The organism is Marinobacter sp. ELB17, from assembly GCF_000169375.1.
Classification (GTDB): domain Bacteria; phylum Pseudomonadota; class Gammaproteobacteria; order Pseudomonadales; family Oleiphilaceae; genus Marinobacter.
The window spans coordinates 286,873-344,543 of the sequence record NZ_AAXY01000003.1; the positions used below are offsets into that span (position 1 = coordinate 286,873).

Below are 57,671 nucleotides of genomic sequence, written 5' to 3' on the forward strand. Positions count from 1 at the left end.
TCAGATCAGCGCGCTGGTCGACGATTTCAAGGCCTAAAGCATAAAATACTTCTGGCGACTCCAGTCGGTTGACCGGATTGATTAAGCCGTCCGGTATGTAGCCAAGCGCATCGGTCACCGTCGCTGGCCCCAGTAGAGGCAGCATCAGATAGTTGCCCTCGGGAGCTCCCCAGTATACGAGGGTCTGGCCGAAGTCTTCACGCTGCCTTGGAATGCCCCATTTGGTCGCGACATCAAAAATGCCGCCGAGCCCGAAAATGGTGTTGAACATGATGCGCGTAGTCGTTTCGGCTGCCCGTTCATGCTTGAGCTGGAGAATTGTGTTTGCGAGCGACACCACGTCGCCAATGTTGCGGAAGACATTGCTTACCGAGCGGTTGACGAAATCTGGTGTGACCGTGCGGTAGCTAGACGCGACGGGCCGAAGGAACCAGATATCGACGAAGTCGTTGAAAGCATAAATCGACCTGTTGAAGGACTCCCAGGGGTCCTGCTCGATCGGTGCGCTGTTAGCCGCGGCCGGTCGCGCCGTAGTGTCTCTTTCCACGGCGCAGGCAAGGCTGCTGGCACAGATGGCAGCCGTCAGCAGCAGTCTGCCTGCCGATTTTGTCACTCTGCTGGATCTGGACAGGCTTGCGTATGTCATCAATCAAATTCCTGTGTTTGGCGGCCAGTTGGCGCCAGCTATAATTGAAAAACCGGCCGCCATCGCTGGCATACCGGTGTCGTGCGCCAGTGCAGACCTGGATCAGGATGCGGCTATTGACGTATCCCTTCGCAAGATATATCCATTTCAACGTTCTGTGAAGCAGGGCCGAGGTCCTTCGGTATGCCGAAGTCGCTGAGGGCGAAGGAGGTGGTGCCTTCAAACCCTGGCGATACCCGCCCCATGGGTCCTTGCCGCCACCAATTCGTTTGGCGCCTATCACCACCGGCTGACTTCCCTCACCCTCCCTCACTGCCAAATTGCCTCAGATTCACCCTGATGTGATGCAATTCCCCAGCAGTCGTGCCAACAGGTCATCATCCACCGCATCCTCGCTGAGGTAACTGTTCTCGACGTCCCGCTCCAGCAGCCCCTGCCGTTCCAGAAAACGGAGATACAGGAAGCAGGCGTTCATCTTGCCGACACCATCGTCCAGCACCTGTTGCCGGAAAGCGGCGCTGAAATGCCGCGCACAAGCCGTTTCATCCCTCTGGTTTAACGCCGAGGAGCGAGCCGGCGAAGGCGCAGGCGAACCAGACCCAGGCATGCAGGCTGGCAGAGGCAATGCCGGAAAACAGCGCACCGATGTTGCAACCGAAGCCCAGACGGGCACCATAACCCAGCAACAAACCACCCACTACGGCGGCCAGAAATGGCCGACCTTCCGGACGGTTCCTGCTGGCTTCATTAAAACGGTTAGCCAGACCTGCCGCCAGCATGGCACCAAGCAACAAACCAAAATTCATGACAGAGGTGATGTGAGTCAGTACTGAGTTCTTCAGTGCCGCGGCGGGATAACGCCATTGCCAGAATTCAAACTGGGACATGTCCACGCCCACAGCCTCCAGCATTTTTGCACCCCAGACATTGAAAGCAAAGGTAATACCCCAGGGCGAGCCGCCAATTGCCAGAGTCAAGGCATTTCCAATCGCCAGAATGCCGATCGCCCAGGACTCCGAGAGTTCGAACCAGTGGCACGGGGTCGAAGCTCGGCTGACTGAACCACCAGGGTCACAACCATCCGGATATTACCCGCGCCCACGGTGAAAAGGGTACCGGAGCCGCAGCCACCGCCCAGTTGCATGCCCATACCGAACAAGAAAGAACCGACCACCAGGGAAGTACTAATTGGCGCCACCGCACCCACCATGCCTTCCTGGCCACTGTGCAGCATGGGCACCATGATCAGTGAGGTGACGCCGAACAGCAGCAACTGGGCACGCATGCCGGCACCGCGCTTTTTGACCACAAGGTTGCGCCAACCGGCAGTGAAGCCAAAAGCTCCGTGATAGAGCGCCATGCCAAGCACTGTGCCCACCACAAACAGTGCCACCATGAATGGCGCCGTTTCCAGCCAGATCAGCCCACCCAATAGGGCAAGGCCAACCAGGGCGGTTGATACAATAAAGCGGTCCACCTGCCAGCCCGGTTGTTGAAGACCCGACTGCAGAACTGCGGAATCAGTCATTGCTTCCCCACTCAGTTAAACCAGTCCAGGACTTTACCCAATCCTTTTTTGGCAACCTGGAGCGGACGGCTGCTGTCCTGGGACCACTCCGCCATGGAGCCGTCATAAAGCGCAACCTCTTCAAACCCCGCCAGCTCACTCAGCACAAACCAGTCCGTGGCGGCCCAGTGGCCGGTATTGCAGAAGGAAATGGTGCGGGTAGCGGGGTTCAGTTCGGCCTGGTTTACCCGTTCGGTGATACCGGCCTGGTTGAGATATCAGACTTGACCGCGTTCACCCAAAAAATCCGCATGGGGCAGGCTTCGTGCACCGGGAATCGTGCCCGGCGCCCTGGCTGCTGGCAACTGGTTCTCGCCCCGGAAATAATCCGAAGGGCGCGCATCCACCAGCTGAGCCTGAGTACCACGGGCCGCCTCTACTTCTTCCAGTGACGCGATCAAATTCTGCTGGAGTGAACCCCTGAACTCGGTAACGGCGCGCCGGTCACCTTCGCCGCTGGCAATCTCGAGCCCCTCGGCCTGCCAGCCGGCAAAACCGCCATTGAGGATGGTCACGTCATCGTGGCCCAACACCCGGAAGGTCCAGTATACCCGGGCGGCACTGCCGAAATCCGTCGCACCCGTACCGGCAGGCACAATCACAACGGTATTGTCATTACTGATCCCCAGCCCGCCAATCAGGCGTTCCAGGCTGGTGACAGGAGGCAAAAGCCCGACAATGCCGTCCCTGCTCTCGCGCCATCCATCCCCGGTGTAGCTGCTGTATATGGCTCCGGGAATGTGGGCTTTCTGAAAGCTGCTGCGGTCACCTCCGTTATTGATGCCGGAACGAACGTCCAGCACCGCCAGTTTATCCCGATTGAGGTTAGCATCCAGCCAGCTGGCATCCACTAGAGGCGGAGTTCTGTCGCTTTCAGCCATTGCCAGCGAACTGGCGGAAAAGGCCAAAACCATCACCAAAATCCGAACCATGGCGCTGCTCCTTTGCTGATAATTCTTGAACGACCGTTATGGTTTTAATCCTACGGAATGCATAGGCTCATTTGGATAGCGTTTTGTTATAAGGAAATTTCTGGGCTTTTTCATGGGCAGTTTTTGACAATCAATGACTAACGGAATTCGGGAAAGTTAGCTCGCAGGTTCAGGGCCCAGTCGTAGTCGATGAACTTTATACTCGATGTTCCAACAACCCCTTCCACCACTGCAGAATCCGCCCATTCCTCAATAAAGGCCTTTGTAGAACCGGATGCCTCGTTAAAATCGTCTTCATACCACTTGAACAATTCCGTCACGTAGAGGGTATCGCCTTGCATCTTCAGGTGGCGGTCGGTATTCAATGCACGCCGGGTGTTCTCGGCCAGCAAGCGCTCAAGGTTGTCAGCAGTATAGAGCGTGTCCCGCAGGGGCGGGCATCCAACAGAGGCACAGTTCACCGTAAAGTGAACCCGCGCATCCTTCCAGCCCCGGGATTGATAATTCTTTCCCAGCAAAACGCCTTTTTCGATCTGGCTCAGGCTGAAGCGCACCCCACCAATCACAAAGTTCTCCCGCTCAAAGACACTGTCGACAAACGGATTTACCCGACCGCCGTAATCCCAGACGGATGAAACAAGCTGGCCATCCGGCCGTTCGGTAAGAATCTGTTCGAGCATGAAAAAATTGTAGGCATTCACCCAAAAGGCTACGGACTCTTTTTGAGCCTCCAGGGTTCCGGTATCAAATTCCGCCAGAGCTTTGCGCTGCTGTTCCAGCGTCTGCGCCAAATCTGTGTCCGTCAATGCGGCCTGGTAATCAAAAGCAGAGACCAGCCCGTTACCAAGCAGTGTCTGTTCAATAAGGTAGTTGGATAACAGGCTTTGGTAGGGTTTGTAGAGGCCGGGATTGATATCCGCCCATACCAGGCCCGGCAATAAAACCCATGCAAGAAAGCCTGTCACTAATCGATATCCACGCATAATCACTCCCAAGTCAGTTTCGTCAGTAATACTTCAGAATCATGGCTACAGACAAAGACAACGCCGCTCTGTTACACACGCGGTGCTCAAAACCTCAGGCCTGAGTATCCAGATGCAAAAAACGAGACAGTCGGGAGTGGGGGCGCCTGCTGAGATACAGCGGCAGTGTGCTCATGACGACCAGAATGACGACAGCGGCCACTACGGTCAGCAAAGGGCTCAGCTCAAAGCTGTGACCCAGTCCGGCAAAAACGAAGGTCATGGGCAGCATGCCAAGAGTGGTCGCGAGCGCATAACGCCAAAACGAGATTGCCGTCACACCGGCTGCATAACTGATCAGCGCAAACGAAAACAGCGGAATCAGGCGCGTCAGCGTCACCGCCATGAACAGAAAACGCTGGGAACCGGTGGCTGAAAATACCGGGTTATCGCCCAGTTTGCGCCGAACCGCCTCACGCCCCAGTACCCGCGCCAGATAAAAAGCAATTATAGACCCGGCGAGGGCACCCGACACTGAAATCGCAGTTCCGGTGAACACTCCGTAAACGAGCCCTGAAGCAGCACTGATAGGCAGTGTCGGAATCGGTCCGACAACTACCGCGAGGATCATCAACAGCATCAGCAACAATGGCCCGGACATGCCCTGCTGGTTAAGCCACTCAGCCAACGCTTCTGGCGCCAGACTAACAGGCATACCCAGTTGACGAAGAAGCAGCCAAATAGCCCCCATCACGAGTGCGACTATGATCAGAAAAGTGAGCCGGAAAGCCCATTGTGAACGGTTCATCAGAGTATTCTACCGGCCACGTTGAAGGCGGGAAGGGTTTTTTCGAATTTTCAACTGCGTCATCACGGTACTTGTTACTGAGCGATCATTCAATCTGCCCGCTATGCCGAGGCTGGCGGTGCGGAGCTGGCCAAGCATATGGCTGGCTCCGATTCCATTCTGGCCGGGCTTAAAGGCTACCATTGCAGAGCGAAACCTCTCTGCTTGGGATCGGAAGGCGTTAGGCGACAATATGGCGCATATTCTTGATGCTTACTGACCCGCCACGAGATCCGACTGGCGTCAGTCGCGGGTAGACGGGCAAGGCGCGCCACAGGGCGCACAGGCTGAGTCGTCTTTCTGCGACAGCGCGGTTTGCACATTGCCCTGGCCTGAGTTGAACGCAAACGTCGGGCTATTCAAGTGGTCGATGACAATCAGTATCAAAATGGCACCCAATAACGCCAGAACACGACCTTTACGGTAAGCTGGATTCATAACTGTGCTCCCGTTGTCAGTTCGGCAGGCGGAACCAGGGCCGCAGGCGAATACCAATGTAAGACCCACCAAACGCGCAGGCAAACCAGATCCAGGCGTGCAGGCTGGCCGAACCAATACCTGAGAAGAGCGCACCGATATTGCAGCCAAAACCTAAGCGAGCACCGTAGCCCAGCAACAGGCCGCCCACCACCGCCGCCAGAAACGGGCGACCTTGCAGCTTGTTGCGACTGGCTTCGTTGAAACGATTAGCCAACCCTGCGGCCAGCATGGCGCCCAATAGCAGGCCAAAATTCATCACCGATGGAATGTTGGTGAGCAGCGAATCTTTCAAAGCCATGGCCGGGTATTCCCACTGCCAGAACTCAAACTGACCCATGTCAACGCCGACGGCTTGCAGTGCTTTAGCGCCCCATACGTTGAACGCAAAGGTGATGCTCCAGGGCGCCCCACCGATGGCCAGGGTAAGAATATTACCGGCGGCTAGAATCAGAATGGCCCAGGTGAACGGCCAACGGCCGGTTACCAGCGTGCGCCAGAAACCCTGACCTTTCTGTTTCCACAACAGCTCATCGCTGGCCACCTGGCCGTGGGCTTTGCGCTCAATGCGACTGACCCAGCGAGCAATCAATAGCAAGCCGACCAACTGCAGCACTATGGCGCCGGTAACGCCAAAACTCGCGACCAGCGGCACCGGGTCAAACCCGGGCTGATCCAGCCACCAGGGCAAGTGGATAGAACCCAGCACCGTACCGATGATGAAGAACACCAGGGTGATGATCATCCGCAGATTGCCCGCGCCTACAGTGAACAAGGTGCCAGAGCCACAGCCGCCACCCAGCTGCATGCCCAAACCAAACATAAAGGAACCCACCACCAGTGAGGTGCCCACTGGCGCCACCGCTCCAATCAAACCGGGTTGACCGCTGTAAAGCAGCGGCACCATCACAATGGAGGTCACCCCAAACAGCAGCAACTGAGCCCGCATGCCGGCGCCGCGCTTGTGCACAACAAGATTGCGCCATCCGGCGGTAAAACCAAACGCACCGTGGTACAGCGCGATACCCAGCACCGTACCAATCGCAAACAGCGCCACCATGAACGGTGCGGTTTCAAGCCAGATTAGTCCACCCAGAAGAGCAAAACCGACCAGCGCTGTTACTACAACAAAACGATCTACCTGCCAGGGCGATTGAATCGCCGAAGTGGGGGCAGCAACTTCACTCATGCCATTCTCTCTTGCTGTCTAAAACATCACACGGAATCAATTAAATACGTCGAGCAGTTTCGCTAAACCTTTCTTCTCCGCCTGCATCGGCCGATCGCTGTCTTGAGACCACTCTGCCATGGAGCCGTCGTACAGCGCCACTTCGTCAAATCCGGCCAGTTCACTCAGCACAAACCAGTCGGTGGCGGCCCAGTGGGCGGTGTTGCAGAAGGCAATAGCGCGCTTGTCGCGATCCAGACTGGTGCTTTGCAGCTGGCCGGCAATGGTGTCGGAGTTCAGGTACCAGGCTTTGCCCTGCTGGCTGAGAAAGTTTTGATGGGGAAGGTTCATCGCACCAGGAATGGTGCCAGCAGCTTTGGCCGCCGATGATTTTTCCTTACCGGTAAAATAGTCCGCCGGGCGGGCGTCTACCAGCTGGCCTTGATTCTGGCGAGCGTCGTCCACTTCCTCAAGCGTGGCGAGCAGCTTTGGTTGTAGCTCGCCTTTGAAAGCACCGAAAGGACGCTGGGCACCTTCACCACTGGCCACTTCAAATCCGGCCTCATTCCAGCCGGCGAAGCCGCCGTTCAAAATGGTCACCGCATCGTGGCCCAGTACCTTGAAAGTCCAGTACACCCGGGCAGCACTGCCAAAGTCGGTGGGGCCGGTTCCGGCTGGCACGAGTACAACCGTATCGCCATTATTGATGCCCAAGCCGCTAATCAGCCGCTCCAGGCTGGACACCGGGGGCATAACACCGGTTACGCCATCACGGCTTTCACGCCAGCCATCGTCGGTGTAGCTGCTATAAACCGAGCCAGGAATGTGAGCTTTGCGAAAAGTGCTGCGGTCGCCGCCGTTATCAATCCCGGAGCGGATATCGACAATAACCAGTTCAGACTGCTGGCGCTGCTGTTGCAGCCAGTCGGCATCCACCAGCGGAGGTAAGTCGCGGTCAGCGGCTGTTGCCAGCGAGCTGAACATAATCAGGAAGAAAACAAAAAAACGGGCCATAACACCACTCCACACAAGGGTTCTAACAGAATGTCATTATGGCTTAGTCAAAAAGTAATTAATACACGTTTATTTATTCCTTTTTAGAATAAGATAATAGTGCTTACCTTTGGCATTCGGGCAAATCCGGGTTCAGGGTATAGGTACCGGTCACTCGCGCGCTGGCCAATACGTGCCCTTTCATGGCATTACGCACGGTAGCACCGTCGAATTCTCCGCTAAGCCCCAGAGTTTCTATATCTAGGGCGTGTACCTCGTAGTGGTAATGGTGCAGCATCTCATCATTCCAGGGCGGGCACGGCCCATCATAGCCAAAGTAGGTGCCGGCCATATCCGGATTGCCTGCCAGAAACTGGGTGAAGTTGTTCACACCGCGCACGCCTACCGGGCCGCCGCCGAATTCTTTGCCCTTCGGAGTAACGCCGTCGCTGTCTTCGCCTTCCGGCAGGCAGCGCATGCGGGCAGGAATATCTATCAGCAGCCAATGGAAGAAGTCGACCCGCGAAATGTCTTTGGAGATGGTTTTACCTTCCTGATTGGCATCGTCTGCGACGCTGGGCACGTCTGGATCAAACATCACAATGGCGAAACTGCGTGTGCCGTCCGGCACTTGATCCCAAATCATTTCCGGGCTGCGATTAGCACCAAAACTCATGTGATCGTCTTCATTAAATACGCCAAAGGCAAACTTCTCTGGTGCCGGGTTACCGTCTTCAATTCCTGACACTGTCAGTTTCACGTTAAATCCTCCTTAGCCCTGACCACTTTTGGTCAGCAATTGATCGTCAACGTTTTTCACCACCATTGTGGCAGAATTCCAGCGAATCTGTGATACAAAGGCCAACCATATCGCCTATGCCTTTTTTATCAACCACTACTGCATGGAATTGTTGTCAGCCTTATGTTTAATGAAGGAGAAATTATCCACCACGTACGCGACGCCCTGGGCAGCGTGCTGGTTATCGATGAGCGCAAACACCGTATTTTGACGTTCAACTCTATTTTTGAACAAAGCAAAATAGACCGCCGCACACCCCATCTACCCGTGCACGAATACAATCGCGCCATGATGCTGCCCGCCGCCTTTCATATGCCGGCCCGGGTAACCGTTCTGGGCCTGGGTGGAGGCGCGCTGGCGAGTGCTTTTCACCATCTCAACCCCGAATGCACCGTACACGTGGTGGAACTGCGACAGATTGTGGTGGATGTGGCGCGGGAATTTTTCAGCCTGCCGCAAACCGACCGCATGCAGGTTACCGTCGCCGACGCCCGCGTTGCGCTGGAGCAACTCCCTGACGCCAGCAGCGATATGATCCTGGCTGACCTGTACAGCGCCGATCGTATGAGCCCTGCCCAGTCGCAGCGGGTTTTTATGGACAGCTGCGCCCGCGTATTAACAGACGACGGCTGGCTGGCACTGAACTACCACCGCCCACCCGTACCCAACGACGCCTGGTTCCGCCAGCTGAAGAAACACTTTCCGGTATTGCTGGTGTTCCGCAGCAAAACCAACAACACCGTGCTTTACGCCAGTAAACAGCCACTTGAAGCCATAAATGCTAAAGATCCGAAGCTGAACGTTCTGGAGCGCACGCTGCCGATTGGCTGGCGGAAACTGATGGCCAAAGTGAGCCGCCTGGAATAAAAATGAGTCGCTTGGAATAATGCGCACCGCGCCTCTGATGTCTTTACAAGTGCAATAACTCAGCAACATTGCTTACACGGTGTTAATTGTTTGCTGGCGCATGGCGCGTTAATATCGCACGCTTGCTATAGGTCTCAGTCACGACAACAAAGCGCTTTTATACGCCAGCAGCAAGAGCGCTTTGTTCTCTTTTCTGTAAAGGCCTGATGCGATGGTTGCTCCGAGAAATAAAACCAATGATAGTAGCCCCCACCACATAGTCATCGTTGGCGGCGGTGCCGGCGGCCTTGAGTTGATCACCAGCCTTGGCAACACACTGGGGAAAAAAGGCAAGGCCCGCATTACCCTGGTGGATGCCAGTCTGACACACGTCTGGAAACCTCTGCTGCACGAAGTTGCCTCGGGCTCCTTAGACGCCAATGCCAACGAAATCAATTACCGCGCCCACGCTCGCAAACATCATTACGAATTTCAGCTCGGCCGCATGAGCGGCCTGAAATGCGCCACCAAAACCCTGGTGGTTGCGCCATTTATGGGTGAAGACGGCGAAGAAGTCGTGCCCGAAAGGGAAATTGCCTACGACACGCTGGTGATTTCTGTAGGCAGTACCGCGAACGATTTTGGCACCCCCGGGGCTCAGGAAAATTGTCTGTTTCTGGACAGTCTGTTACAAGCCCGACGCTTTCATAATCTGATGTTGAACGCATTTTTGCGCAAAAACCACGAAGCTCAGCAAGGCCGCCAACACCGCCTGCACATCAACATTATTGGCGCCGGCGCTACCGGTGTGGAGTTGGCAGCCGAATTGCGCCTGGCCTCGCGCGAACTGCCGGTGTACGGCATGAACCACCTGCGCGCGTCTGACGTGTCTATTTCAGTGATTGAAGCGGCCGACCGTATTTTGCCTGCGTTGCCCACACGACTGTCTTCTGCGGCAACTCGCGAGCTGGAACATCAGCACGTAAAGGTGCTGACGGGCCAACCGGTCAGCGAAATAAAAGAAGACAGTATTGTGATGAAGGACGGCACCGAGCTTCCATCCGACATGACCATCTGGGCTGCTGGCATCAAGGCGCCGGTGTTTCTGAGTAAACTGGAAGGTCTGGAAGTGAATCGTGATAATCAATTGGTGGTGCTGCAAACCCTGCAAACCACCCATGACACAGATATTTTTGCTCTTGGCGATTGCGCCGCCTGCCCTCAACCAGGCTCGGAGCGCCCGGTACCCGCTCGCGCCCAGGCTGCACACCAGCAGGCCGACGCGCTGTTCAAAACCCTGTGCAACCGCCTGCACGGCAAAGCAGCTGTACCATTTGTGTACAACGACCACGGCTCGCTAATCAACTTTAGCCGCTACACCACCGTAGGTAACCTGATGGGTAATTTGTCGGGCCGTAGCATGTATATTGAAGGCAGGGTAGCGCGACTTTTTTACGTGTCTTTGTACCGCATGCACCAGGTGGCTGTGCACGGTTTCCTGCGTACCGGCGTTATCTGGTTGATGGACAAAATCAGCCGTGCGATGCAGCCGCGTTTGAAGCTGCACTGAAGTTTTCAACGGCGGATTGTGTGGCCGAACTGAAACCGATTAACGTTCTGGTAAGCCTCGGCCCAAGCCAAAGCAGCGATTGCAGGTAGTGGTTTTGTATAGAAAAAACCCTGAGCCTGCTCACAACCCATGTCAATCAGTTTGTCCTGCATGGCCTGATTTTCAATGCCTTCTGCCACTACCCGGCGCTTGAAGTTCTTTGACAGGCTGATGATGGATTTTACGATCATCTCATCGCCCGCATTGGTGAGCATGTCGCTAACAAACGAACGGTCGATCTTGATTTCCTGCGCCGGCAGGCGGCGAAAGTGGTCCAGCGAGGAATAGCCGGTACCAAAATCATCCAGAGATACTTGCACGCCCAGATCCCGGCACTTCAACAGAATGCTCATGATTTTTCCTGGATCGTCCAAGGCAGTGGTTTCCAGCAGTTCAATAATCAGGCGCGAACGTATATCTGGATCGCAACCCTGCAAAGCCGCCTGCAAATCCTCTACCAACATATCGCTAAGAAGGTGCGTGGGGCTCAGGTTGATACTCAGTGAATAAGGCAACCCCAGCTGTTTCCAGTGCTGCAGTTTGGCCACCGCATCCGCGATGACAAACCGGCCCACTGCTGCGGCATATTCTGTGTGCTCCAGTTGTGGCAAAAAGCTGATCGGCCCGAGTAACCCCTTTTCTGGATGATTCCAGCGGATCAAGGCCTCGAAGCCTTCCACCTGATCGCTAGCCAGAACAATTTTGGGTTGCAGATACATTTCAAACTGGCTTTCGCCCAATGCTTTGGCGGTCTGCTCCAGAATCCGCACGCGCTCAGCGCGGTTCACATGTGTCTCAAAATCAAAAATACTGTAGCGATTGCGACCGGCATCTTTTGCCGCGTACATGGCCTGATCGGCATGCCTCAAGAGCAGATCCGGTGCGGACGGGTCCCGTGGGTATAAGGTGACACCCATACTGGCCGCCAGATCAAGCGTAAGGTCTTGGTGGCTTATCGGGCGCCGAATCGCTTCGAGCATACGCTCATAAACCGCGTTATTTTCGACATCGCGGATAATCGCTACAAACTCGTCGCCACCCAGGCGGGCGATAATGTCGCATTCACGAAGAACATGTTGAAGCCGCGCAGCAACGGTTTTTAAAACCGCATCGCCTACTGAATGGCCGTAGTCGTCGTTTATCCCTTTAAAACCGTCCAGATCGATAAAGCAGATGGACAGGGCACTTTGGCGCTGGTCCGCGAATGTCAGCTCCTGTTCAAACAGTTCGGTTAACCGCCTGCGATTGGGCAAACCCGTCAAAGAATCGAAATTTGCCGCCTGTTCAAGACCCTTCTGGTGCTCCTGCCGCTCCTGGTACATGCGTTTGCGCTCAATCAACTGGCCCACCGTCTGCAACAGCGGTTTAAGCTCGATGGCCAATTTGTTGGTATACCCCTCCTGGCGGTTGGCGAGCCCCACCAAACCAACGCGGTTATCGCCGGAAAATATGGGAATGCCCATGTAGCGGGTAATCTGCGGGTGGCCGGGTGGCAATTCCCCAGCTTGGCTATCGCTTTCAAACCCGTCACTTATCAACACGTCATCTGACAGCATTGATGTATCGATCAGGTTATTCAGCCGTTCGAACAACAAACCCCTTGTTTTGCGCTGCTGAGAGCGATCTGCTGATTCCGGGCTCCACGAAATATCGGTTATGGCGCCTACGCGTAGATAAGGGTTATTGTCGCTATTGGTCAACACCTCGCCGATAAATCCAAACTGGCTGTCAGTCAGCACCAGCAGATCGCTTAACAAAATTTCAAACACGGCGTCCTGATCATCATCTGTGTGGAAAGTGTTCTGGGCCCGCTGAATGGCGCGGTTCAACCGCGACACTGGAACCTGCTTCTGATACTGCGACGCGTGGTAAAAACGTTCCACTTCATCTTCAATCAGGCTGGCAAGCGTTCTTAACACATCCAACTCGTGTTCCGGAATGTCACGCGGTTTGTGATCCATAATGCACAGAGTGCCCATTTTGAACCCACCGGGCTCCCGCACGGGCATACCGGCATAAAACCGAATGTGTGATTCACCCGTCACCATAGGGTTATTGCAAAAACGTTCATCTTTGGAGGCGTCCGCGACGACGAACACCGAATCCTGTCTGATGGCGTGGTCGCAAAAAGCGATGGATCGCGGTGTCTCTTTTAAGTCCAGGCCGCGCTTGGATTTGAACCATTGCCGCTTCTCATCCAGCAGTGAAAATAGGGCAATAGGCGTATTGTAGTAGCGCCGCGCCAAGTTAATCAGGCGATCGAAGCGTTCTTCTGACCCCGTGTCCATGATCGCCAGTCGCTCAAGTGCGGTGAGGCGGCGTTTTTCTCGATTTACTGGGTCCATAAGCTTCTTACCATAGCGCCGGGTAGATAATTCTGCGGCCATCTAAATCGACCGCTATGTAATATTGCGACTGAACCCGATACGCGGTTTAAGGCGCTCTCGGCGTCAAGCATTCGCTCTGAGCACTTATCCACAGACTGTTTGCCATGCGCCGTGATACTGACCGAGCTCTCGGCAGGCGCCAACGAGCCATTGACCATACCATGAACTTCACAGTTTGAACTTTGGGTAAGCTGATCCATACGGCACACTTCGCAGCCTCCAATGCAAAGCCACGACCATACTCACCGGCGCGCGCAGCATTAATTGCGATAGATTTGCTTGCTTTTTACATGGGCATAGATCCGCTGTCGGACAAGGGTAACGAGTTCATGACGAAATTATGCGGCAATGTCGCAGGTCGACCGGAGCCCAGATCAGTCGTTGGGCTAATCGTTGCTGCTTATCGATCTGACACAGAAACTACAGAAACTACAGCAGGCCTGCATAGGAATTGGTGTACCCGTCGATGAAACCGGCGGCAATCCGGCTTCGAGACAGCGTCAAGAAGGCTGGTTTTCGGGTCTTATTTTGGGTAGCGGCGGTTTATGCTTGGTCGATCTGCGAGTTTAAACTCTTGAAAAACAGCACTTTCAGCGACTTTCTTTTATCCCCTATGACACATCCAAGCTAGAGCCTGGCGCTGGCAGAAGGGGATAGCAACGTACACAAACTTGTGACGCAGCGAAAATCTAAGATACGGCCTGCAGCTTAGCGATGGTTTTTTGCGCCAACGGTGACAAATCTGCGCCTTCACTGTTGGCATAAGCGATCACCTGCTGCTTCATGCTGCGAGCCCAGAACTTCTGCAGGTGCCCGGCGGCAACGTCGGTCACCTGGTCGTCGTCACCGTGGTGCAGGTTGTTGGCAATAATCTGGTCGATCATTTTGATCAGGTTGGTTAATTGCGGGTCACTCACAAAGTATTCTCCTGAGCAGTGTCATCGCTGCGGGCGTAGACGACGTGGCGGCCCGGGCGGGCAAAGCCAATAAGGTTCATGCCGCTTTCGCGGGCTTCTCGGATAGCAAGAGCCGTTGGCGCGGATACCGCCACCAACGTGCTGATGCCAACGCTGGCGCTTTTCTGCACCATTTCAAAACTGGCGCGGCTGGAGATCAACGCAAAACCCTTGTCAAAAGCCTGATCGCCACCCTCACGCAGGCGGGCCCCGATCAACTTATCCAACGCGTTATGGCGGCCAACATCTTCTCTTGCCTGAACAATCTGCCCGCTGCTATCGCACCAGGCCGCCCCGTGGGTGGCGCCGGTTTTCAGCTGCAATGGCTGGTGATTTTTCAAGCTATGAAGCGCCGCTTGAACCGCTTCGTCTGCGGGCAACGGCTGTGCCGAAACCCGGGCAATAGTCCGCGCCACGTGGGCCAAAGATTCGGTGCCACAAAGCCCGCAACCGGTGCGGCCCACCATGTTACGGCGCTGCTCGCGCAAGCGCGCATAACAGTCGCCCGCTAGGTGCATGTCTATTTCAACACCGTCTTGCGTGGGTTTTATTTCGATGCTGAACAGCTGCTCTGGCTTTTCAAGAATACCCTCACTGATGCTGAAACCCAGAGCAAAGTCTTCCAGGTCACAGGGCGACGCCATCATCACCGCATGGGACACGCCGTTGTACACCATGGCCACCGGCACTTCTTCGGCGACCCAGTCTTGGCCTGGCGCCCTTTCAATGCCACCACGCACGTTCACCACAGCCGCGCTCACCGGTGCAGGGCATTCACCGGTGAGCGCGGCTGTGGCGTCAGGCGATCCGTTATTTGAGGGCGCTTGCATGGGCATCACTCGAATGCTCCTCAGCCGGTTTTGCAAAGTCCTGCTGGCGTTTGTCGAAGTCAACAAAGTTACGCTGCCAGTCAGATGGCTGGGACACTTTTTCTACCTGCACGGCGGTCACCTTGTATTCCGGGCAGTTGGTGGCCCAATCCGAGTTGTCGGTGGTGATTACGTTGGCACCACTGCCCGGGTGGTGGAAGGTGGTGAAGACCACGCCCGGTAACATGCGGGTGCTAAGCTTCGCCCGCAGCACGGTGTGGCCTACGCGGCTGCTGATACCCAGCCAGTCGCCTTCTTTTACACCACGCAATTCGGCATCACTGGGGTGCAGTTCCAGCAGGTCTTCCTCGTGCCAGTCGCTATTAGCGGTACGCCGGGTTTGTGCGCCTACGTTGTACTGCGACAATATGCGCCCGGTGGTCAGCAGCAGCGGGAAGCGGCGGCTGGCGCGTTCTTCGGTGGCCAGGTATTCGGTCACTGCAAAGCGGCCCTTTCCAATGGGGAAGTCCAGAGTGTGCATGGTGGGCGTGCCATCCGGATGTTCATCATTACACGGCCACTGAATGCTGCCCAGCCGTTCCAGCTTGTCGTAATTCACGCCGGTGAATGACGGCGTCAACAAGGCGATTTCGTCCATGATTTCAGACGGATGATTGTAATTCATCGGATAGCCCAGGGCATTCGATAAGGCCATGGTGACTTCCCAGTCTTCCATGCCGGCAATCGGCTCCATCACTTTGCGCACGCGATTGATGCGGCGCTCGGCGTTGGTAAAGGTGCCGTTCTTCTCCAGAAAGGTGGAACCCGGCAGCAACACGTGAGCAAACTTGGCGGTTTCGTTCAGGAAAATATCCTGCACAATCAGGCAGTCCAGTGCTTTTAAAGCGGCTTCCACATGGTGGGTGTTGGGGTCTGATTGGGCGATGTCTTCACCCTGCACATACAACGCCTTGAAGGTACCGGCGATGGCGGCGTCAAACATGTTGGGAATGCGCAGCCCGGGCTCGTGGTCAATTTCCACACCCCACACCGCCTTAAAGCGTTCTCTCACTTCCGGGTCACTTACGTGCTGGTAACCCGGCAATTCGTGGGGGAAAGACCCCATATCGCAGGAGCCCTGCACGTTGTTCTGGCCCCGCAGCGGGTTCACACCGCCGCCTTCGCGGCCGATGTTACCGGTGGCCAGCGCCAGGTTGGCTATGCCCATCACCATAGTAGAGCCCTGGCTGTGCTCGGTAACGCCCAGGCCATAGTAAATCGCGCCATTTTCGGCTTCGGCGTAAATTCGCGCCGCTTCCCGAACCTTGGCAGCCGGTACGCCGGTAACTTCTTCCATGGCTTCCGGTGAGTTACGCGCCTCGGCAATAAAGGTGCGCCAGGCGTTGTAGGCTTCCGTATCGCAACGGCTGTTTATAAACTCTTTGTCTTCCAAGCCCTCGGTTATCACCACATGGGCCATAGCGTTTACCATGGCCACGTTAGTGCCGGGACGCAGCGGTAAGTGCAGACCTTCGTCGGCATGGGGTGTTTTCAAAACGTCGATGCGGCGTGGATCAATCACCACCAGCTTGGCGCCCTGGCGCAAGCGCCGGCGCATCAGCGAACCAAACACCGGGTGGGCGTCAGTGGGGTTGGCACCAATCACCACAATGGCGTTGGCTTTCATTACTGAATCAAACGTCTGGGTACCGGCGGATTCGCCCAACGTGGTTTTTAAGCCGTAACCGGTGGGGGAATGGCACACTCGCGCGCAGGTGTCGGTGTTGTTGTTGCCGAACGCCGCCCGCACCAGCTTTTGCACCAGATAGGTTTCTTCGTTGGTGCAGCGTGAAGAGGTAATGCCACCAATGCTTTCACGGCCGAACTCGGTCTGAATGCCTCTAAGCTTTTTGGCGGAAAACGCCAATGCTTCGTCCCAGGACACCACTTGCCACGGATCGTTTATTGATTCGCGAATCATCGGTTCTTTGATGCGATCTTTATGGGTGGCGTAGCCAAAAGCAAAACGGCCTTTCACACAAGAGTGGCCGTGGTTCGCCTCGCCGCCTTTGTAGGGCACCATGCGCACCACTTCTTCGCCTTTCATTTCGGCTTTGAACGAGCAACCCACGCCACAGTAGGCGCAGGTGGTGATCACGCTGTGTTCCGGCTGACCGGCGTCGATCACGCTCTTTTCCATCAGCGTGGAGGTGGGGCAAGCTTGCACACAAGCGCCACAAGACACGCATTCGGAATCCATAAACGGCTCGTTCTGGCTGGCAGAGACGATTGAATCAAAACCGCGACCTTCGATGGTCAGCGCAAACGTGCCTTGCACTTCTTCACAGGCGCGCACGCAGCGTGAACACACGATGCACTTGCTGGGGTCGAAACTGAAATACGGGTTTGAATCGTCAATTTCTGCATCCAGATGGTTCTTACCATCAAAACCGTAACGCACTTCCCGCAGGCCCACAGCACCGGCCACGTCCTGCAATTCGCAGTCACCGTTGGCCGGACACGTCAGGCAGTCCAGCGGGTGGTCAGAGATGTACAGCTCCATGATATTGCGACGCAATTTTGCCAGCTTTCCGGTCTGGGTGGTCACGTCCATGCCTTCAGACACCGGCGTGGTGCACGAAGCCGGGTAGCCACGGCGACCTTCGATTTCTACCGCGCACAGGCGGCAAGAGCCAAAAGGCTCCAGGTTGTCAGAGGCGCACAGCTTTGGAATGTTGATGCCAGCCAGCGCCGCCGCCCGAAGTACCGAGGTGCCTTCGGGTACGGCTATCTCGCGACCGTCGATAGATACCGTCACCAGGTTTTCGGAAACCCTGGCCGGAGTACCAAAATCAAAATCGGGGTTCAGAATACTTTTACCGGCTTCGTAGCTTTGGGTGCCTGGGTCATAATAATTCAACATGTCATGCCTCCACTGGGCGCGGGCTGGCCATCAAGTCTTCGGGAAAGTGTTTCATCACGCTTTGTACCGGGAAGGGCGTCATGCCGCCCATGGCACACAGAGAGCCGTCCACCATGGTTTCGCACAGTTCCTGCAGCAACACCAGGTTGTCATCGCGGTGTTCGCCGGCACGTATGCGGTCAATCACTTCCACGCCGCGCACTGAGCCAATTCGGCAAGGCGTGCACTTGCCACAGGATTCTACGGCACAGAACTCCATGGCAAAACGGGCCTGCTCGCCCATGTCCACTGTGTCATCAAACGCCACTACACCGCCGTGGCCAATGCCTGCGCCCAATTTGGCGAAAGCTTCGTAATCCATGGGCGTATCCCACTGACTTTCCGGCAAATACGCCATTAACGGGCCGCCTACCTGCACCGCCCTCATGGGCCGGCCAGTAAAGGTACCGCCGCCAAAATCTTCCAGCACTTTGCGTAAACTTGCGCCGAAGGCCAGTTCAATCAGGCCTCCGTGTTTGATGTTGCCCGCCAGTTGAATGGGCAGGGTGCCCAAAGAGCGGCCCATGCCGTAGTCTGCATAGGCTTTGCCGCCGTGGGCCATGATGTAGGGCACGGCGGCCAGAGACAGCACGTTGTTCACGACTGTAGGCTGACCAAAAAGACCCTTTATGGCAGGTAGTGGCGGCTTTGAGCGAACCAGCCCGCGCTTGCCTTCCAGGCTTTCCAGCAGCGAGGTTTCTTCGCCGCAAATATACGCGCCGGCGCCCAAGCGAACTTCCAGACGGAAGCTACGGCCGTTACCGCAGACGTTATCGCCCAAATAACCGAGTACTTCGGCTCTGCGGATGGCTTCGTCCAGCATCTTTTGCGACAGCAGGTATTCCGAGCGCACGTAAATAAAGCCCAGAGTGGCACCGACCGCCAAGCCGGCAATAGTCATGCCTTCTATCAGCATGTAGGGGTCGCACTCCATCACCAGGCGATCGGCGAAGGTACCGGAATCGCCCTCATCGGCGTTGCACACCACGTATTTCTGCTGGTTTTGGGGCTCGTCCAGCACGGTCTGCCATTTTATGCCGGCCGGGAAAGCGGCGCCGCCACGGCCGCGCAGGCCAGACGCTTTTACTTCATCCACAATGCCCTGAGTGGTCAGCGCAGCTGCTTTTTTCAGGCCGGCAAAACCGCCGTGGGCAATATAGTCTTCAATACAAATCGGGTCGGTAATACCAATGCGGGCAAACGTCAGGCGTTGTTGTTGTTGTAAGTACGAGTGCTGGGAAATGTCCCCCAGAAACAGCGGGTGTTCGGGGTTACCGTCAAACAAACCGGCGGCCACCAGCTCATCCACCTGCTCCGGTTCCACCGGACCATAAGCTACGCGGCCAAAAGGGGTTTGTACTTCCACCAAGGGTTCCAGCCAGAACAGACCACGGGAGCCGTTGCGTACCAGGTGAAGTTCAGTATTTTTCTGGGCTGCCGCCTGTTGAAGCTTCTGCACTACGCGGTCTGCGCCCAAAGATAAGGCGGTGGTATCGCAGGGCACATAAATTGTTGTTGTCATGGAGTTTGCTCCTGCCTTTATTTTAGCTGAAGAACAGACGTTGTCAGGGCGTCTACCAGCTGGTCGAATTTCTGCGGCGTCACGCGGCCGATAATGTCATTGTTCACACGAATAGACGGGCCACAGGCGCAGTTGCCCAGGCAATACACCGGCACAAGAGTGAACTCGTTGTCGGCAGTGGTATCGTGATAGCCCACACTCAGGCGTTCCTGAACATGACGCTCAAGAGCGCGCCCGCCGCGAGCCTGGCAAGCTTCGGCACGGCATACCTCCAGCAGATTGCTGCCGGACGGGTGAGTGCGGAAATGGTGGTAAAAGCTGATGACACCGTGAATATCGGCGCGGGTCTGCTGCAACATTTCCGCAATAATGGGTACAGCGTCTTCCGGCACATAACCAACGCGGTCTTGTATAGCGTGCAGAATGGGTAAAAGCGCACCAGGTTTGTGCTGGAGGGCAGCGATTTCCTGGCGAATAATCTCAGGGCTCCAATCGCCTGCCACAGGCATGGACATAACCGCCGCCTTTGGGTCGGCTGTCTCTGACATATGCATAATTGTTCCTACCTGTTTTTATTTTGGTACAGTAGTCGATCACTCAACAGTGCCTAAACTAGCACTCTGCCCTAACCTACGGAATATGAATAAAATTGCATAACAAAAAACTGAATATCTCACCCGCCTGGATTTTCCGTACCGCCAACGGCGAACTGTTTGAGCCGGTGCTGTTCCGCCTGCTTGAAGGCATTCGCGACACCGGTAAACTTACCGCAGCCGCTACAAAGGCCGGCATTTCCTATCGCCACGCCTGGAACCTGCTTAACCGTGGCGGCCATATTATTGGCTTGCCACTGGTCATCATGCGCAAAGGCCAAGGCTCCCAACTGTCCCCCCTGGGCGAAAAACTGCTGTGGGCAGAGCATCGGGTCGACGCGCGCTTAGGGCCGCAAATAGACAGCATGACTGCCGAGCTGAATGACCAGATTCAACAACTGCTGGCCAACACAAAACCAACGCTGCGCCTGCACGCCAGCCACGGTTATGCAGTGGCGCTGTTGCCCGAAGTGGCAGAACAGCTGAACATAAACCTTCAATATCGTAATCCTGCGGAAGCGATTTCCGCGCTCAATCGCGGTGAATGCGACATCGCCAGCTTCCACCTGCCTACTTGTCCGCAGTTGGCTCGCCAAATTTTAAGCCACTACCGGGATTTACTCAGCGACGGCAGCCATCGACTGATTCGTTTTGTGACCAGACGCGAAGGCCTGATGCTGCGCAAAGGCGAACATCAACAGGTGCGCAGCCTGAAAGACTTCAGCGAATCCGGGTTGCGCTTTATCAGCCGCGACCTGCATTCCGGTACCCGTATCCTGTTCAATCTGCTGCTAGAACAGCAAGGGTTAGATGCAAACAGTGTTAACCGCAGTGGCCAGCAGGAATTCACCCACACCGCAGTGGCGGCGTTTGTGGCCTCCGGCATGGCCGATGTGGGCTTTGGTGTGCAGGCCGCAGCCGAACAGTTCGGCCTAGACTTTTTGGAACTGGCCTGCGAGCACTATCTGCTGATCTATCGTCCAGAGCACCTGTCGCAAAGCGCGCTTGACCACCTGATTGAGCTACTTCGTGCGCCCGAACTGCTTGAGCGCATCGACAGCGTTCCAGGCTATCAGCCCGACCAGCCCGGCCAGATTGCCGGCTTTGACGAGCTGATCGCTTCCGACCAATAACCTGGAACCGGCCGGCCCTGCTCGTTAAAACAACGCCGCCGCTTTGGCCAGAGCAATGTACAGGCCGATCAGGAACGGTATACCCACCGCCATCCAAGCCAGCACACCGGTAATCCCGAAAGCTCCGCGGGCGGCGGTTTGGGAGTGAGACGATACACCGCTGTCGCGCTGCAACCTACGCTCGCCTTCCAGCTCTGCGTCGGTCATGTGCAGTGAATGGTCTACCGGCTTGATCAAGCTGTTACAGATCAGACCCACTACCAGCAACCCCGCCATAATGTACAGCGTGCGGTCGTACACCAGCGCAGGCTCTATTCCAGCCTCTAGCTGCACCTCGCGAATCAACGCGATAATCACCGGCCCAACAAGCCCTGCTGCCGTCCAGGCGGTTAACAGCCGGCCATGAATCGCACCCACCATTTGAGTGCCAAAAATATCGGCCAGATACGCGGGTACCGTGGCGAAACCACCGCCATACATACTCAAGATCACGCAAATGGAAATGACGAACATGCCCGCCATACCCAGGTGTCCCCAGGTGGGCAACAGGCAGTACATGGCAATGCCGAGAACAAAGAAGACGAGATAGGTGTTTTTGCGACCAAGCTTGTCCGACAGCGATGCCCAGAACAGGCGACCAACGCTATTAAACAGACTGATCAGGCCAACCAGCCCGGCAGCTGCTGCCACAACGGCTGTTTTCTGCGCGGCAGTGAGCGCCACTGCAGAGTCTTTAATGCCCACAAGAGCGCCGCCGAAAACATCCTGCAGCATGGGGCTGGCCATGGAAATCACCGCAATACCCGCTGTTACGTTCAGAAACAGCACGCTCCAGATCATCCAGAACTGATGGGTTTTCCAGGCTTTGCTGAGGTGTACATGGCCGTGAGTGATCATGGCATTGGCTTGTTTACCCTGGGGTGGCTCCCAACCCGTTGGCTTCCAACCATTGGGTGGCACGCGAAAGCCCAGAGCGCCGGCCATCATCACAAAAAAGTAGATGATGCCCATCACCATCAACGTGCTGGCAACACCCTTGCCACTGTCCGCAGAAAAATAGCCCATCAGCCAAACCGCCAGTGGAGCACCCACCATGGCACCACCGCCATAACCCATAATTGCAAAGCCGGTCGCCATGCCGCGGCGGTCGGGAAACCATTTAATCAGCGTAGACACCGGAGTGATGTAACCCAAACCCTGGCCAATACCACCCAGCACACCGCAGCCCAGATACAGCAACCAAAGCTGATGGGTCATCACACCTACGCCGCCCAGAATCATGCCTCCGCCCCAGCATACCGCTGCGATGGCGCCGGCTTTACGCGGGCCGGCGTGTTCCAGCCAGGCACCCCACACCGCGGCCGAAATGCCCAGCATGGCTATAAAAATACCGAAGGTGTAAGTCACGTGGCTGACAGCCCAGTTGCAGGACGTAGTCGTCATTGCCTGAAGTATGCCGATATCGGCGCAGGCCACAGGGTCTGCAGCCGTCACCAAATTGGCCATAGGCAGCCAAAACACCGAAAAGCCATAGGCCATGCCGATGCAAAGATGAATCGCTAGCGCCGCAGTGGGCACCAGCCAACGATTGAAATTGGGGCCTGCAACCGTGTTTTCACGGTCAAAAAAAACGGGTTTGGAGCGCGCCTCGTCGCCGTTTTGTAAACGGTCTTGTGCTATGCCGTCCATCAATCACCTCTATTTTGTTGTTGTCATTTTGTTATTTTTCACAGCTTAAAACTGATCACCCAGCAGTAATATATGCACACGTAGACATATATTACTGACTGATAAGTAAGCGGGGCTGAGTATTAATGTGATTATTTAGATAGTCAAACAACAAATAGGCATTTAACGTATGAATTTTTATGCATATATACACCTCTCGGCAACCTTCCTTTAGCACCCAACAACAACGCCTGCACGCAGTCTGCTACAACGGAGGCGCAGATGATTGAACCCAGCCGGCAAAGCCTGCGACATACCCGGCGCAACCCGCTTCAACTCTACTTGTTAACCGTGCCGGCTATGGGCAGACTTACAGCAGGCCAACGCGACCCTGTTGCTTAGCCTTGCTTGCCATTCTTGATGTGGAGTTGTGATGGACCCGATGCTCACCCTAGTGGGTGCCCTGATGCTGGTTATCAGCATTGTTTTAAGCCCGCTGTCTAGCCGGGTGGGCATGCCTGTGCTGCTGATTTTTCTAGTGGTCGGCATGATGATGGGCGAAGACGGGCCAGGCGGCATACGTTTTGATGATTACCAGCTGGCGTTTCTGATCGCCAATCTGGCCCTGGGCGTTATTCTGCTAGACGGTGGTATGCGCACCCGTGCTGAAACCTTCCGTGTTGGCCTGCGCCCTGCTCTGGTATTGGCTACCCTCGGTGTTTTTCTAACCGCTGCCGGCGCAGCCGTAGTCGCCTGGTGGGTGTTTGATTTGCACTGGATGCTGGCGCTACTGATTGGCGCCATTATCTCGTCTACCGATGCTGCAGTGGTGTTCTCGATGCTGCAAGGCAGCGGCATTCATCTTAACGAGCGTGTCAGCGCCACGTTGGAAATCGAGTCTGGCAGCAACGACCCCATGGCCATTTTCCTGACGTTGCTGATGGTCACGCTGATTGGCAACGCAGGTGAGAACAACGTTGGCCCCGCCCTGCGGTTACTGGTGGAACAGTTTGGCATTGGCAGCATTGCCGGATTAATCGGTGGCGTCGCCGTCGTCGCGTTGGCCAATCGGATGCGCCTGGCGCCGCCGCTTTACCCACTGCTGGTAGCCGCCGGTGGTATTGCGGTATTTTCCGCCACCAACGCTTTGGGCGGCAGTGGCTTTTTGGCGATTTACCTGACCGGTGTGGTGATTGGTAACCGGCCTGTACGAATGATGCCGATGATTCTGCAGGTGCACGACGGTCTGGCCTGGCTGGCGCAGCTGTGCCTGTTTCTTATGCTTGGGCTTTTGGTGGCCCCGTCGGAGTTACTGCCTCTGGCGGGCGGAGGCCTGATATTGGCGCTGGCACTCATTTTCGTGATTCGGCCGCTGACCGTAATGGCCACACTCTGGCCATTTGGCTTCAACCGCCGTGAGCTGGGTTTTATCAGCTGGGTAGGCCTGCGCGGTGCGGTGCCTATTGTGCTGGCATTGTTCCCCATTATTGCCGGCCTGCCAGACGCGCAACTGGTGTTCCACGCCGCCTTTTTTATCGTGCTGGTGTCATTGCTGGTTCAGGGCACCACCATGGCACCTTTGGCGCGCTGGCTGAAACTGGAAGTACCCGCCGACAACGCCCCGTTTCGCCGTTTTCCGCTAGACGCTCCGGCCGCCGGCGATCATGAACTAATGCTGTTCCCACTGCGGGGCAAAAACTGGGAACTGCCGCGGCGCCTGGACCAGCTCAAGCTTCCAGATAACACAGCGGTGGCCGGCGTATTCCGAAACCAATTGTGCCTACAGTCACAAGCCGATCTTGAAGTGATTCAGGGCGACGTTATCGCCGTATTTTCCACGCCAGGCGTTTTACCGGAGCTGAACAAATCCCTCAGCGGTGCCTACACTTCCAGCCACTTGGCCGAACGTGCGTTCTTTGGCGACTTTGTGCTGAACGGCGACGCTCTGCTGGGCGATGTAGAGCAGGTTTACGGCATTGAATTTGATGAACTGCCGCCAGACTTGTCACTCGCTGAATGCTTTGCCCAACGTACTAAGGGCCGCCCGGTTATTGGCGACCTGGTAGCTCTGGGGCCGGTTACGCTGGTGGTGCGTTCAATGAACGGCGACACCGTTGCCAAGGTAGGCCTGAAAATGGACGCCCAGCAAAACGCAGCCGAGGCAAAACATAACAACACCAAAGATGACAAAACCCATTAACAACTGCACCTTTAGTCATGATATAAACATTCTGAATTAACTTTAATCATTGGTAATTCGGTTTTATGGGTCTGGGTCGATTGTTTGTTTTATGTTCACTGCTGCTGACTTTGCTCACGCCCCAGGCCCTGGCTTCGGATTTGTTGGCGCGAGCAGACACCCGTCTTCCATTTCCGCATTCGTCAGACATCGACCAGCTACCGTCTATTACCAAAGTACTGGTGCAAAAAGGCGAGCGTTCGCTGCAGTTACTCAGTGGTGAGCAGGTTATCCGCCAATATCGCATTTCACTGGGTGACAACCCCCTGGGCCACAAGCTTTACGAAGGCGACAGCCGCACCCCCGAAGGCGAATACTCCCTGGACTGGCGCAACGCCGGCAGTTCATTTTACAAGTCTATTCACATTTCCTACCCCAGCGCCAAAGACCGTGAAATGGCCGAAAACTGGGGCCTGAACCCAGGCGGTAGCATCATGATTCACGGCCTGCCCAACGGAACCGACGACGATTTTGCTTTTGCTTTTTTTGGGCTTGATTGGACTGACGGTTGCATTGCCGTCAGCAATCAAGAGATTGATGAAATCTGGCAACTGGTAAGCGATGGCACCCCGATTGAAATCCTGCCCTGAAGCTGTTGTTAAAAAGTAAGCTAAGTGTCAGCATTAGAATAATTTTTTGACACGGAACGCCGTGTAAGATTACGTTGTTGTCATAAGCTTCGGACATTTACCTACGCTTAGTTAACATTTAGTGACAGACTGATTTACACTGTCGGCTGCTTCGGTGGTTAATCGCCTATTAGACCTGTTTTGGCAGGAGGCGAGTTGGCGGGATGTCAGCTACATTGATTATCGGACTTCGGGAAATACAACGACTAATAAGGGGATTTGCAATGCGTAAACTGACGATCGCTGGGTTAGCACTGGCAGCTGCTTTGACTGCTGGTTGTGCCACTACTGATGACGCTGCTATGGGCGAAGCCAATGCTACAGCTAATTCAGCTGAGCAAACGGCTGAAAATGCAATGAACACCGCCAACAGCGCCGCCAGTTCTGCCCGCTCTGCCAAGCAGACAGCTGACCAAGCTCTGGCTGCTGCCAAAGCTGCTCAAAAATCCGCTGACGAAGCCAACGAGCGCGCCAAGCGCATGCTTGAGCAAGCCAGCAAGAAGTAAGCTTTGCACTATAAAAAAGGCCGGTAACTCCGGCCTTTTTTTGTGTCCTGATTTTGTATCTGAAACAACCACGCTTGGGCGTTCTCCGGCACCTGCGCTTAAAAATACAGCTGTTGCCCAGCATTTTCTAGGACCTTTACAGGCTCTCCTTTCGCCACCGATGTGATTTTCTCACCAATCACCGTAGGCAAGCCGCTTGCTTGATCAACTGCAATTTCAATCGCCCTGCGCCGTACTTCCACTTCCGGGTGAGCAATAGCCAGGCGTTCCAACTGTTCCACGGTAGCCAGCCAAAGCTTGTTGCGATCCGCTACCGAATAATCTTCCTGGGGCCGATGTACTTCCAGCCACACCTGACCATTGGCAACACCCACTTTCACCGATTGGCGGACTATCTGCACCGGTGTGCCCTGTGCAATCTGATATGCAAAACGCGAAATGTCTTCGTTATACATGCGAAAACAACCGTGGCTGACCGCCATGCCGACACCGAATTTTTTATTGGTGCCGTGAATTAAATAGCCTTTTTCACTCAGAATAAGCGCATGGCTACCCAACGGGTTATCTGGCCCCGGCGGAATCATGCGCGGCAGGAAATCGCCAACAGCGGCGTGCTCGGCGCGAATACTCTCAGGCGGATACCAGGCTGGCGAAGTCAGCGCCATGGTCACCTGAGCGTTCGTTAACGGTGATGGGTTTTCTTCGGTACCAACGCCCACCGGGTAAACCTGAACGCCGCTGTCGGTGAAGTAATAAAGGCGATATTCCGCCAGGTTGATCACAATACCTTCGCGCTTCGCATCCGGCATAACATAGTGCCGGGGCAAAGTAATACGGGTGCCTTCGCCGGGCAGCCACGGGTCTACTCCAGGGTTGGCTTTCACCAGTTCCAGATAACCCAGAGCCTCAGCGATACCTATATCTGCAAAGGTGTCTTCGTAGCGGGTTTTGAACACACTCAACTGCCCGGCCACATCGCCCTGAATACTGTAGGTAGCCACTCTTGCTGCCTTATCAGCCGGAACAGGATTCGCTGCGCCCTGAGCCAGCAGCAAAGGCGCAAAGGCTGCACTCAGCAACAGTGTCAATAAACGCATTTTCACACCCATAACATTCTACCCAAAGACAGAAATAGACAAAATTCAGACCCTGGACCCAGCCAGGAGTTCCATTGCGCACAGGCCACAAAAGGAACCCGGCGGCAGAGCGAGTAGATTACTGGCGCTTGGCTGCAAAAGGCAATGAATACCGGCGCTGTCAGGTGCGCATTTTCCACACTGGAATAATCGCCAGCGCCAAAAATACCGCCACCATCCACCAAGCAAACTGGAACGCCTCTACGGTGGGCATGCCGTTTTGATGATCACCGTGTTCGATGGCCAATGCGACCATGTTGACACCAAAGGCCCCGCCAAGCTGTCGGGTAAAGCTGATGGTGCTGGACCCTGCGCCCAGCTCCTCTGGCGCCAAAGGATTCAACGCACCCATCGACAGTGCCGGCAACATAAAACCTATACCAACCCTTCCCACCGCTGCCCACAGGGCCAGCCAGCCCAGAGGTGTTTCGAAGCCAGACAGCGCAAACAGTGTGGCCGACAACGTAAATGCCAGAATGCCAAAAATAACCAGTTTACGACTGCTGTGTTTGTCCGCCATATTACCGGCAATAGGAAAAACAATGCCCAGAACGATACCCGCAGGCAACATTAACAGACCGGCCTCGGTGGCACTGGAACCCAATGCGGTCTGAGCGAATAAAGGAATCAGGTAGGTGGAGCCGAACAGCGCCAGGCCCATAGCCATGGCACCTAGATTGGCGTACAAAAACACCGGTTTGCGCAATAGAGCAATATTCACCAAGGGGTGCCTGGCACTGCGTTCACGCCACACGAATAAAATCAGGAACAGCAATGCTGTCGCGGCCTCTGAAGCAATGAACGCACCCTGGCCGACCACATTTTGCAGCCTGTTCAAACTGTCGAGAGATAAACCAATGGCGGTGCCCAGCAGCACCAACCCCGGCACATCCAATGGATAGGGTTTGGGTTTATTCTCTGGACTCGGCAGAAAGCGCCAAACCATAAACACGCTAGCAGCCGTCACCGGCACTGGCGCGAACATCACGTAGCGCCAAGTCAGTTCGTCTACCAGAAAGCCGCCCAACACCGGCCCCAGAGCCGGTGCCAACACCACGCCCATACCGTAAATGCCCATGGCTCGGCCGCGCTGGTTGCGGGGGAAAATTCGGAATACCAGATACATAGCCATGGGCTGCATCAATCCAGCCATGGCGCCCTGGCCAATGCGCGCCGCAATAAGTTGCTCTGGGCTAGCGGCAAAGCCTCCCAGCAGGGATATTACGGTGAACAGCGCCATGGCTGTCGCGAGGGTTTTGCGGATGCCAAAATGGTCCAGCAACCAAGAGGAAGCCAGCATGGTGGTTGTCATGGCTGCAATAAAGCCGGTGGCAAGCCAGTGGATTTGGCCCTGGCGCACCCCGAACTCCAGCATGATGTCATACAACGCCACGTTCACCACGGTAGCGCTGAGCACCGTTGACATGGTACCTGCCATAACCGTGGCGACGGCAAGCCAGCGCCAGCGCTCGCCGTAGCGCTGTTGCAGCCCCGTTACCGAATTGTCTGCCACCGTTTACCTTTGCTTGTGCGCGTTTTCCAGAATCGTTCCAAAAACCCGCAGCGTAACTTCGATGTCTTTTTCGCTGACGCCTTCCAGCATTTCGTCACGTAGGCGATCTGCGCGGGTGGTCATCTCGTCCATAAACGCACGGCCACCGTCAGTCAAATGCAGGCGGCGGGCGCGGCGGTCATTCGGGCAAGGGCGGCGCTCAATCAACTCCTGGCCTTCCAGGCTGTCTAACAGACGCACCAGTGTCGGATTTTCAATGGCCATTAAACTGGCCAGTTCGCGCTGAGTTAAACCTTCACCACCCGCTTTTAAATAGAACATGGTGCTCCACCGCGCCTGGGTAACGCCCAGATCTTTCAACCGTTCGTCCAGCATTTTGCGCCAGCGACGGGTCACACGTGCAATGGTAAACGGAAACTGCTCTCTCATCGGTGATTGCTCCTGAGTTTTTGGCAAGCCGCCGGCACCACGAAAGCCACAGAACTGGCAATGCCTACAACTTATTTTATGAAAAATCCGATAATAGCATGCTAACCATGCGCTTAAATACAGATTCGCAATAGTAAGCAATATTTGAAAGCAGGGAAACCAAGGCGCCCGCCTTTTAGCGGGCAGGCGCATCCTGGAGGCCGTCTTTGGCTATGGAGCTTTCATCCGGCTCGCCGTTTGCCGAATCCGCTACGACCTCTGGCGAATCGGTAAACTCCGCGTTGCGGGGATCCATTTCGGCGAAAACCATAGACGTTTCAGGCATGGCCGGCACAAAGTGCTCCTGATCCTCCACCGCGATGTCCTCGGTGTGGGTAATGCGATAACTGGTCGCCGCCGCCAACACGATCAGGGCAGCGGCATAACCATAAAACAGGCCCTCTGGGCCCAAAAGCTGTATCAGTTTAGACAGCACCACTGGCCCGATCACGCTGCCAATGCCATAACTGAGCAGCAACGTAGCACTGGCTGCAACAATGCGAGAACTTTCCATACGGTCGTTGGTGATCGCCACGGCCACCGGATAAATACTTGCAGACAGGCCTGTAAATACCGCCACGGCCAACGTTAATGCCAGTAACTGATGGCTACCCAGCATACTGACCACCAAGGCAGCAATGGCCGCCAGCACCGATATCCAGAACATGATTCGACGGCGGTCAAAGCGATCGCACAAAATGCCAATCGGCCAGGCCAGAAGCATGGCGGCAAGGATAGCGCTGGCCATAAAGTTCGCGGTCTGACTTACACCCAGGCCTATCAGGGTGGCGTAAACCGGCCCCAGCGCGTAAAAACTGCCAATCAGTATGCCCGCCATCACGGCCCCGGCCACGCCCGTAAACGACTCGCGCGCCAGTGTAAACACAGACAGTCTCGGTGAAGGCGCAATTTCCGGCGCCTCCATTCGCGTCATTGCCAGGGGCACCAGGGCCAGCACCAATAGAATCGCCGCCAGGGAAAAAGGCACATAATCTGCGGGATTGCCCACATTGATCAATAACTGGCCACCTACAGCCGCCAGCAAATACACCACCTGATAAACCGCAAACAGGGTACTGCGGTTGGCGTTGGTCGCACGGCTGGAAAACCAGCTCTCGATGACCACCAGAACGCCAGCCATGCTAAATCCCGAAACCACTCGCAAAATTGCCCAGAAAACCATGTTAATGGCCATGGGATACAACAGTGATGCCACCGCAGCGATGGTCGCAAACACGGCAAAAGCGCGAATATGCCCTACCCGCGATACCACTTTCTGCACAAATAAAGTGCCCAGCACAAAACCAATGGAGTAACACACCAGAACCATACCAATGGTATCCGGCGCAACGCTCTCAATACTCAAGCGGATACCCAGCAACGTCATCAGAAAAGCGTTTCCGCCGTTCAGCAGCACGATGCTAAGAAGCAGCGCAAACAATGAGGCGACCATTCGGGTCATGGCGGAACTCCGGAATTACCAGGTGAGGATATGATGTGGTGTTGGTGATCGCAGCAACAGATGTTTTCCGGTCGAACGGCAGCGCTTTTCACGCACCGCCATTAAACAGCCGCAACATCGCCAATGCACTAGGCACTTGCCGCTGTTACTCGGTGTTCTAGCCAGTGAGAACAAGAAATTTTACAATTTTTTACATTAATGCGCCGTAACAGATCACATGTTTGTGAAAATGTACCATAATCAACTTACGCACAATTGATGAGTTCATCGTTATGAAAAAAACAGAATGGCCCATTCGTTGGGACTTACTGGTTCGATATCGCCTGATTGAGGCCGTTGCGTTGTGGGAAGGTCGTCTGACAACCAACCACATTTGTTATAGTTTCGGTATTGGCCGCCAGCAAGCGTCCAAAGACATTAACACCTATCTGCGTGAACTGGCGCCTGGTAATTTGGAATACGACCGTCACTTGAAGGGCTACGTGCCAGCCAGCAATTTCAAGCCGGTGGTTACCCGCGGCGAAATCAGCGAATACCAAGATCTGGTGGCCAGCCAGCAACAGCTCAGCAGTGTGTTTGCCTCACTGGAGGTGCGGCTACCCGGCAGCCATTCGGTTTCAAGCCCCGGACGGGTGATTGACCCAGCCACCATGCGCGCCGTGGTCAGAGCTATTCGCGGTGGCCGACAACTGCGAGCCAGCTACGTATCTCTCAGCCGCCCGGAAGCGGTTCACAGCGTATTGGAACCGCATACAATGGTATGCGCAGGCAATCAATGGCACGTTCGCGCCTGGTGTGATGCCAATCGCGAATTCCGCGACTTTGCCATCAGCCGTCTACGCAGCGTTCCTGAACTGCTGCGCCAGAAAGTTCGCCACAGTGTTTCCCAAGACGACGACTGGAATCGTCAGGTTACATTGGACGTGGCGCCAGACCAGCGTCTGTCCCAGCCGCAGCAACTTATTATCGCTAACGATTACGACATGCAACACGGAAAATTAACGGTAACCAGCCGCGCTGCACTGGCGCCCTATGTTCTGGCGCAGCTGGGCATTACCATAAACACCCAGCATCCTGACGCACTGGTGCAGCAGCTGGAGCTGATCAACCCGGACAGCCTGGGCTTTGGCAGCAAACGCGAGCAGGCGCTTAAAACCATCGCCGCCTGTGGTTAAGGTTAAGCGCTCGAATGTGCCATAGGTTCCGCGTGTGATCACACGCCCTGAGTCGATTTTTATCCGCTTATTCTGCTGTTCAGTGCTGGTATTCCCAGCGTTAGCAGCAGCAAACCCCTGTGGACAATCTGCAACAGTCATTACTGAGGTTCAGGGTAATACAGACACCTCGGCGCTGGTGGGTCAAACCGTTACCGTTGAAGGCGTATTAACCCGGGACTCACGCCAGGCCGGCGGCTTCTCCGGGTTTTACCTGCAGCAGGCTAATACGCCTGCGGACTCTACTCGCTCTTCCGCACTGTTTGTTTATACCCGTTATAAAGAAGGCCGCTCGGGCCAACGCCTTCGCGTTACCGGCAAAGTCAAAGAACACTACGGGCTGACAGAGCTGGTTGCGGTGAGTGATTTACAGGTGTGCCGCAACCAGGCACTCCCAGCCCCGGTGGAAGTGTCTTTGCCTTGGACAAGAGCGCCTGAAAGCCTGGAAAACATGCGCGTCCGCATTAACGGCCCGCTCAAGATTACCGACAGCCATCAGCTAACGCGCTTTGGTGACGTATCGTTGGCGGCCAAAGACCCTTTGATATCTACCGAGTTCATGGCTCCCGGAACAGCTGCCCTGCGCCACGCCAGCCTGACTTCCGTGAACACACTGGTTCTCGATGATGGCCACGCTCGACGCAACCCGCCCTCACTGGACTGGCTACCAGCCTACAGCGCCACACAGCCGGGTTCAGCCGCTTCCAGCCTGGTGGCTGGCACAGAGGTTCGCGGCCTGACCGGCGTATTGGATTATCGCTACGGCGCCTGGCGCCTTCAGCCTGATCAGATACCCAGCCTGAAACCGCCTCCGCTGCCTGACCCGGTGCCGGCAAGGCCAACAAGCGCGAATCTGAGGGTTATGACCCTGAATCTGAACAATCTGTTCAACGGTGATGGCCGCGGCCAGGGTTTTCCAACCAGCCGTGGGGCAAAAACCCAGGCCCAGTACAAGCGCCAGCTGCAACGTTTAAGCGCGGGCCTGAATCAGGCTGGTGCCGATTTGCTGGCGCTGTCTGAACTGGAAAACGATGGCTACGGCAGCAACAGCGCCATCGCCCAGTTAGCCGCCAGTCTTGGGCCACACTGGCGCTTTGTGGTGCCGGTTGACTCGGCTATGCAAAAAGACGCCATCCGCAACGGTTTGCTGTACCGCGCGGATCGAGTAAACGCGCTTGGGCCAGCGCAGTATTTGTCGGGCGGCGGCGGACGCCCCTCGCTAACCCAGCGTTTTGCCCTGAAAAGCGGCGGCCCGTCGCTCAGACTGGTGAGCGTGCATCTGAAATCAAAATCTTGCCGCAACGCCAGGGGTGAGAACGCACAACAGAACGATGGCCAGGGTTGCTACACCGTGGTGAGAGTAAAACAGGCAAAAACACTGCACCAGCAGCTGGGCCAACTAGACAAAAGTAACGCCTTGGCGGGCACCCTGATCACCGGCGATTTCAACAGCTACAGCAAAGAGCAGCCCATTAGCGAACTGGCCCGCGCTGGTTACACCAATATGGTCGCGCACTTCCATCCGTGCACGCCGGTGCTCTGTGAACACTACAGTTATCGCTTTAAAGGGGCTCGGGGGTCACTGGATCACGCCTTGGCATCCGCGGCGTTAAAACCGCGGGTGCTGTCGGCAAAGGTGTGGAATATCAACGCAGATCAGCCCCGAATCGCGGATTACCGCAGCCATTCAAGCCCGCAGCCTTGGCGTTCTTCCGATCACAACCCGTTGATTACCGATATAAAGCTGTAAAGCCCGCGCTCAATCGATACCGATAATTTTGTGCATCTGCAACGTCAGGCGCCAGCGTGGATTCGCCAGACAGTAATCAGTCGCTCTACGCGTATTACTCTGCTTGATCACATCCGTGCTGGTTTCCGGCACCGACGGCGAGGCCATGGGCGACAAAAAGAAATGATCGGCCTGTATGTGCAAAAATCGCTCGGGCATGGCTTTTAGCTGTGGGTACACCAGCTTGAGTTCGTTGCAGCGTTCAATGACCACTGGCGCATCAGCCTTCGGGCTCACGCAGAGCCAGTCGATGCCGGCAGGCGCCGGCAGGGTACCATTGGTTTCAACGCCAATTTCAAATCCGGCCTGGTGCAGGGCATTAATCAATGGAGAGTCTAGCTGCAGCAGCGGCTCACCGCCCGTGCACACCACATAGGGCTTGCCAGGTGCTACGGGCCACAACCCCGCGATATGCGCTGCCAAGGCCTCAGGCGTAGCAAAAACGCCGCCATTCTGGCCGTCGGTACCCACGAAGTCGGTGTCGCAAAAATCACACACTGCGGTGGCACGGTCTTTCTCCCGGCCAGTCCACAAATTGCATTTACTGAAGCGGCAGAAAACCGCTGCGCGACCGGCCTGGGCACCTTCGCCCTGTAGGGTATAAAACGCTTCTTTTACCCGGTACATCAGTATTGCACCTCGTAGGCAACAGGGTCCTGTTGCTGATGCTCGGCAAACGCCTGCAACCGTTCCACACAGGAACTGCAACGACCACAGGCTTTGCTACGGCCGTTGTAACAGGTCCAGGTATGGCTGTAATCCAGGTTCAACTGTAAACCGAGGGCCAAAATGTCGCCTTTGGTGAAGTGCATAAACGGAGCTTCCACCGCTACCGGCTGGTAGTTTGCAACTTTACAAACTGCGTCCATTTTTGCCACAAACTCAGGACGGCAATCCGGGTAAATCGCGTGGTCGCCACCGTGGGCGCCGAACCATACGGCGCTGGCTTCTACGGTGACGGCGTAGCCGGTGGCCAGTGCCAGCAAGATCATATTGCGATTGGGCACCACGGTAGATTTCATAGCACCTTCCTGGTAATCCCCTTCAGGCACGTCAATGGTTTCAGACGTTAACGCAGAGCCTGCCATTACGTCGCCCATGGCACGGATATCAATCACTTTGTGTGGTACAGCAAGTCGCTGGCAAACCTCTTGGGCACAGTCCAGTTCACGCACATGGCGCTGGCCATAGTTGAAAGAGATGGCATGAACGTTCAAGCCATCAGCACGTGCCTTGTGCAATAACGTGAAGGAATCCATGCCTCCGGAATAAATTACAACCACGGTGTCAGTCATTCAGGCGTCCGTTAGGTGGGCGGTCGATGTGCTTTAAATGGCTTTATTGTAACAGCCTGCCGGCAGGCTGGGTTCGCACATACCCTGGCGGCAAGGTAAACTCATTAACAAATGCATTCCAGCTATAACAGGTGACGTTATAAGTAACCAGATTCCAGCCTTTATCGATTTCGAAGCGTCCAGCCTTGATCTTATCGCAAGCTATCCTATTGAGGCTGGCCTGTGCCTGAATGGTAAATACCTGCATAGCTGGCTAATAAAACCCTGTGAGCCCTGGCTGGACTGGTCAGAAAGCGCAGAACAGATTCACGGCATTGAACGCGATGAACTGACCCAGAACGGCGAAGATGTGGTAACCGTAGCGCGTGCCCTAAATCGCCTGCTGCCGGAACAGGTGTTCTGTGATGCCTTCACTTTCGACAGCTTCTGGCTGCACCGGTTATTTCGCGCGGCCGCCATAGAACCGGAATTTCAGCTGGAATCGGTGTCCGTGCTACTCAACAGCCGGCAGGTTAAGCTATGGCCTGATGCCCGCCAACACGTCATCACCGAACTGGGTTTACCGGTGCACCGGGCCGAAAACGACGCCCTGATTCTATCTCACACCTGGCAACGTCTCAGCCGTTAACACTCCAAAAAAAACGCAACCCGAAGGCTGCGTATAAAAGGAGAGATCCGCCCAATACCCAATAACCGGCATGGTGGATAGCACAACGTAAAAAACATGACAGGGACTATTATGATAGCGAGCCGGAATGCCGTCTGTAAGGGTTTGCCACAGGCTGCCTAAGCAGATTCATAATCCATTCTGGCGGCTCATTCGCTGAGGCCATGGTGGGTTATGATTTACGCCCCCTGGCCCGGCAGCCGCTGCTATAATTGCATGAGTGTGTTCTGATTTATCACCTTTGCCGAGCCCGAGCTATGCCGCAAACATCTGTTACCGATACCTTGCGCGAATACCAGTCGTTACTGGAACTGCTGGACGACGCCTACTGGGAAGCCAGCTGCATCGCTCACAAAGACATGCTGTACGACATCATCAGTATTTTCAGCCAGGAAGTGGCCGAGCTGAACAAACTCAGCATTCAAGACCACCACTACCCTTACGAAGTGATCACCGAAGGCATCCGCCGCATCGTGCCGAAACTTGAGAGCCTGGACGAAGCCCGCGAACTGATCATCCAGCGCACGCAGACCCTGACCGACTTTCGCGACATTCTTTCTTCTGTATTGGGCATTCTGGAAGACCAGCTGCGCACGCTCTAGTCTCCTGTCTGAAACAGCCGTAAATTACACGCCGACATTCACCCGCTGGCCTTCAGGCAATTGCGGAAACGCTGTACTGACGTTGTACAGAAATTTCCCCAGCGCCGGTAAATGATGGCCCACAATCGGGAAACCGGTGGTCAGTAGGCTCACTGAAATATCCCGCGCCGAATCTGCCCAGCAAAACTTGTTAATTAGCCCCACGTGGCCAAACGCATAACGGGTGTTTGGCCCCCAGACTCCTACCGGGTCGCCCCCCAGCATCATCCCGGCACTGAAGCGCATAGGCAGCATGAGAGTGCGATCGAGCTGTAGCGACCCAAATTGCTGAATTGCGCGCTGTACCGTAATCTCACTGCAGATGCGCTTGCCACCCCACAGGCCACCATTGAGCATCATCTGGAAAAACCGCCCCATTTCCTCGGCGGTGCCATACAGATTGCCGGCGGGTATCACCGCCTGCTGGAAGCGGGGGTCATTCGTCACCGCTTCCACAGATTTGATATCGCCACCCAACGCCCGCTTTACAACCCGCGATACCGGCCAGGTAGGCCGCGGGCCAGTAGCATAGTTAGCCGCTGGCACGTTCAAATCCGCCGCTGCGATGCCATAGGTAAACCAGGTCATCCCCATGGGCTTGCGAATATAACGGTCCAGATACTGCTGAATCGTCAGGCCAGTTACGGTTTCGAGAACCCGCTGCAGCACAAAGCCGCCGGTAATAGCGTGATAAAAGACTTTTGAACCGTCTACCTGCATCGCCCGTTCCTCACACAGCAGACGCCAGATTTCTTCCGGGTTCCATAGCACCTCAGGTGGCGTGTCACCAGGAATCGCCGGAATACCGCCGCGATGGGACAGTATCTGGTGCAGGGTGATGGTGCGCTTGCCGTTATGGGCAAATTCCGGGCAGTAATAAGCCACCGGGTCCATCAAATTGACCAACCTCTGCTCGGCTAGCAGATGAATCAAAAAGGCCGTCACCGCTTTCGACGCGGAGAAATAACATACGGGTGTGTCTGTTGTCATCGCTACCCGCGGCGTATCAACGCTGTCGTCCGGACCGTTACCCCGGGCATGACCGATAGCGCGATGCAGCACAGACTCGCCCCGGTGACGCAATGAAATCTGGATACCCGGATGCACGCCGGTGCGGTAAAGACTCTCAACACTGCGCCATACCGCCTCCAACGACTCTGGTCGCAACCCTGCAGACACAGGATTTTCCCCGGCCGTATCACGGCAGGTAACGCTGGCAAGATCCTTTGGCACTCTGCACGTGTGAAGGGCGCGGCGAGTGAGTGCGTTGATGGGGCTGAGCATGTAATTTCTCCATGAGGGCACGGCGCCATAGTTACGCGCTTATCGCGTGAATTCAATTGTTATACGGCCTAGCCCAAAATACACCGATTAGGACGGCCAAGCAGATGGCGCTGGGCAAAAGAAGCCTAGCGCACAACTCCATGCGTGAAACCTCTTTTAATACGCTGCCGGTGCCGGGCAATCGCGGGTCATGCTGGCATCCGATGACTTGGGAGCCGAAGATTCTGGGGTAATCACAAAAAAACGGTCTGGGGCCAACCGGTTCGCGGTGATCGAGGCCGCCTCTGCCGCATCGGTACAACCTTGCTTCAGCCGCGCTTCGGCGAGGTTGTTCCAACCCGATGCAATGTCTGGAAACCGATAGGTCATGGCCTGATAGTGTTCGGCTGCCGCGGCCCACCTGCCTTGCTGATAGGCAATGTTGCCTAGCCCCAATAACGCAGCGGGCTGATCCGGCCAGGCTTTTGCCGCGGCCAGATAGGCAGATTCCGCTGCAACAGGTTGCTGTGTGGTTTCCAGATCGTGCGCGGCCATCAGGTAAGGCAGCGGCTGTGCCGTTACCGGAATTTGGCCCGGCGGCACTATTATTCGGGCCCACCGGCCTGAGCGATCCCAGGTCGCCATGAAAACGGAGACTTTCTGCCGGTAGCCTTGTTTCGTTCCGGTGTGAAGAATCAGCGCTTCCCGGACACTATCAAATCCGATAACCACGGCAAAGTGCCACTGCGGCCACCAGTTGAAACGCAAGTTTTGCAGCACCAGCACCGGGTGGCCCGCACTCACTTCGGTCAATACGCTGGTTAGGTCGGGATCCAGCGGGTACACCAGCATGCCGTATTGACGCGCAGCAGCCACCATTTCAACCTGCAACGCTCCCTGGCGCTCTGGCAGGTAAACCTGGTCAATCAACTCATCAGGGGTGGCACTCACACCCTGTGCATTCAGCATCATCGCCAACGAAGCGGGGCCACACTGATACTGTTCCTGAGGATGAAATCGCACGCCCGTAAGCTCAGCGCTTTCGAAGCCGGTTGGCCACTGAGGCCGACTGGCGCACCCTGAGAGCAGAAACCCCAGGAATGCGGCCGTGAGTAGCCTGCTTGGTTTCAACAAAAAATCGAACACGCTGATGTCATTACCGCAAGCACCTGATGAACGGGAAGATATCGGTGGCGCAAAGCATATCGGTAATGATGAACACCAGCAGAAACAGCACAATGATACCGACAACGCCTTCACCGGCCGGAGCCTCAGCCAACTGTTGTTTGAAGTCCGCCAGCTCAGAAGGTGTCAGGCTTTGAATGCGGTCACGCACTTCCTGTTCCCCGACACCCATGCTAGCCAGAGTACCTTTTACATCATCGCGCTCCAGCATCTCCATCAGGGCCTGGCGGTCAATATCGGCACGCTGCTCTGTTAATAATTCGCCGGTACCGACAATGCTGGCAGAGGCGGGTATTGCCCACATTGACGCCAACATCATAACCATCGCCATGATGCCTGAAATAAATTGCATGTAGCCTCTGATTGCCTGCATGGTTTGTTCCTCATGTTCTTTTGTTGTTTCGGTGTATTGTTTCGGTATATTTTTTTGGATCACTCAGTACGACAGTGAAGCCGCTTGTGGAACAGTTTCCGTTAAAATCAGGTTATTCACAACTAGCACCCGGCCCCATTAATAATCTTGCCATGGCCGGCACCAGGTAAGAAAATCATCGCGCCTTCACCCCCTACGTCATGGGTCAGCCATAGACGTTGGCGCTCAAACACAGAACTGACGGCCAGACTGCCACCGTCTTAACAAAAGTGTAGCCGTAATTGGTGTTCCCGCGCGGGCGGGCCGACTGAAAAGATACCCAACGAGCTTCAGGCTAGCGTCTTGATGTGGTCACCTATTCGGATCTTGCTTCACCACCAAGTTCTGTGCTTCCAGTTATTCGTAATTGGGGCCATACTGGATTTTGGGTCAATCAGTTGTGGCTAGAGGCAATCGACATGAGCAAAGGACAAGACAGTAAAAAATCTGAGAAAAAGAAACCGCTTTTGACCGCAAAAGAAAAAAAAGCGGCCAAAAAATCAAAAAAAGGTGACACCAATGTGCTGGGAAACTAGATAGTTTTGATAATAAATAGTTCGGATATAAACAGGCCAGATGATAAACAGATCAAATAATAGACAGATCGGATAACGGAAGCAGCGCAAAAATCCCACCGGAACCAGCATGACCCCTGCTATTGATGTCGCCCGCGAGGCGGGCATTGAACACCAACTACATCAGTATCAACGCGACCCTGCCAGCGCTGGCTATGGCACTGAGGCTGCGGAGAAGCTTGGGCTGAACCCGGCTTGCGTGTTCAAGACTCTGGTGGTGGAGGTGGATGCCAAAACCTTGGTGGTGGCCATTGTACCGGTGAATGCCATGCTAAGTATGAAGCTGATTGCCAAAGCAGCGAGCGGCAAAAAAGCCATCATGGCAGACAAGCAGCAGGTGCAGCGTAGCAGCGGTTATATTCTGGGTGGAGTTAGCCCGCTGGGTCAAAAACGGCCGCTGACGACGTTCATTGACGAGTCAGCACAGCTGTTCGAACGGATTCATGTCAGCGCCGGTCGGCGGGGGCTTGAAATTGAGTTGGCGCCGGAAGACCTCGCCACGCTCACTCAGGGGCGATTTGTGGCGTTGCGCCAGGAGTGATGCCCGACTGACTGGGCAAAATCTCCACACAAAAAACCCGCAAAACGGTGACCGTTTTGCGGGTTTTTCAATTCAGCGGCTCGGGTTATTTACCGGGCCGCTGCCACACCAAGGGCGTTAAACCGAGGCGCGGGCTTCTTCCATCAGCTTGTTTAGCGTTGCGCTGGGCTGCATGACTTCGGTTACTCTGCCAGCAGGCGCGTGAAAGTAACCACCCAGATCCACTGCTTTGCCCTGAATCACTGTCAGCTCTTCAAGAATCTTGTCTTTGCTGGCTCCCAACTTTTCAGCCAGCTTGGCGAAGAAGGTTTTCAGTTCCTCGTCTTCGTCCTGAGCGGCCAGTTCCTGCGCCCAGTAATAAGCCAGGTGGAAATGGCTGCCACGGTTGTCCAGCTCGCCGGTAGAGCGCGACGGTGACTGGTTGTTTTCCAGCAGTGTCTCGGTGGCTTTGTCCAAGGTCTGGCCCAGCAGGCGTGCACGGTGGTTATTGTGCTTTGCACCCAGCTCGTCCAGCGATACCGCAATGGCCAGGAACTCACCCAATGAATCCCAGCGCAGATGGTTTTCTTCAACCAGCTGCTGTACGTGCTTGGGCGCAGAACCGCCAGCACCGGTTTCGTACAGACCACCGCCGTTCAGCAGCGGTACGATGGACAGCATTTTGGCGCTGGTGCCCAGCTCCAGAATCGGGAACAGGTCCGTCAGGTAGTCACGCAATACGTTGCCGGTTACCGAAATGGTATCCAGGCTGCGGATCAGGCGTTCCATGGTCCAGCGAATAGCACGTACCGGCGACATGATGCGGATGTCCAGACCATCGGTGTCGTGGTCTTTCAGGTAAGTGTTTACTTTCTCGATCAACTGGGCGTCGTGGGCACGCTCGTCGTCCAGCCAGAACACAGCCGGCATGCCGGTGGCACGGGCACGATTAACGGCCAGTTTGACCCAGTCGCGGATGGGCAGGTCTTTAGTCTGGCATGCGCGCCAGATGTCGCCGGTTTCCACGTTGTGCTCGGTCAGTACGGTGCCGTCTTCGGCGATCACCCGAATAATGCCGTCTTCTTTGATTTCAAACGTCTTGTCGTGGGAGCCGTACTCTTCGGCTTTCTGCGCCATCAGACCTACGTTTGGTACGGTGCCCATGGTGGTGGGGTCAAACGCGCCGTTGGTTTTACAGAAGTTGATGGCTTCCTGGTAAATAGTGGCGTAGGTCGACTCCGGCATTACCGCTTTGGTGTCTTTCAGCTTGCCATCACGGGCCCACATTTTGCCAGAGTTACGGATCATCGCAGGCATGGAGGCGTCTACGATAATGTCACTGGGCATGTGCAGGTTGGTGATACCTTTGACCGAGTCCACCATGGCGATTTCCGGGCGGTGCTCGTAGGTTTTGTGCAATGCTTCCTGAATTTCTTCCTGCTTCGACTCTGGCAGTAGCTTGATTTTCTCGAGCACAGATGACAAACCGTTGTTCGGGTTTACGCCGATCTCGTCGAACAAGTCGCCAAACTGGTCAAACAGTTCTTTGTAGTAAATCTTCACCGCGTGACCAAACACGATCGGGTGGGAGATTTTCATCATGGTGGCTTTAACATGCAGCGAGAACATCACGCCGGTGTCTTCACAGTCTTTAATGGCCGCTTCGAAGAATGCACACAGCGCTTTTTTGCTCATGTTCATGCCGTCGAGCACTTCACCGTCCAACAGCGGCAGTTCAGCTTTCAGCACGGTCTGTTCGCCTTTCTTGTTCTCGAACACGATGCGGCTGTTGGTGGCCTTGTCCAGAGTGACGGACTGCTCTGAGGAGTAGAAGTCGCCGCCTTTCATGTGCGCTACGTGGGTGCGCGATGCCGGGCTCCACTCGCCCATAGAGTGCGGGTATTTGCGGGCAAAGGCTTTTACCGCGGCAGGAGCACGGCGGTCAGAGTTGCCTTCACGCAATACCGGGTTTACAGCGCTACCCAATACTTTGCTATAACGGGAGGTGACATCTTTTTCTTCGTCAGTCTGGGGGTTTTCTTCATATTCCGGGACTTTATAACCCTGCTTGTTCAACTCTTTGATGGCAGAGCGCAGCTGCGGGATAGAGGCGGAAATGTTCGGCAATTTAATGATGTTGGCGTTGGGATCTTTGGTGTATTCACCCAGCTCGGCCAGAGCATCAGGCACGCGCTGGTCTTCTGCGAGGTAGTCCGGGAAGTTGGCCAGGATGCGGGCCGCCAATGAGATATCGCTGGTTTCAAAATGAATACCGGCCGGCTTGGCGTAGGTCTTCAGGATCGGCAACAGTGACCGGGTGGCAAGCGCTGGCGCTTCGTCAGTCAGTGTGTAGATAATTTTGGTTATTGACTCTGTCATGTTCGTCCTCGAGCTACAAAGGTTGGATTCAGGACGGTCACGGCTGGCAGCTGTGCTGGGCACCTCTGGCTTTGGCTGTGACTGGTTGGTAGTTTTTATTAGACTCACTAGGATAACATTTTTTAGGGAATTGCAGCTAAGATCTTAGTATAAGGACGGATTTTGGTGGTATCGCCTTGGTGGGAGCAGGTCCCACCAAGGCTCTTCGTTCTTTCGGCTAGACCCTGTTTAACCTTCCTTCGGCAACAACCCTGCTTCCTGCAAACACGCCTGAATGGCATCCAGTGCTTCCGGATTGGCCAACGCGTCGCGGTTGTCGCTGCGGGCAGAGCCGTTGATGAGGCGAGCTACGGCAAGTTCTACTTTTTTACCGCTGCGGGTGTAGGGGATGTCTGGTACCGGGATGATGTGGTGGGGTACGTGGCGAGGGCTGGCGCCTTTGCGGATTTGGGTTTTCAGACGCTTGAGCAGCTCGTCGCTCAGGGTTTCGCCATCGGCCAGTACGACCAGCAATACCACTTCTACGTCGCCTTCGATTTGGCGACCAACCACCAGGCTATCTTTTATAGCGGCTTCGGTTTCTACCTGGCGGTAGATTTCGGCGGTACCGATGCGAACGCCGCCGGGGTTCAGGGTGGCGTCGGAACGGCCGTAGATAATGGCGCCGCCGTGTTCGGTGAATTCGATGAAATCGCCGTGGGCCCATACCCCAGGGGCGGATTCGGCGAAGGTGTCGAAGTAGGCATTACGGTAGCGTTCGCCGTCTGGGTCGTCCCAGAAGCTGACGGGCATGGACGGCAAGGGCTGGCGGCACACCAGTTCACCGCGGCCGGAGCTCACGGATTGGCCGTTGTCGTCAAAGGCGGCGGCGTCTACGCCCAGGAAGCGGCACTGTATTTCGCCGCGGCGCACAGGTAGCAAGGGCGTGGAGCCTACAAAGCAGCCGCAGATGTCGGTGCCGCCCGCGATGGAGCCTAACAGGGCATTCGGTGCGCCGTCTGTGTAAATCCAGTCGTAGTCTTCTGGCAGCAGCGGCGAGCCGGTTGAGAAAACGACTCTGAGAACGCTCAAATCCAGGTCTTTAGCCGGGGTCATGCCGTCTTTACGACAACCGGCCAGGAATCTCGCGCTGGTGCCGAAGTGGGTGACTTTTTCATCGGCTACGGTTTGCCACAGCATGTTCAGGCTGGGGTAGCCCGGCGAGCCGTCTACGGTGATCACCGCCGCGCCGGTCAGCAGGGCAGATGCCTGCCAGTTCCACATCATCCAGCCACAGGTGGTGAAGTACATGAAGCGGTCGCCGCTGCCGACATCGCCGTGCAACATCAACTCTTTCGCGTGGTTGACCAGCAGGCCAGCAGTGCCATGTACGATGCACTTGGGTTTGCCGGTGGTGCCAGAGGAATAGAGGATATACACAGGGTGATCCGGGGCCACTGGGGTGAACGACGGAGGTGTGCCTGCGCCGGCTGCAATGGCGTCGTGCCAGTCGCTGACCAAGGGGCTGTCGATGGCCGGTGCGTCCGGTAGCTGTGGCACGCTGACCACGCATTTCAGCGAGGGCAGGCCGCTAATCAATTGGGCGAATTCTTGCTGGCGCTGGAATACTTTGCCGCCGTAGCCGTAGCCGTTTACGGCAATCAGCGCGGTTGGTTCAATCTGGCCAAAGCGGTCCAGAATGGCGCCAATGCCGAAGTCCGGTGACGCTGAGCTCCAGAGCGCACCCATACTGGTGGCCGCCAGCATGCCCACCATGGCTTCGTAGCCGTTGGTGACAATACCGGCAACCCGGTCACCTTTGATAACGCCCTGGCTGCACAGATAGGCTTCCAGAGCGCCCACGTCGGCGCGCAACTCCGTATAGGTGCGGCGCAGTACCGGGCGGGTTTCGCAGTAAGCAACAATGGCTTCGCTGTTAGCCTGTTCGCCTTCGGCGTGGCGCAGCAGGTTGGCGGCGAAGTTCAGAGTCATACCCGGAAACCATTCAGCGCCGGGCATGTCACGCTTGCCCAATACCTTTTGCGCGGGCGTGTGGCTGATCAGTCCGCAGTAATCCCAAACGGCTCTCCAGAAGCCTTCAAGGTCGCTCACCGACCATTCATGCAGTTCGTGATAGTCCGCAAAGGGGCCGTAACCCAGGTCTTCCAGCCAGTGTTGAAAGCGCCCCATCTGGCTGTCTTTAAGGACTGTGCCAGAAGGAGACCAGACTACCGGGGATTGTTCGTTGTTATTCATCCGTTACTCCGTTTTCTTACTGCATGTGCCAGCCGTGGCTGACCACAATCGATTGCCCCGTCAGCGCTGCTGACGGAAAAGCCGCCAGGTATACGGCAAGTTCTGACACGTCCGCCAGAGTGGTGAATTCTCCGTCTACGGTGTTTTTCAACATCACCTTAGAGATCACATCTTCCTCAGATATGCCCAAAGCCTGCGCTTGCTCGGGAATCTGTTTGTCCACCAGCGGGGTACGCACAAATCCGGGACAGATAATGTTGCTGCGCACACCGTGTTCAGCGCCCTCTTTGGCTACCGCGCGGCACAAGCCCAGCATGCCGTGTTTAGCCGCCACATAAGGTGCTTTTAATGGCGACGCTTCCAGCGAGTGTACCGAGCCCATATACAGGATTGTACCGCCACCCTTGGCGTACATGGTTTGCAGGGCTGACCGGGTCAGCAGGAAAGCGCCGTCCAGATGCACGCTCATCACCTGACGCCAGTGATTAAAACTCAGCTGATCCAGTGGCGCGATGTGCTGTATACCGGCGTTGGCCAGCACAATATCCAGACCACCCCAGGCTTCGACCACCGAGTTAACGCCCTGTTCCACCGCCTGTTCGTCTGTAACATCCATGGCCAGTGCCATGGCGCTTCCACCGGCGCTGTTGATATGTTCGGCAACCTCCTGCGCGGTGTTGTAGTCCAGGTCGGCTACCGCTACACGGGCACCTTCACGGCCATAGTGTTCGGCGACTGCCCGGCCGATGCCGCGACCTGCCCCGGTAATCAGGGCTATTCGGTTTTCTAGACGCATTATTATCTCCTCAGTCGTAAGCCACGCTGGGCAGCCAAGTCGCGATTTCAGGCACCAGGAATACGATCGCCAGGGCCACCACCTGAATGATGATGAAGGGTATGACGCCCTTGTAGATGTCGATCACAGTGATTTCCGGCGGCGCCACGCCCTTAATGTAGAACAGTGCAAAGCCTACCGGTGGCGTCAGGAAAGACGTCTGCAGGCACATGGCAAAAAGGATGGTAAACCACACCAGGTCGAATCCAAGATGTTGGACAACCGGTGCCACCAGCGGAAGAATAATCAAGGTGATCTCAACCCAGTCCAGGAAAAAGCCAAGCAAGAACACCGCGAACAGAATGGTCAGTACCACGCCATAGGGTCCGAATGGCAGCCCCAGCAGCGCATCTTTGATTACCTCGTCGCCACCAAGACCCCGCAGCACCACAGAGAACGCCGTTGCCCCCAGAAAAATGGCGAAAATAAACGCCGACGTACGGGTTGTCTGCTGCAGCGAGGAGCTGAGTACTTTCAGGTTCAGACGTCTTGCCATCAGGGCCAGCAAAAGAGCTCCCAGAGCACCCACACCGGAAGCCTCCGTGGGCGTGGCTATACCGGCAAAGATAGAACCAAGCACACCGAGAATTAGCGCAGCCGTGGGCAGAACTGCCTTGGCCACTTCCCAGACAATGCTCCAGGACACCTTCTCCGTGCCCTCCGGCACTGGTGCAATATGCGGCTGCAGCAGGGGGCGGATCATGGCATAGGCAACGTACATAGCACCCAGCATCAGGCCGGGCAAGAACGCTCCCATGAACAGATCACCCACCGACGCTTCCGGAACCGCCAGCCGGTCAGCCATCAGCACCAGCATGATGGAAGGAGGAATCAGGATTCCAAGAGTGCCGGTGGCGCAGGCGGTGCCCACGGCAAACCCTTTGTCGTACTTGTTCTCCATCATCACCGGCAAAGAGAGCATGCCCAGTAACACCACAGAAGCACCAATGATGCCGGTGGTCGCCGCCAACAGCACGCCAATGATAATCACCGTTACCGCATATCCGCCGCGAACCGCGCCAAAAAGTTTTACCATGCTGTTCATCAGTCGCTCGGCGACACCAGACTGATCAAGCATGATGCCCATAAAGATAAACATCGGCAGAGCGACAAGGGTCTCGCTGTTTACGATGTTCCATACCCGCTCGGGCACAAGCCCCATGGAGGAGGAATAGTCGAACCATAGATTGGCACCAAAATTTTCCACGGCCATCACACCGACGACCGTCCAGATGACTGCGGTGCCACCCAACACCCAGGCAACCGGAAAACCGGTCATCAATAACACCATGAAAGTCAGAAACATTCCGATTACAAATAGCGTTTCAAGCTCCATCAGGACGCACCTTCTTTCTTGTCATTCCCGGACTTGCTCCGGATTGGCTTCGGAAAACCGAAAAGTAATGCGGTGACTTTCAGCAAACGGGATAGCGCAGCCAGCATTAGAAGAATAAAAGACAATGCCAGAATACCCTTGGGAACCCAGCGGTATGGCAGCCCGGCAGGTGCCTGACTGGTTTCACCCTGTTGCCAAGAGCTGAAGGCGTAGGGGATCATTTCGTAAACCGCCAACCCGAGGAACGGCAACAACAGAACCACCAGGCCGAACAGTTCAATCCAGCCCTGGCTTTTCAGGGACAGGCGCTCATGGATTACATCCACTCTCACGTGATCATCGACCACCAGAGTATAGGCCAGCCCCAGCAGCCAGCCGGTGCCGGCCAGATGCCACTGCACTTCTTCCAATGTCACAGAACCATGGTCAAAGGCATAGCGGCCAACTACGGCCCAGATGATCACTCCGGTTAACACTACCCAGAGCCAGGAAGCACCCTTACCGATCGCAGCAATCACACGGTCCATCCCCTGACTGACCCGGGTTGTTGGTAACTCTGTGTGATGATGAAGAAATTCGTCGGTGTCAGACACCGATGGCCGCACGTTCTGCGGTGAGCCTTTACCAGACACCGTCATACAACAGTTCCTCGCTCAGAAAGCCCGTCATGAAAAAAGAATGGCCCCGAGGGGCCATCCAGACTTGGTCAGAGAGCACCGGAATAGCTTCCGATGTCTCAGGGTCAGCGTCGGACCTTACAGGTCCGCCGGAACATAGGCACGTGTATCCCACACCTTGTAGGTCTTCATGAACTCGTTCTGGCTTTCATAGACGCGCTTGAAGTCAGCATCATTGGAGGCTTCTTCCGCGAGCACTTCGTCGGTCACCGCTTTTAGCTGACGCAACACATCCAGGGGAATCTGATCGGCCTGAATGCCATTTGCCTGGAAGCCGGCCAGAACCTTACCGTTCTTGTACTCACCCTCGGCCAGGGCCATGGTTGTTGCGGCGGTGCAAGAGGCCACAACCAGCGCTTTCTGCGCAACGGTCGCGTTGTTCCACTCGTCTTTGTTGATCAGCATGTACTGGGCAGTGAACTGCTGGTGCCAACCGGGGAAGAGGTTGTATTTCACTATCTGGTCGAAACCGAGGATCTGATCGATGGCGGGCATCGAGAATTCAGTGGCGTCGATGGTGCCCTTCTCCAGCGCCTGATAAAGCTCTCCGCCCGGCATCATGGTGACCGAGGCGCCCAGTTTTTCCAGAACCTTGCCACCCAGACCCGCGAAGCGAATCTTCAGACCCTTGTAGTCTTCCAGTGTTTCAATTTTTTTCGAATACCAGCCCGCTGTTTCAGGCCCTATAATGCCGCACAGTTGGGCGTGCACTTCGAAGCCCTTGTTGGCATAGACTTCCTGCAGCATTTCATGGCCACCACCGTAGTAGTACCAGCCAGTATAGGCCCAGGGCTTCATGCCAAAGGGTACAGCTGCAAACAGGGGAATCGCAGGTACCTTGCCCTGGTCGTAACCGATCCAGGTGTAACCTGCTTCGACCTTGCCATCAGAAACGGACTGCAAAATATCGAAAGGCGGAACCAGCTTACCGGGTTCATAGACGCGAACCTGGATGCTGCCATCGGAAGCGGTGTTGAGGCTATCGGCAACCCAAGCGGCAGGCGAACCCAGGCCGGGGAGATTAGTGGCAAAGGCAACCGGCATTTTCCAGCGCAGGTCATCCGCGAAAGCCGTTCCTGTTGTCAGGACAACCGCACCGGCAATTCCGGTAAGGGCCTTAAAGAGTTTCATTGGCAAGTCTCCTGGCTTTGTTGTTTTATTTGGTCAACAGGACGTTTTTCCCGATGGCCTGGTCTGAGGTTAGTCAGAAATCACAGGAAGCGAGACGGACATGTGTGATTTTCGGATCCAACGAAAGCGTCAGTCTTGTTTTCTGCGTTGTTCTGACGTCCTGCTTCTGACAATATGCATATATTACGCCAAAACATTTTTTATCATATATATCAGAAGTGTAAATAAAATTAAGAAATTTACGACTATCAATGCGTCCGAAATTTCGGACACATTGATACTATAGTCGTAGGTAATTGTACATAAATCAAGACGCCTGTCCGGAAATCAGGACATTTTTGCTAGTTTCTCGTACAGCATCGAGCGGGAAATACCCAGTAGCCGAGCGGCCTTAGTACGGTTGCCCCTGCTTGCAACCAGTGCCTCTGCTATCGCCTGAGCTTCCGCCTCTGCCAGAGTCGCGGCCAGTGGCCTGACGGGCCGCAACCCTATTTGCGAGGCGGGGCGCCCGCCAACCCGAGGCAGCACTTTAAACATGGCATCGGCATCCAGCACGCCACCTCCCTCGCTCATGGTCAGGGCCCTTTCCAGCAGATTGCGTAATTCGCGGATATTCCCGGGCCAGTCATAACTGGCAAGAGCCGCAACACCAGCATCCGTAATCTCAGCACGCATACCCAGTCCCTCGCTGATTTCCCAGAGCAGGGTCTCGCACAGCAATCCGAGGTCAGCGAGACGATCTCTCAGAGGTGGTATAGGGATTTCCAGCACGTTGAGCCGGTAATACAGATCTGAGCGGAAAATGCCATCGGCAATCATGGCTTTGAGATTGCGACTGGTTGCCGCGATGACCCGGACATCTATCGATGTCACCTTGTTGGAACCCAGAGGCTCGACCTCTCCTTCTTGTAGGACTCGCAAGAGTTTGGCCTGCAGCGGCAAGGGCATGTCGCCGACTTCGTCGAGAAACAGCGTGCCGCCGTTAGCGAGCTGGAACTTTCCTTCCCGAAGCTTACGATCAGCCCCGGTATAGGCGCCCGGCGCCACTCCGAAGAACTCGGCTTCCAGCAGATTATCCGGAATGGCCGCCACGTTCACACCCACAAACGGCTTTTCTGCACGGCTGGAAACAGAGTGGATGGCCTGGGCCAGCACTTCCTTGCCGGTACCGGTCTCACCCAGCAACAGCACCGCCATTTCACGGCCGGCAGCCAGGCGGGCACGGCGCTTGACCTCAAGGGCTCCAGGGCTGGCGCCAACAAAATCTCCAAGACTGTATCGCGTGCTCCTCGCTTTTTTAGCCAGCGCCTTGCGAGCCGCAGCGAGATCCTGATGCAAACGTCGATACTTGCTGATCAGCGGCGTAAGCGGTTGCAGGTCGCCGTAAAGCACAAACGCCACAGCGCCTTCGATCTCACCAGCGTCGTCATAAAATGGCAAGCGAGTAACCACCAGCTGTTGTTGATGGTGCTCCATGATATCGAGCAGCAGTGGTTTGCCGGTTTCCACTACTTCGGGCATGCGGGTTTCAGGAATCACCTGGCGCACCGGGAGACCGATGACGCCAGCCGGGTTTCTCAAGCTGAGCAGCTGGGCATAGCTGTTATTTATCCAGGTAATACGGGCCTCGCGATCAACCGCAATGGCACCGACGCTGGCTTGTTCAAACATCGGAAACAGGGCTTCTATCAGCTCCCGCGTCAGACCGCTTTTGTTCTTGTCTTTAAACGGTTGCGTCATTAAACAGGTACCGCCGGGGTTCGTGTCGTGCGTGGTGAAAACTCGGGTGCCAAATGCACTGAGGAGTATATGGCCGGCTTTCCCGGGGAGCAAACCGACTGTGGTGGCGACAGCAGGGTGGCCTATTACACTGCAACAACGTATTAAAGTGTGTCACCGGCTGAGGTTCATACTAGGCTGAATATTTTACGAAAAGGAGTTTTCACACCATGTCCCACGCCGCCGGTTATCCCGGAAAAATACTGGGCACATCCATTTTTCTGCTCACAGCGCTGGCGTCATTGCCAGGCTGCAGCCATTACTACGGCGCAGAAAACCTGACCGGTTCAGAACCCAAAACCACCGAATATGACGTGGTAGAAGGCTTGGTATACACCCCGGGGAACTGGCCCCAGACACTGACCGGTGACTTGTATTTGCCGCGGCAAAGTGGCCCCAGCCCAGTCGTACTGATGGTGCATGGGGGTGGCTGGAACAGCCGTTCGCCGGCGGACATGGTGTGGATTGCTGAAAAGCTCGCCGGCCACGGGTTTGCGGTGTTCAACATTGCCTACCGGTTTGCGCCCGAATACACCTTTCCCGCCCAGTTGCATGACCTGCAGGTAGCACGCCAGTGGCTGGCCACTAACGGTTCGCGCTATGGCCTGGATACCCAGCGGGTCAGCGGTTTCGGGTTTTCATCCGGTGCGCACCTGATTGCGCTACTGGCGGTGGTTGCTAGCAGCGATAGCGATCTTAATCAGCCTTACGGCGGCGCCAACACACGGCTTCAAGCGGTGGTCGCCGGCGGCATACCAGCGGATTTGACCAGCTTTGATTCGGGCAAGCTGCTGTTTCAGTTTCTGGGCGCCAACAAACAACAGATACCTGAGACCTATCGCATTGCTTCGCCCATCACTCACATAACGCCGCAAGCACCACCGTTTTTTCTGTTTCACGGCGGCATGGATTTACTGGTGCCGTTTTCTCAGGCTGAAAGTTTTCATCGGGCTTTGTTGAAAAAGGGCGTAGACAGTGGCCTGTTAAAACTGAACTTACGTGGCCACATCACCAGCTTTCTGACCGGCGGCAATGCCGTAGAGCAGGGCCTGAATTTTCTGGCGCGTCAGCAGAAACCCGGGGCCAGCCAGTGATCTGCTCAACCCTTATATTCAGTATTAACCCATTCGCAGGTAGGGCAGCAGGCTCACACCTACAATGACTCCTAAAGCGATAATGGCCGCCAGCATGCGCAGCGGGTGGCGCCGCAGCATACTGCCATAGCCGGCTTCGCCCCGCGCCACACGCTCCTGCCACTCCAACTGCTGCTGGCTTTGGCGCTGCCGCTGGTAGCCTGCAAGTAATTGTCGCGCCCGCTCGGCTTCGTCGTCATCGTGCACCCAGAAACCGCCCATACTAATGCCCCAAAAACTGGGCGGCGTTTCGTAATAGCGCACTTCTTCACGCTCGAACAGATCACGAATGTCGTCTGCTTCGTCGTCGGGCACGTGGCGTAAATTCATTAGATGATGGGGCATGGAACCTCGTTGGGGTTGGTCGGTGGCGGCCTTGGCTATATCCTAGCACCAAAGCAGGAAGCGCCGAATTCACCAACGAGTTATTCCATGGTAAAGCAGTCAGCGGCAAAACCGTCAATGACCAAGACGTCCATCATCAAACAGCCTCTTTGCCTGTTAATGAATTTCGACGCCCAGATTCAGCGGGACGGTCAGCAAGCATCAGACTTTGTTCATCGTCGCGACCGCAAGTTTGCGCTGAACTGCGAAGAGCACAACAGCCCAAGTGACCCGGCACACTGGCTGGCCTGGCTAAGGCGTTTTGACAACAGCAGCGAGCAATTTGCAGGCCCAGGCCAATCCATAGAGCAACACTGGCAGCGGATCAACAGCGTTTTTATAGCGCTGGGCGCGGTGCTGGGCATTATCACTATGGCCGGGCTGTTGTTTTACGACGGTGGCCAGCGCATTAACGTTACCGTGATTATTGGTTTTGTGGCTCTGCAACTGCTGCTTGCGCTGCTGACCAGCCTGCAGTCGGTGATGGGCTGGCAACCCTGGCGGCCACTGCTGAATCGCTTTGTGCCTGCTCCCAGCCCGGCCTTGCAGCCACTACAGCCCGCTCTTATGGCGCGGGCGGCCCAGGGCGGCGGACTCAGTTTTGCGGTAACAGCTTTATTGACCTTATTGGCGATGGTGGTGACTCAAGACCTGGCGTTCGGCTGGAGCACTACCCTGAATACCGCCGCCAGCGGTTATCACCAACTCACCAGTGCCCTGGCCACCCCCTGGGCATGGCTATGGCCGGCCGCGGTGCCGGACCTGACACTGGTGGAAGCCACCCGGTTTTTTCGCGCCGGCACAAACACCTCGCTCACACCGGCCCGCTGGGGCCAGTGGTGGCCGTTTATCAGCATGCTTTGGTTGGTGTGGGTCGTGTTGCCACGCCTATTGCTGCGCCTCCACGCAAGCGCATTCGTGCGCTTGCGTGCGCGCACATTGTTGCGGCGCCACCCAGGGCTGAACGCCCTGCGCGGACGCATGGCAACACCGGTGCTGGATACCGGCGCCGGTCATAATGACGCAAACGACCTGCCCGACACGCGACACAATACCCTGTTGCAGCCGCTTTCGGAAAAAGCGCATCTGCTCAGCTGGGCCGGCGCGGGAACTGTCACTGACAAACAAGCACTGCCCTCGGTTCTGGCCGCTATCTGCCCGGGCCCGGCACTCAATGTTGGTGGCCTGGCCAGCCTCAGCCAAGATCAGCAGGCGATTGCCCAGCTAGCGGCCAGCAGCGATGCAGTCACCGCCATTATGCTGGTGCGCAGCTGGGAGCCGCCCACTGGCGAGCTGCTGGACTTTTTGACCAGCGCTCGCCAAAGCTGGCCTGCCGGCAGCCGGGTTTGCTTGCTGCCATTAGAAGCCACAGCTCGGCAGCCATCAACCACCGCTAAAGACCGCCAGCTACAACCCTGGTTACGTTTCGCAGAACGCTGCCCGCCAGGTTTTGTTACCGTCGGAGATATCGCCATTAGCACAGGACTGTCGCAGTCATGAATCAGGCTCCGGTATTTGCAGTGGTGGGCCACCCTAACAAAGGCAAATCTTCGGTCGTGGCAACGCTGTCCCAAAATGACGCCATCGCCATTGCGCTGGAACCTGGCACCACCCGCCGCAGCCACGCCTACCCGTTACAGGTAGACGGGCAAGTGCTTTACACCCTGGTGGACACGCCAGGCTTTCAACGCCCGCGACGGGTACTTGAGTGGTTGGAAGCTCACAGCGTTTCTGCATCAGACCGAGCCGCCACGGTAGCCGCGTTTGCTACCCAGCATCGCGGTAATCCGCAGTTCAGCGACGAATGCGAACTGCTGGCGCCATTAATCGAGGGCGCCGGCATTATTTACGTGGTCGACGGTTCGGTGCCATACAGCCCGCAGCACGAAGCAGAGATGACCATATTACGCTGGACCGGGCGCCCCAGCCTGGCGCTAATCAACAGCATTGGTGATGAAGACTACGGCGACACATGGCAGGCGGCGCTGGCGCAATTTTTTCAGATTGTGCGCAAGTTCGATGCAGTTCGTGCACCTTTCGAGCAACATTTAAGCCTTTTGCGGGCTTTCGGCCAGCTCGAACCGGCCTGGGAAAAACCCCTTGAAACCGCCACCGGATTTTTGGACCGCCAGCGCCAGCAACGCAAGCAACAGGCCGCCACGCTGATTGCGCAAACCCTGCAGCAAATGATGGGCTACCGTCACAGCCGCAGCTTAGCGGAGGACCTGGCTGCTAGTGCCTCCAGCCATAACAAAGACGCCCTTGCCTCCGAGCTTCGCAAGAGCTGGTATCAGCATCAGCGCCAGCGTGAACAGCAGCTACGCGGCGATATTCAGCAGCTGTACCAACACGGCCAGCTCCAGCGCCAGGAAGCCGAGCTGGAATGGCAAAGTGAACACGATCTGTTTTCCGAAGACAGCCGCCAGCTCTGGGGCGTGAACAAAGGCTATCTGGCGGGGGTCGGTTTTGGCGCTGGTGCCGTCGGGGGTGTTGGTATTGACGCCCTAACGTTAGGTGCATCATTTGGCACCGGAGCCCTGATCGGCGGCATAATCGGCGCTGCCGGTAGTTATTTTTACGGCGACCGTCTGCCGTTGCCTACACTGAAGATAGGGCCCCTGCGCGACGGTTTGAAAACCGCCAGCTTCGGCCCGGTGCCAGACCCCCAGTTTGGCTACGTAGTGTTGGGCAGGGCGCTGAATCACTGGTGGCATGTAAGCCACCGCAACCATGCCGGCCGGGCTCCGCTGGCGCTTGCGACCACCGACAGCCACTGGCTGGAAGACTTGTCAAAGCAGGATCGCAACACCTTGCACCGGGCGCTGGAAAAAGCCCGCAAAGGTAAGGCCGCAGACCCTGGTGATCAGCACAAACTGGGGCAGGTGATTACCCACGCTATGACGGTTTATAACGAATGGCAGTTGAAAAACATATGACAGGGGTGTTTATACTATAGTGCTATTCCATAACAGCGCGGTCCGATATTTACCCGGCCGCGCTACTCTAACATGAGGAATACTAGTGAAAATTGTACGAGTTCAGGACATTATCGGTACCGAACGTGAAGTCCACGGCCCAGGCTGGACCAGCCGTCGTATGCTGCTGAAAAAAGACGGTATGGGCTTCTCTTTTCACGAAACAATCATTCCGGCAGGCGCCGAACTGAACCTTTGGTACAAGCATCACCTGGAAGCGGTTTATTGCGTAGCTGGCAACGGCACCATTACAGACAAAGCAACCGGTGAAACCCACGAGATCTCCGACGGCACGCTTTACGCACTCGACAAGCACGATCAGCACACCCTCCTCGGTGGCACTGAAGACATGCGCCTGATCTGTTCGTTCAACCCGCCCGTTACCGGTCAGGAAGTACACGACGAAGACGGTGCCTACCTACCGGATACCAGTGAGGACTGACCCTCACTCCGCTGCTGTCCACCGCAACAGCCGCACCCTACCGCCACCGGCAGTTACCCTGCTTCCGGTGGCGGTTTTACTTTGGCTGGCCGGTGCTTACTTGCGCATACCTATCCTGATTGCGCCACCTTTAGCACCGTACATTGCCGACGAACTGTCGCTGTCGCAAACCCTGACCGGCGCATTGACCACCTTACCTATTCTGATGCTGGCCATTGGCGCCATGCCCGGTTCCCTGGCTATTTCCCGCATCGGCCCGCGTAATACTCTGGCGCTGGCCATACTGATCATGACCATCGGATCTGGCGCCCGTGGCCTGGCGCCGGACACCACTTTGTTAATGGTCGCAGGCGCCGTTATGGGCCTGGGTATTGCCATGATGCAACCGGCACTGCCGGCACTGCTGCCGCGTTGGCTTGCACCCCACCATATGGCCATGGGCGCGGCAATTTACATGAACGGCATGCTGATGGGTGAGTTCATCGGCGCCGGGATAACCCTACCGGTGATTATGCCGCTGGTAGGCGAGAGTTGGCGCGCCACCTTGATTGCCTGGTCGCTGCCGGCTCTGCTGGTGGCTGCTGCGCTTTTCCTACCCAAGCGTGATCTGGCGCGGCCCACCCGCAAAGTGGCCTGGCTGCCAGATTGGAGTAACCCGCTGACGCTGCGGATTGGCCTGCTGCTGGGCATATCCAGCTCATTGTTTTTCGGTTTCAACGCGTACATGAGTAACCTGCTAGAACAGCGCGGTGAACTGGATCAGCTCACCGATGCCCTGTTCTGGTACAACTTTGCGCAAGTGGTGGCGTCTCTTCTGATGCTTAAAATGGCGCGCTTTTGGGTGGGGCGCAAAAGCCCTCTGATTATCGTGCTGATTCTAAGCCTGCTGGGAGCCGTCGGCGCTGTGCTGATGCCCGGCTGGCTCGGCATTCTCAGCGCTACCTTTATGAGCTTCACCGCCGGACTTCTGCTGATCTTGATGGTGGCCGTGCCGCCGCTGTTGGTGTCCTCGGCCGAAACTGGGCGCCTGTCGGCGGGTAACTTTCTGGTGGGTTATACCGTGGCCTTCGTTGTGCCGATGATCGGCGGTTTGGTGTCAGACGCCAGCGGCGACATCCGTCACGCTTTCTGGGTAATGATCGCTTACGGCGTGCTGGTATTGCCCATCGCGTTCAACCTGAAGCTGGAACGCAGCTCATAAAAAACGGAGCCCATCTGGCCCCGTTTTTGTACTGCAACGTTGTCGTCTGAAATCTGTCAGCCGGGCCGCTGATCTGACCCGACCAAATCAACCGTCATTAAATGTAGTAATCTTTCAGCGGCGGAAAGCCGTTGAACCCCACCGCGCTGTAGGTAGTGGTGTAAGCGCCGGTCGAGAACCAGTACATGCGGTCACCAATCGCCAGACTCAGCGGCAGCGGATACTTGTGGTCTTCATACATGATGTCGGCACTGTCGCAAGTTGGCCCGGCAATCACGCAATCTTCACCTTCACCGTCTTTTTCAGTCCAGATCGGAAACTTGATAGCTTCGTCCAGAGTTTCAATCAGCCCGGAAAACTTGCCCACGTCTGTATACACCCAGCGGTGCAGGGCAGTGCTGGATTTACGGGAAATCAGCACCACCTCGCTCACCAGTACACCGGCGTTGGAAATCAGCGAACGGCCCGGCTCAATAATAATCTCCGGCAATTCGTCGCCAAAGTCTTCGCGCAGAAAACGACCAATTTCCTCTGCGTACACCTTCACTTCATTGGCGCGGGTGATGTAATTGGCTGGGAAACCACCCCCCATATTGATCATTTTCAGTTCAATACCGTCTTCTTCCTTGAGACGCTCAAAAATCACCTTTACTGTGCCCAGCGCTGCATCCCAGGCGCCAATTTCACGCTGCTGCGAGCCCACGTGGAACGACACACCGTAGGGCACCAAACCCAGGTCACGGGCCAGAATCAGCAGGTCCATGGCCATATCTT

General features: G+C 55.8%; 52 protein-coding genes and 1 pseudogene (2 of these 53 only partly in view). 17 read left to right on the plus strand and 36 right to left on the minus strand.

Features of this window, described 5'->3' with window-relative positions:
- From MELB17_RS05970 to MELB17_RS06015, 11 genes and pseudogenes are all read right to left on the minus strand, one after another.
- Positions 1-547: the 5' portion of a VacJ family lipoprotein gene (locus MELB17_RS05970; protein WP_007349258.1), read on the minus strand. 128 nt of this gene lie to the left of the window's left edge; only the first 547 of its 675 coding nucleotides appear in the window; its start codon is at positions 545-547; the stop codon falls past the left edge of the window.
- A 430-nt stretch (positions 548-977) separates the two neighbouring features.
- Positions 978-1,121, minus strand: coding sequence for a hypothetical protein (locus MELB17_RS24485; protein ID WP_157133249.1), 144 nt, complete (start codon positions 1,119-1,121; stop codon positions 978-980).
- Between the two features lie 67 nt (positions 1,122-1,188).
- Positions 1,189-2,174 (minus strand): annotated as a pseudogene (locus tag MELB17_RS05980) (YeeE/YedE family protein).
- Between the two features lie 11 nt (positions 2,175-2,185).
- Positions 2,186-2,413, minus strand: coding sequence for a rhodanese-like domain-containing protein (locus MELB17_RS25425; protein WP_227498820.1), 228 nt, complete (start codon positions 2,411-2,413; stop codon positions 2,186-2,188).
- A gap of 18 nt (positions 2,414-2,431) precedes the next feature.
- Positions 2,432-3,145, minus strand: a complete 714-nt coding sequence (locus MELB17_RS05985; protein WP_007349264.1) for a rhodanese-like domain-containing protein — start codon at positions 3,143-3,145, stop codon at positions 2,432-2,434.
- A 137-nt stretch (positions 3,146-3,282) separates the two neighbouring features.
- The gene (locus MELB17_RS05990; protein WP_007349265.1) at positions 3,283-4,110 is read right to left on the minus strand and encodes a DUF547 domain-containing protein; all 828 of its coding nucleotides are present in this window, start codon (positions 4,108-4,110) and stop codon (positions 3,283-3,285) included.
- A gap of 112 nt (positions 4,111-4,222) precedes the next feature.
- A complete protein-coding gene (locus MELB17_RS05995) occupies positions 4,223-4,915 on the minus strand; it encodes a TVP38/TMEM64 family protein (protein ID WP_007349266.1) in 693 nt (230 codons plus the stop codon).
- 282 nt (positions 4,916-5,197) lie between these two features.
- Positions 5,198-5,392, minus strand: coding sequence for a hypothetical protein (locus tag MELB17_RS06000; protein WP_007349268.1), 195 nt, complete (start codon positions 5,390-5,392; stop codon positions 5,198-5,200).
- 16 nt (positions 5,393-5,408) lie between these two features.
- Complete coding sequence (locus MELB17_RS06005; RefSeq protein ID WP_007349269.1) at positions 5,409-6,620, minus strand: YeeE/YedE family protein; 1,212 nt, start codon at positions 6,618-6,620, stop codon at positions 5,409-5,411.
- 36 nt (positions 6,621-6,656) lie between these two features.
- A complete protein-coding gene (locus tag MELB17_RS06010; RefSeq protein WP_007349270.1) occupies positions 6,657-7,613 on the minus strand; it encodes a sulfurtransferase in 957 nt (318 codons plus the stop codon).
- 103 nt (positions 7,614-7,716) lie between these two features.
- Positions 7,717-8,352, minus strand: coding sequence for a YbhB/YbcL family Raf kinase inhibitor-like protein (locus tag MELB17_RS06015; RefSeq protein WP_007349271.1), 636 nt, complete (start codon positions 8,350-8,352; stop codon positions 7,717-7,719).
- A 162-nt stretch (positions 8,353-8,514) separates the two neighbouring features.
- On the opposite strand from MELB17_RS06015, the gene MELB17_RS06020 reads away from it, so the two are divergent.
- Both MELB17_RS06020 and MELB17_RS06025 read left to right on the plus strand, forming a co-directional pair.
- On the plus strand, positions 8,515-9,258 hold the full coding sequence (locus tag MELB17_RS06020; RefSeq protein WP_007349273.1) for a spermidine synthase: 744 nt from the start codon (positions 8,515-8,517) through the stop codon (positions 9,256-9,258).
- Positions 9,259-9,469: 211 nt separating this feature from the next.
- Positions 9,470-10,807: an NAD(P)/FAD-dependent oxidoreductase gene (locus tag MELB17_RS06025; protein WP_007349274.1), complete on the plus strand. Its 1,338-nt coding sequence runs from the start codon at positions 9,470-9,472 to the stop codon at positions 10,805-10,807.
- A 5-nt stretch (positions 10,808-10,812) separates the two neighbouring features.
- Here MELB17_RS06025 and MELB17_RS06030 read toward each other — a convergent pair whose 3' ends face one another.
- The 6 genes from MELB17_RS06030 to MELB17_RS06055 form a co-directional block, all read right to left on the minus strand.
- Entirely contained in the window at positions 10,813-13,233 is a 2,421-nt protein-coding gene (locus MELB17_RS06030) for an EAL domain-containing protein (protein WP_007349275.1), read from the minus strand.
- 689 nt (positions 13,234-13,922) lie between these two features.
- Positions 13,923-14,150, minus strand: coding sequence for a formate dehydrogenase subunit delta (locus tag MELB17_RS06035; RefSeq protein WP_007349276.1), 228 nt, complete (start codon positions 14,148-14,150; stop codon positions 13,923-13,925).
- Positions 14,147-15,025, minus strand: a complete 879-nt coding sequence (gene fdhD / locus MELB17_RS06040) for a formate dehydrogenase accessory sulfurtransferase FdhD (protein WP_007349277.1) — start codon at positions 15,023-15,025, stop codon at positions 14,147-14,149. Before fdhD ends, MELB17_RS06035 begins: the two co-directional genes overlap by 4 nt.
- Entirely contained in the window at positions 15,000-17,921 is a 2,922-nt protein-coding gene (gene fdhF, locus MELB17_RS06045; protein ID WP_007349278.1) for a formate dehydrogenase subunit alpha, read from the minus strand. Before fdhF ends, fdhD begins: the two co-directional genes overlap by 26 nt.
- Before the next feature lies 1 nt (position 17,922).
- On the minus strand, positions 17,923-19,482 hold the full coding sequence (locus MELB17_RS06050; RefSeq protein ID WP_007349279.1) for a formate dehydrogenase beta subunit: 1,560 nt from the start codon (positions 19,480-19,482) through the stop codon (positions 17,923-17,925).
- 17 nt (positions 19,483-19,499) lie between these two features.
- Positions 19,500-20,030: a formate dehydrogenase subunit gamma gene (locus tag MELB17_RS06055; protein ID WP_036183804.1), complete on the minus strand. Its 531-nt coding sequence runs from the start codon at positions 20,028-20,030 to the stop codon at positions 19,500-19,502.
- Between the two features lie 101 nt (positions 20,031-20,131).
- Here MELB17_RS06055 and MELB17_RS06060 point away from each other — a divergent pair, with 101 nt between their 5' ends.
- The gene (locus tag MELB17_RS06060) at positions 20,132-21,208 is read left to right on the plus strand and encodes a substrate-binding domain-containing protein (RefSeq protein ID WP_007349281.1); all 1,077 of its coding nucleotides are present in this window, start codon (positions 20,132-20,134) and stop codon (positions 21,206-21,208) included.
- Between the two features lie 24 nt (positions 21,209-21,232).
- Here MELB17_RS06060 and MELB17_RS06065 read toward each other — a convergent pair whose 3' ends face one another.
- Positions 21,233-22,897: an OFA family MFS transporter gene (locus MELB17_RS06065; protein WP_007349282.1), complete on the minus strand. Its 1,665-nt coding sequence runs from the start codon at positions 22,895-22,897 to the stop codon at positions 21,233-21,235.
- A gap of 412 nt (positions 22,898-23,309) precedes the next feature.
- Between MELB17_RS06065 and MELB17_RS06070 the strand changes: the two genes are divergently transcribed.
- The 3 genes from MELB17_RS06070 (at position 23,310) to MELB17_RS06080 (ending at position 26,250) form a co-directional block, all read left to right on the plus strand.
- Positions 23,310-25,076 (plus strand): potassium/proton antiporter, encoded by a 1,767-nt coding sequence (locus tag MELB17_RS06070; RefSeq protein ID WP_007349283.1) that lies wholly within the window; start codon positions 23,310-23,312, stop codon positions 25,074-25,076.
- A gap of 65 nt (positions 25,077-25,141) precedes the next feature.
- Positions 25,142-25,705: a L,D-transpeptidase family protein gene (locus MELB17_RS06075; RefSeq protein ID WP_007349284.1), complete on the plus strand. Its 564-nt coding sequence runs from the start codon at positions 25,142-25,144 to the stop codon at positions 25,703-25,705.
- Positions 25,706-25,968: 263 nt separating this feature from the next.
- Positions 25,969-26,250 (plus strand): Lpp/OprI family alanine-zipper lipoprotein, encoded by a 282-nt coding sequence (locus MELB17_RS06080; protein WP_007349285.1) that lies wholly within the window; start codon positions 25,969-25,971, stop codon positions 26,248-26,250.
- Positions 26,251-26,348: 98 nt separating this feature from the next.
- On the opposite strand, the gene MELB17_RS06085 is transcribed toward MELB17_RS06080, so the two are convergent.
- The 4 genes from MELB17_RS06085 to MELB17_RS06100 form a co-directional block, all read right to left on the minus strand.
- Positions 26,349-27,359, minus strand: coding sequence for a L,D-transpeptidase family protein (locus tag MELB17_RS06085; RefSeq protein WP_007349286.1), 1,011 nt, complete (start codon positions 27,357-27,359; stop codon positions 26,349-26,351).
- Positions 27,360-27,507: 148 nt separating this feature from the next.
- Complete coding sequence (locus MELB17_RS06090) at positions 27,508-28,899, minus strand: DHA2 family efflux MFS transporter permease subunit (protein WP_007349287.1); 1,392 nt, start codon at positions 28,897-28,899, stop codon at positions 27,508-27,510.
- Positions 28,900-28,902: 3 nt separating this feature from the next.
- Positions 28,903-29,328, minus strand: coding sequence for a MarR family transcriptional regulator (locus tag MELB17_RS06095; protein WP_007349288.1), 426 nt, complete (start codon positions 29,326-29,328; stop codon positions 28,903-28,905).
- Positions 29,329-29,503: 175 nt separating this feature from the next.
- Positions 29,504-30,829 (minus strand): MFS transporter, encoded by a 1,326-nt coding sequence (locus MELB17_RS06100; protein WP_007349289.1) that lies wholly within the window; start codon positions 30,827-30,829, stop codon positions 29,504-29,506.
- Positions 30,830-31,101: 272 nt separating this feature from the next.
- On the opposite strand from MELB17_RS06100, the gene MELB17_RS06105 reads away from it, so the two are divergent.
- Both MELB17_RS06105 and MELB17_RS06110 read left to right on the plus strand, forming a co-directional pair.
- Positions 31,102-32,004, plus strand: a complete 903-nt coding sequence (locus tag MELB17_RS06105; RefSeq protein WP_007349290.1) for a helix-turn-helix transcriptional regulator — start codon at positions 31,102-31,104, stop codon at positions 32,002-32,004.
- Between the two features lie 34 nt (positions 32,005-32,038).
- Entirely contained in the window at positions 32,039-33,793 is a 1,755-nt protein-coding gene (locus MELB17_RS06110; RefSeq protein WP_227498810.1) for an ExeM/NucH family extracellular endonuclease, read from the plus strand.
- A gap of 9 nt (positions 33,794-33,802) precedes the next feature.
- Here the strand turns inward: MELB17_RS06110 and queE are convergent, their stop codons facing one another.
- Both queE and queC read right to left on the minus strand, forming a co-directional pair.
- Positions 33,803-34,459 carry a 7-carboxy-7-deazaguanine synthase gene (queE, locus tag MELB17_RS06115; protein WP_007349292.1) on the minus strand — a complete coding sequence of 219 codons (657 nt, stop codon included), beginning with the start codon at positions 34,457-34,459 and terminating at the stop codon, positions 33,803-33,805.
- On the minus strand, positions 34,459-35,127 hold the full coding sequence (queC, locus tag MELB17_RS06120) for a 7-cyano-7-deazaguanine synthase QueC (protein WP_007349293.1): 669 nt from the start codon (positions 35,125-35,127) through the stop codon (positions 34,459-34,461). Before queC ends, queE begins: the two co-directional genes overlap by 1 nt.
- 349 nt (positions 35,128-35,476) lie before the next feature.
- Between queC and MELB17_RS26305 the strand changes: the two genes are divergently transcribed.
- Positions 35,477-35,755, plus strand: coding sequence for a hypothetical protein (locus MELB17_RS26305; RefSeq protein WP_007349294.1), 279 nt, complete (start codon positions 35,477-35,479; stop codon positions 35,753-35,755).
- 296 nt (positions 35,756-36,051) lie between these two features.
- Entirely contained in the window at positions 36,052-36,396 is a 345-nt protein-coding gene (locus MELB17_RS06130; protein WP_007349295.1) for a hypothetical protein, read from the plus strand.
- Between the two features lie 24 nt (positions 36,397-36,420).
- Here MELB17_RS06130 and MELB17_RS06135 read toward each other — a convergent pair whose 3' ends face one another.
- The 3 genes from MELB17_RS06135 to MELB17_RS06145 all read right to left on the minus strand — a co-directional run bounded on the left by MELB17_RS06135 (position 36,421) and on the right by MELB17_RS06145 (position 39,256).
- Positions 36,421-37,719, minus strand: coding sequence for a serine hydrolase domain-containing protein (locus MELB17_RS06135; protein WP_007349296.1), 1,299 nt, complete (start codon positions 37,717-37,719; stop codon positions 36,421-36,423).
- Positions 37,720-37,875: 156 nt separating this feature from the next.
- On the minus strand, positions 37,876-38,721 hold the full coding sequence (locus tag MELB17_RS06140; RefSeq protein ID WP_264673215.1) for a PA2778 family cysteine peptidase: 846 nt from the start codon (positions 38,719-38,721) through the stop codon (positions 37,876-37,878).
- A gap of 133 nt (positions 38,722-38,854) precedes the next feature.
- Positions 38,855-39,256, minus strand: coding sequence for a PA2779 family protein (locus MELB17_RS06145; RefSeq protein ID WP_036183813.1), 402 nt, complete (start codon positions 39,254-39,256; stop codon positions 38,855-38,857).
- Positions 39,257-39,603: 347 nt separating this feature from the next.
- Here MELB17_RS06145 and MELB17_RS24490 point away from each other — a divergent pair, with 347 nt between their 5' ends.
- Both MELB17_RS24490 and ybaK read left to right on the plus strand, forming a co-directional pair.
- Positions 39,604-39,831: a hypothetical protein gene (locus tag MELB17_RS24490; RefSeq protein WP_157133250.1), complete on the plus strand. Its 228-nt coding sequence runs from the start codon at positions 39,604-39,606 to the stop codon at positions 39,829-39,831.
- 109 nt (positions 39,832-39,940) lie between these two features.
- Positions 39,941-40,411: a Cys-tRNA(Pro) deacylase gene (ybaK, locus tag MELB17_RS06150; RefSeq protein ID WP_007349300.1), complete on the plus strand. Its 471-nt coding sequence runs from the start codon at positions 39,941-39,943 to the stop codon at positions 40,409-40,411.
- A 117-nt stretch (positions 40,412-40,528) separates the two neighbouring features.
- Here the strand turns inward: ybaK and MELB17_RS06155 are convergent, their stop codons facing one another.
- From MELB17_RS06155 to MELB17_RS06185, 7 genes are all read right to left on the minus strand, one after another.
- Entirely contained in the window at positions 40,529-42,769 is a 2,241-nt protein-coding gene (locus MELB17_RS06155) for an NADP-dependent isocitrate dehydrogenase (RefSeq protein WP_007349301.1), read from the minus strand.
- Positions 42,770-42,997: 228 nt separating this feature from the next.
- Positions 42,998-45,004 (minus strand): acetoacetate--CoA ligase, encoded by a 2,007-nt coding sequence (locus tag MELB17_RS06160; RefSeq protein WP_007349302.1) that lies wholly within the window; start codon positions 45,002-45,004, stop codon positions 42,998-43,000.
- 16 nt (positions 45,005-45,020) lie between these two features.
- Positions 45,021-45,800, minus strand: a complete 780-nt coding sequence (locus tag MELB17_RS06165; protein ID WP_007349303.1) for a 3-hydroxybutyrate dehydrogenase — start codon at positions 45,798-45,800, stop codon at positions 45,021-45,023.
- 10 nt (positions 45,801-45,810) lie between these two features.
- Positions 45,811-47,175 (minus strand): TRAP transporter large permease, encoded by a 1,365-nt coding sequence (locus MELB17_RS06170; RefSeq protein ID WP_007349304.1) that lies wholly within the window; start codon positions 47,173-47,175, stop codon positions 45,811-45,813.
- Positions 47,175-47,813, minus strand: coding sequence for a TRAP transporter small permease subunit (locus tag MELB17_RS06175; protein WP_007349305.1), 639 nt, complete (start codon positions 47,811-47,813; stop codon positions 47,175-47,177). Before MELB17_RS06175 ends, MELB17_RS06170 begins: the two co-directional genes overlap by 1 nt.
- Positions 47,814-47,930: 117 nt before the next feature.
- Complete coding sequence (locus MELB17_RS06180) at positions 47,931-48,983, minus strand: TRAP transporter substrate-binding protein (RefSeq protein WP_007349306.1); 1,053 nt, start codon at positions 48,981-48,983, stop codon at positions 47,931-47,933.
- A gap of 327 nt (positions 48,984-49,310) precedes the next feature.
- Positions 49,311-50,723, minus strand: coding sequence for a sigma-54 interaction domain-containing protein (locus MELB17_RS06185; protein ID WP_007349307.1), 1,413 nt, complete (start codon positions 50,721-50,723; stop codon positions 49,311-49,313).
- Between the two features lie 209 nt (positions 50,724-50,932).
- Here MELB17_RS06185 and MELB17_RS06190 point away from each other — a divergent pair, with 209 nt between their 5' ends.
- Positions 50,933-51,856, plus strand: a complete 924-nt coding sequence (locus MELB17_RS06190) for an alpha/beta hydrolase (RefSeq protein ID WP_007349308.1) — start codon at positions 50,933-50,935, stop codon at positions 51,854-51,856.
- 24 nt (positions 51,857-51,880) lie between these two features.
- Here MELB17_RS06190 and MELB17_RS06195 read toward each other — a convergent pair whose 3' ends face one another.
- Positions 51,881-52,240 carry a DUF6164 family protein gene (locus tag MELB17_RS06195; RefSeq protein ID WP_014869416.1) on the minus strand — a complete coding sequence of 120 codons (360 nt, stop codon included), beginning with the start codon at positions 52,238-52,240 and terminating at the stop codon, positions 51,881-51,883.
- A gap of 87 nt (positions 52,241-52,327) precedes the next feature.
- On the opposite strand from MELB17_RS06195, the gene MELB17_RS06200 reads away from it, so the two are divergent.
- From MELB17_RS06200 to MELB17_RS06215, 4 genes are all read left to right on the plus strand, one after another.
- On the plus strand, positions 52,328-53,779 hold the full coding sequence (locus tag MELB17_RS06200) for a DUF2868 domain-containing protein (protein WP_007349310.1): 1,452 nt from the start codon (positions 52,328-52,330) through the stop codon (positions 53,777-53,779).
- Positions 53,776-55,215, plus strand: a complete 1,440-nt coding sequence (locus MELB17_RS06205) for a GTPase/DUF3482 domain-containing protein (RefSeq protein WP_007349311.1) — start codon at positions 53,776-53,778, stop codon at positions 55,213-55,215. Before MELB17_RS06200 ends, MELB17_RS06205 begins: the two co-directional genes overlap by 4 nt.
- 85 nt (positions 55,216-55,300) lie before the next feature.
- Positions 55,301-55,696: an ectoine synthase gene (locus MELB17_RS06210; protein WP_007349312.1), complete on the plus strand. Its 396-nt coding sequence runs from the start codon at positions 55,301-55,303 to the stop codon at positions 55,694-55,696.
- Positions 55,686-56,897 carry a CynX/NimT family MFS transporter gene (locus tag MELB17_RS06215; RefSeq protein ID WP_007349313.1) on the plus strand — a complete coding sequence of 404 codons (1,212 nt, stop codon included), beginning with the start codon at positions 55,686-55,688 and terminating at the stop codon, positions 56,895-56,897. The genes MELB17_RS06210 and MELB17_RS06215 overlap by 11 nt, the downstream gene beginning before the upstream one ends.
- A 97-nt stretch (positions 56,898-56,994) precedes the next feature.
- Here the strand turns inward: MELB17_RS06215 and MELB17_RS06220 are convergent, their stop codons facing one another.
- On the minus strand, positions 56,995-57,671 hold the 3' portion of the coding sequence (locus MELB17_RS06220; protein ID WP_007349314.1) for a type III PLP-dependent enzyme. Its footprint extends 499 nt past the window's final position; 677 of the gene's 1,176 nt are visible here — the last part of the coding sequence; the start codon falls outside the window, past its right edge — the gene reads right to left on this strand; its stop codon occupies positions 56,995-56,997.

What these genes read in the sequence shown, in the direction of transcription:
- MELB17_RS24485 (WP_157133249.1), bottom strand. Translation starts at nt 1,121, where the DNA reads ATGAACGCCTGCTTCCTGTATCTCCGTTTTCTGGAACGGCAGGGGCTG.
- MELB17_RS05985 (WP_007349264.1), bottom strand. Translation starts at nt 3,145, where the DNA reads ATGGTTCGGATTTTGGTGATGGTTTTGGCCTTTTCCGCCAGTTCGCTG.
- MELB17_RS05995 (WP_007349266.1), bottom strand. Translation starts at nt 4,915, where the DNA reads ATGAACCGTTCACAATGGGCTTTCCGGCTCACTTTTCTGATCATAGTC.
- MELB17_RS06000 (WP_007349268.1), bottom strand. Translation starts at nt 5,392, where the DNA reads ATGAATCCAGCTTACCGTAAAGGTCGTGTTCTGGCGTTATTGGGTGCC.
- MELB17_RS06005 (WP_007349269.1), bottom strand. Translation starts at nt 6,620, where the DNA reads ATGAGTGAAGTTGCTGCCCCCACTTCGGCGATTCAATCGCCCTGGCAG.
- MELB17_RS06010 (WP_007349270.1), bottom strand. Translation starts at nt 7,613, where the DNA reads ATGGCCCGTTTTTTTGTTTTCTTCCTGATTATGTTCAGCTCGCTGGCA.
- MELB17_RS06020 (WP_007349273.1), top strand. Translation starts at nt 8,515, where the DNA reads ATGTTTAATGAAGGAGAAATTATCCACCACGTACGCGACGCCCTGGGC.
- MELB17_RS06025 (WP_007349274.1), top strand. Translation starts at nt 9,470, where the DNA reads ATGGTTGCTCCGAGAAATAAAACCAATGATAGTAGCCCCCACCACATA.
- MELB17_RS06030 (WP_007349275.1), bottom strand. Translation starts at nt 13,233, where the DNA reads ATGGCCGCAGAATTATCTACCCGGCGCTATGGTAAGAAGCTTATGGAC.
- fdhD (WP_007349277.1), bottom strand. Translation starts at nt 15,025, where the DNA reads ATGCCCATGCAAGCGCCCTCAAATAACGGATCGCCTGACGCCACAGCC.
- fdhF (WP_007349278.1), bottom strand. Translation starts at nt 17,921, where the DNA reads ATGTTGAATTATTATGACCCAGGCACCCAAAGCTACGAAGCCGGTAAA.
- MELB17_RS06050 (WP_007349279.1), bottom strand. Translation starts at nt 19,482, where the DNA reads ATGACAACAACAATTTATGTGCCCTGCGATACCACCGCCTTATCTTTG.
- MELB17_RS06055 (WP_036183804.1), bottom strand. Translation starts at nt 20,030, where the DNA reads ATGTCAGAGACAGCCGACCCAAAGGCGGCGGTTATGTCCATGCCTGTG.
- MELB17_RS06065 (WP_007349282.1), bottom strand. Translation starts at nt 22,897, where the DNA reads ATGGACGGCATAGCACAAGACCGTTTACAAAACGGCGACGAGGCGCGC.
- MELB17_RS06070 (WP_007349283.1), top strand. Translation starts at nt 23,310, where the DNA reads ATGGACCCGATGCTCACCCTAGTGGGTGCCCTGATGCTGGTTATCAGC.
- MELB17_RS06075 (WP_007349284.1), top strand. Translation starts at nt 25,142, where the DNA reads ATGGGTCTGGGTCGATTGTTTGTTTTATGTTCACTGCTGCTGACTTTG.
- MELB17_RS06080 (WP_007349285.1), top strand. Translation starts at nt 25,969, where the DNA reads ATGCGTAAACTGACGATCGCTGGGTTAGCACTGGCAGCTGCTTTGACT.
- MELB17_RS06085 (WP_007349286.1), bottom strand. Translation starts at nt 27,359, where the DNA reads ATGGGTGTGAAAATGCGTTTATTGACACTGTTGCTGAGTGCAGCCTTT.
- MELB17_RS06095 (WP_007349288.1), bottom strand. Translation starts at nt 29,328, where the DNA reads ATGAGAGAGCAGTTTCCGTTTACCATTGCACGTGTGACCCGTCGCTGG.
- MELB17_RS06100 (WP_007349289.1), bottom strand. Translation starts at nt 30,829, where the DNA reads ATGACCCGAATGGTCGCCTCATTGTTTGCGCTGCTTCTTAGCATCGTG.
- MELB17_RS06105 (WP_007349290.1), top strand. Translation starts at nt 31,102, where the DNA reads ATGAAAAAAACAGAATGGCCCATTCGTTGGGACTTACTGGTTCGATAT.
- queE (WP_007349292.1), bottom strand. Translation starts at nt 34,459, where the DNA reads ATGTACCGGGTAAAAGAAGCGTTTTATACCCTACAGGGCGAAGGTGCC.
- queC (WP_007349293.1), bottom strand. Translation starts at nt 35,127, where the DNA reads ATGACTGACACCGTGGTTGTAATTTATTCCGGAGGCATGGATTCCTTC.
- MELB17_RS06130 (WP_007349295.1), top strand. Translation starts at nt 36,052, where the DNA reads ATGCCGCAAACATCTGTTACCGATACCTTGCGCGAATACCAGTCGTTA.
- MELB17_RS06135 (WP_007349296.1), bottom strand. Translation starts at nt 37,719, where the DNA reads ATGCTCAGCCCCATCAACGCACTCACTCGCCGCGCCCTTCACACGTGC.
- MELB17_RS06145 (WP_036183813.1), bottom strand. Translation starts at nt 39,256, where the DNA reads ATGCAGGCAATCAGAGGCTACATGCAATTTATTTCAGGCATCATGGCG.
- ybaK (WP_007349300.1), top strand. Translation starts at nt 39,941, where the DNA reads ATGACCCCTGCTATTGATGTCGCCCGCGAGGCGGGCATTGAACACCAA.
- MELB17_RS06155 (WP_007349301.1), bottom strand. Translation starts at nt 42,769, where the DNA reads ATGACAGAGTCAATAACCAAAATTATCTACACACTGACTGACGAAGCG.
- MELB17_RS06160 (WP_007349302.1), bottom strand. Translation starts at nt 45,004, where the DNA reads ATGAATAACAACGAACAATCCCCGGTAGTCTGGTCTCCTTCTGGCACA.
- MELB17_RS06165 (WP_007349303.1), bottom strand. Translation starts at nt 45,800, where the DNA reads ATGCGTCTAGAAAACCGAATAGCCCTGATTACCGGGGCAGGTCGCGGC.
- MELB17_RS06170 (WP_007349304.1), bottom strand. Translation starts at nt 47,175, where the DNA reads ATGGAGCTTGAAACGCTATTTGTAATCGGAATGTTTCTGACTTTCATG.
- MELB17_RS06175 (WP_007349305.1), bottom strand. Translation starts at nt 47,813, where the DNA reads ATGACGGTGTCTGGTAAAGGCTCACCGCAGAACGTGCGGCCATCGGTG.
- MELB17_RS06180 (WP_007349306.1), bottom strand. Translation starts at nt 48,983, where the DNA reads ATGAAACTCTTTAAGGCCCTTACCGGAATTGCCGGTGCGGTTGTCCTG.
- MELB17_RS06185 (WP_007349307.1), bottom strand. Translation starts at nt 50,723, where the DNA reads ATGACGCAACCGTTTAAAGACAAGAACAAAAGCGGTCTGACGCGGGAG.
- MELB17_RS06190 (WP_007349308.1), top strand. Translation starts at nt 50,933, where the DNA reads ATGTCCCACGCCGCCGGTTATCCCGGAAAAATACTGGGCACATCCATT.
- MELB17_RS06195 (WP_014869416.1), bottom strand. Translation starts at nt 52,240, where the DNA reads ATGCCCCATCATCTAATGAATTTACGCCACGTGCCCGACGACGAAGCA.
- MELB17_RS06200 (WP_007349310.1), top strand. Translation starts at nt 52,328, where the DNA reads ATGGTAAAGCAGTCAGCGGCAAAACCGTCAATGACCAAGACGTCCATC.
- MELB17_RS06205 (WP_007349311.1), top strand. Translation starts at nt 53,776, where the DNA reads ATGAATCAGGCTCCGGTATTTGCAGTGGTGGGCCACCCTAACAAAGGC.